General features: G+C 39.0%; 60 protein-coding genes, 1 pseudogene and 2 riboswitches (1 of these 63 running past the window's edge). Of the genes and pseudogenes, 10 read left to right on the plus strand and 51 right to left on the minus strand.

Annotated elements, in window-relative coordinates:
* The 16 genes and pseudogenes from BMW36_RS20155 to BMW36_RS05810 all read right to left on the minus strand — a co-directional run.
* A pseudogene (locus BMW36_RS20155) lies at positions 1–170 on the minus strand (IS256 family transposase); the annotation flags it as partial.
* A 954-nt stretch (positions 171–1,124) separates the two neighbouring features.
* Positions 1,125–1,418: a hypothetical protein gene (locus BMW36_RS05740; protein WP_089739907.1), complete on the minus strand. Its 294-nt coding sequence runs from the start codon at positions 1,416–1,418 to the stop codon at positions 1,125–1,127.
* A 67-nt stretch (positions 1,419–1,485) separates the two neighbouring features.
* Complete coding sequence (locus BMW36_RS05745; RefSeq protein ID WP_089739908.1) at positions 1,486–3,114, minus strand: flagellin N-terminal helical domain-containing protein; 1,629 nt, start codon at positions 3,112–3,114, stop codon at positions 1,486–1,488.
* A 127-nt stretch (positions 3,115–3,241) separates the two neighbouring features.
* Positions 3,242–3,472: a carbon storage regulator CsrA gene (csrA, locus tag BMW36_RS05750; protein ID WP_089739909.1), complete on the minus strand. Its 231-nt coding sequence runs from the start codon at positions 3,470–3,472 to the stop codon at positions 3,242–3,244.
* A 1-nt stretch (position 3,473) separates the two neighbouring features.
* Positions 3,474–3,920 (minus strand): flagellar assembly protein FliW, encoded by a 447-nt coding sequence (gene fliW / locus BMW36_RS05755; RefSeq protein WP_089739910.1) that lies wholly within the window; start codon positions 3,918–3,920, stop codon positions 3,474–3,476.
* Positions 3,921–3,932: 12 nt separating this feature from the next.
* Positions 3,933–4,523, minus strand: a complete 591-nt coding sequence (locus tag BMW36_RS05760) for a DUF6470 family protein (protein WP_089739911.1) — start codon at positions 4,521–4,523, stop codon at positions 3,933–3,935.
* Positions 4,524–4,584: 61 nt separating this feature from the next.
* Positions 4,585–5,499, minus strand: coding sequence for a flagellar hook-associated protein FlgL (gene flgL / locus BMW36_RS05765; protein ID WP_089739912.1), 915 nt, complete (start codon positions 5,497–5,499; stop codon positions 4,585–4,587).
* Positions 5,500–5,508: 9 nt separating this feature from the next.
* On the minus strand, positions 5,509–7,257 hold the full coding sequence (gene flgK / locus BMW36_RS05770) for a flagellar hook-associated protein FlgK (protein ID WP_089739913.1): 1,749 nt from the start codon (positions 7,255–7,257) through the stop codon (positions 5,509–5,511).
* Between the two features lie 25 nt (positions 7,258–7,282).
* A complete protein-coding gene (locus BMW36_RS05775) occupies positions 7,283–7,777 on the minus strand; it encodes a flagellar protein FlgN (RefSeq protein WP_089739914.1) in 495 nt (164 codons plus the stop codon).
* Positions 7,778–7,806: 29 nt separating this feature from the next.
* Complete coding sequence (flgM, locus tag BMW36_RS05780) at positions 7,807–8,058, minus strand: flagellar biosynthesis anti-sigma factor FlgM (protein WP_089739915.1); 252 nt, start codon at positions 8,056–8,058, stop codon at positions 7,807–7,809.
* Positions 8,059–8,219: 161 nt separating this feature from the next.
* A complete protein-coding gene (locus tag BMW36_RS05785; RefSeq protein ID WP_342707251.1) occupies positions 8,220–8,630 on the minus strand; it encodes a TIGR03826 family flagellar region protein in 411 nt (136 codons plus the stop codon).
* A 70-nt stretch (positions 8,631–8,700) separates the two neighbouring features.
* Positions 8,701–9,387, minus strand: a complete 687-nt coding sequence (locus BMW36_RS05790; RefSeq protein ID WP_089739917.1) for a ComFC family protein — start codon at positions 9,385–9,387, stop codon at positions 8,701–8,703.
* Positions 9,384–10,472, minus strand: coding sequence for an ATP-dependent helicase ComFA (locus BMW36_RS05795; RefSeq protein WP_245711595.1), 1,089 nt, complete (start codon positions 10,470–10,472; stop codon positions 9,384–9,386). The genes BMW36_RS05790 and BMW36_RS05795 overlap by 4 nt, the downstream gene beginning before the upstream one ends.
* A gap of 315 nt (positions 10,473–10,787) precedes the next feature.
* Positions 10,788–11,630 (minus strand): DegV family protein, encoded by an 843-nt coding sequence (locus tag BMW36_RS05800; protein ID WP_089739919.1) that lies wholly within the window; start codon positions 11,628–11,630, stop codon positions 10,788–10,790.
* A 475-nt stretch (positions 11,631–12,105) separates the two neighbouring features.
* Positions 12,106–12,807: a response regulator transcription factor gene (locus BMW36_RS05805; protein WP_089739920.1), complete on the minus strand. Its 702-nt coding sequence runs from the start codon at positions 12,805–12,807 to the stop codon at positions 12,106–12,108.
* 110 nt (positions 12,808–12,917) lie between these two features.
* Positions 12,918–14,045 carry a sensor histidine kinase gene (locus BMW36_RS05810; RefSeq protein ID WP_089739921.1) on the minus strand — a complete coding sequence of 376 codons (1,128 nt, stop codon included), beginning with the start codon at positions 14,043–14,045 and terminating at the stop codon, positions 12,918–12,920.
* Positions 14,046–14,177: 132 nt separating this feature from the next.
* On the opposite strand from BMW36_RS05810, the gene BMW36_RS05815 reads away from it, so the two are divergent.
* On the plus strand, positions 14,178–14,819 hold the full coding sequence (locus BMW36_RS05815; protein WP_089739922.1) for a YigZ family protein: 642 nt from the start codon (positions 14,178–14,180) through the stop codon (positions 14,817–14,819).
* Positions 14,820–15,372: 553 nt separating this feature from the next.
* On the opposite strand, the gene BMW36_RS05820 is transcribed toward BMW36_RS05815, so the two are convergent.
* Positions 15,373–15,699 carry a helix-turn-helix domain-containing protein gene (locus BMW36_RS05820; protein WP_089739923.1) on the minus strand — a complete coding sequence of 109 codons (327 nt, stop codon included), beginning with the start codon at positions 15,697–15,699 and terminating at the stop codon, positions 15,373–15,375.
* Positions 15,700–15,972: 273 nt separating this feature from the next.
* On the opposite strand from BMW36_RS05820, the gene BMW36_RS05825 reads away from it, so the two are divergent.
* Both BMW36_RS05825 and BMW36_RS05830 read left to right on the plus strand, forming a co-directional pair.
* Entirely contained in the window at positions 15,973–17,448 is a 1,476-nt protein-coding gene (locus BMW36_RS05825) for an MDR family MFS transporter (protein WP_089739924.1), read from the plus strand.
* 105 nt (positions 17,449–17,553) lie between these two features.
* Entirely contained in the window at positions 17,554–17,823 is a 270-nt protein-coding gene (locus BMW36_RS05830) for a hypothetical protein (protein ID WP_089740073.1), read from the plus strand.
* A gap of 59 nt (positions 17,824–17,882) precedes the next feature.
* Here BMW36_RS05830 and cobA read toward each other — a convergent pair whose 3' ends face one another.
* Positions 17,883–18,635 carry a uroporphyrinogen-III C-methyltransferase gene (gene cobA, locus BMW36_RS05835; protein WP_089739925.1) on the minus strand — a complete coding sequence of 251 codons (753 nt, stop codon included), beginning with the start codon at positions 18,633–18,635 and terminating at the stop codon, positions 17,883–17,885.
* A complete protein-coding gene (locus tag BMW36_RS05840; protein ID WP_245711596.1) occupies positions 18,628–19,701 on the minus strand; it encodes a sulfate permease in 1,074 nt (357 codons plus the stop codon). The genes cobA and BMW36_RS05840 overlap by 8 nt, the downstream gene beginning before the upstream one ends.
* A gap of 86 nt (positions 19,702–19,787) precedes the next feature.
* Positions 19,788–19,888, minus strand: a riboswitch (SAM riboswitch).
* 273 nt (positions 19,889–20,161) lie between these two features.
* Positions 20,162–20,264, plus strand: a riboswitch (SAM riboswitch).
* Positions 20,265–20,369: 105 nt separating this feature from the next.
* Here BMW36_RS05840 and BMW36_RS05845 point away from each other — a divergent pair.
* Together BMW36_RS05845 and BMW36_RS05850 are read left to right on the plus strand one after the other, a co-directional pair.
* Entirely contained in the window at positions 20,370–21,476 is a 1,107-nt protein-coding gene (locus BMW36_RS05845; protein WP_089739927.1) for a methionine biosynthesis PLP-dependent protein, read from the plus strand.
* A complete protein-coding gene (locus BMW36_RS05850) occupies positions 21,469–22,641 on the plus strand; it encodes an aminotransferase class V-fold PLP-dependent enzyme (protein ID WP_089739928.1) in 1,173 nt (390 codons plus the stop codon). Before BMW36_RS05845 ends, BMW36_RS05850 begins: the two co-directional genes overlap by 8 nt.
* 604 nt (positions 22,642–23,245) lie before the next feature.
* On the opposite strand, the gene BMW36_RS05855 is transcribed toward BMW36_RS05850, so the two are convergent.
* The 26 genes from BMW36_RS05855 to BMW36_RS05980 form a co-directional block, all read right to left on the minus strand.
* On the minus strand, positions 23,246–23,962 hold the full coding sequence (locus tag BMW36_RS05855) for a nucleoside phosphorylase (RefSeq protein WP_089739929.1): 717 nt from the start codon (positions 23,960–23,962) through the stop codon (positions 23,246–23,248).
* A gap of 2 nt (positions 23,963–23,964) precedes the next feature.
* On the minus strand, positions 23,965–24,630 hold the full coding sequence (locus tag BMW36_RS05860; protein WP_089739930.1) for a sulfite oxidase-like oxidoreductase: 666 nt from the start codon (positions 24,628–24,630) through the stop codon (positions 23,965–23,967).
* A gap of 21 nt (positions 24,631–24,651) precedes the next feature.
* Positions 24,652–25,575: an ABC transporter permease gene (locus BMW36_RS05865; RefSeq protein WP_089739931.1), complete on the minus strand. Its 924-nt coding sequence runs from the start codon at positions 25,573–25,575 to the stop codon at positions 24,652–24,654.
* Between the two features lies 1 nt (position 25,576).
* Positions 25,577–26,629 carry an ABC transporter permease gene (locus tag BMW36_RS05870; protein WP_089739932.1) on the minus strand — a complete coding sequence of 351 codons (1,053 nt, stop codon included), beginning with the start codon at positions 26,627–26,629 and terminating at the stop codon, positions 25,577–25,579.
* Complete coding sequence (locus BMW36_RS05875) at positions 26,622–28,127, minus strand: ABC transporter ATP-binding protein (protein WP_175480366.1); 1,506 nt, start codon at positions 28,125–28,127, stop codon at positions 26,622–26,624. Before BMW36_RS05875 ends, BMW36_RS05870 begins: the two co-directional genes overlap by 8 nt.
* Positions 28,128–28,259: 132 nt before the next feature.
* Entirely contained in the window at positions 28,260–29,309 is a 1,050-nt protein-coding gene (locus BMW36_RS05880; RefSeq protein ID WP_089739934.1) for a BMP family lipoprotein, read from the minus strand.
* 109 nt (positions 29,310–29,418) lie between these two features.
* Positions 29,419–30,138 carry a CoA-transferase subunit beta gene (locus BMW36_RS05885; RefSeq protein WP_089739935.1) on the minus strand — a complete coding sequence of 240 codons (720 nt, stop codon included), beginning with the start codon at positions 30,136–30,138 and terminating at the stop codon, positions 29,419–29,421.
* Positions 30,132–30,974 carry a CoA transferase subunit A gene (locus BMW36_RS05890; protein ID WP_245711597.1) on the minus strand — a complete coding sequence of 281 codons (843 nt, stop codon included), beginning with the start codon at positions 30,972–30,974 and terminating at the stop codon, positions 30,132–30,134. The genes BMW36_RS05885 and BMW36_RS05890 overlap by 7 nt, the downstream gene beginning before the upstream one ends.
* A 14-nt stretch (positions 30,975–30,988) precedes the next feature.
* Positions 30,989–32,320, minus strand: coding sequence for a CoA-disulfide reductase (locus BMW36_RS05895; protein WP_089739937.1), 1,332 nt, complete (start codon positions 32,318–32,320; stop codon positions 30,989–30,991).
* A 24-nt stretch (positions 32,321–32,344) separates the two neighbouring features.
* The gene (locus BMW36_RS05900) at positions 32,345–32,611 is read right to left on the minus strand and encodes a EutN/CcmL family microcompartment protein (protein ID WP_089739938.1); all 267 of its coding nucleotides are present in this window, start codon (positions 32,609–32,611) and stop codon (positions 32,345–32,347) included.
* A gap of 28 nt (positions 32,612–32,639) precedes the next feature.
* Entirely contained in the window at positions 32,640–33,305 is a 666-nt protein-coding gene (pduL, locus tag BMW36_RS05905) for a phosphate propanoyltransferase (protein WP_089739939.1), read from the minus strand.
* Between the two features lie 13 nt (positions 33,306–33,318).
* Positions 33,319–33,597, minus strand: a complete 279-nt coding sequence (locus tag BMW36_RS05910; RefSeq protein WP_089739940.1) for a BMC domain-containing protein — start codon at positions 33,595–33,597, stop codon at positions 33,319–33,321.
* A 539-nt stretch (positions 33,598–34,136) separates the two neighbouring features.
* A complete protein-coding gene (locus BMW36_RS05915) occupies positions 34,137–34,409 on the minus strand; it encodes a BMC domain-containing protein (protein ID WP_089739941.1) in 273 nt (90 codons plus the stop codon).
* A complete protein-coding gene (locus BMW36_RS05920) occupies positions 34,402–34,788 on the minus strand; it encodes a BMC domain-containing protein (protein ID WP_089739942.1) in 387 nt (128 codons plus the stop codon). Before BMW36_RS05920 ends, BMW36_RS05915 begins: the two co-directional genes overlap by 8 nt.
* The gene (locus BMW36_RS05925) at positions 34,788–35,072 is read right to left on the minus strand and encodes a BMC domain-containing protein (RefSeq protein WP_089739943.1); all 285 of its coding nucleotides are present in this window, start codon (positions 35,070–35,072) and stop codon (positions 34,788–34,790) included. Before BMW36_RS05925 ends, BMW36_RS05920 begins: the two co-directional genes overlap by 1 nt.
* Before the next feature lie 22 nt (positions 35,073–35,094).
* Positions 35,095–35,415 (minus strand): BMC domain-containing protein, encoded by a 321-nt coding sequence (locus BMW36_RS05930; RefSeq protein ID WP_089739944.1) that lies wholly within the window; start codon positions 35,413–35,415, stop codon positions 35,095–35,097.
* Between the two features lie 10 nt (positions 35,416–35,425).
* Complete coding sequence (locus BMW36_RS05935; RefSeq protein ID WP_089739945.1) at positions 35,426–36,946, minus strand: aldehyde dehydrogenase family protein; 1,521 nt, start codon at positions 36,944–36,946, stop codon at positions 35,426–35,428.
* The gene (locus tag BMW36_RS05940) at positions 36,947–37,753 is read right to left on the minus strand and encodes a class II aldolase/adducin family protein (protein ID WP_089739946.1); all 807 of its coding nucleotides are present in this window, start codon (positions 37,751–37,753) and stop codon (positions 36,947–36,949) included.
* Between the two features lie 16 nt (positions 37,754–37,769).
* On the minus strand, positions 37,770–38,834 hold the full coding sequence (gene mtnA, locus BMW36_RS05945) for an S-methyl-5-thioribose-1-phosphate isomerase (RefSeq protein WP_089739947.1): 1,065 nt from the start codon (positions 38,832–38,834) through the stop codon (positions 37,770–37,772).
* Between the two features lie 12 nt (positions 38,835–38,846).
* Positions 38,847–40,064 (minus strand): S-methyl-5-thioribose kinase, encoded by a 1,218-nt coding sequence (gene mtnK / locus BMW36_RS05950; RefSeq protein ID WP_089739948.1) that lies wholly within the window; start codon positions 40,062–40,064, stop codon positions 38,847–38,849.
* Positions 40,065–40,076: 12 nt separating this feature from the next.
* Complete coding sequence (locus BMW36_RS05955; protein ID WP_089739949.1) at positions 40,077–41,087, minus strand: ABC transporter permease; 1,011 nt, start codon at positions 41,085–41,087, stop codon at positions 40,077–40,079.
* Positions 41,084–42,595, minus strand: coding sequence for a sugar ABC transporter ATP-binding protein (locus BMW36_RS05960; protein ID WP_342707253.1), 1,512 nt, complete (start codon positions 42,593–42,595; stop codon positions 41,084–41,086). The genes BMW36_RS05955 and BMW36_RS05960 overlap by 4 nt, the downstream gene beginning before the upstream one ends.
* Positions 42,596–42,777: 182 nt before the next feature.
* On the minus strand, positions 42,778–43,941 hold the full coding sequence (locus BMW36_RS05965; protein WP_089739951.1) for a sugar ABC transporter substrate-binding protein: 1,164 nt from the start codon (positions 43,939–43,941) through the stop codon (positions 42,778–42,780).
* 114 nt (positions 43,942–44,055) lie between these two features.
* Complete coding sequence (locus BMW36_RS05970) at positions 44,056–45,441, minus strand: O-acetylhomoserine aminocarboxypropyltransferase/cysteine synthase family protein (protein ID WP_089739952.1); 1,386 nt, start codon at positions 45,439–45,441, stop codon at positions 44,056–44,058.
* A gap of 191 nt (positions 45,442–45,632) precedes the next feature.
* Positions 45,633–46,379 carry a sulfite exporter TauE/SafE family protein gene (locus BMW36_RS05975; RefSeq protein WP_245711599.1) on the minus strand — a complete coding sequence of 249 codons (747 nt, stop codon included), beginning with the start codon at positions 46,377–46,379 and terminating at the stop codon, positions 45,633–45,635.
* Positions 46,380–46,402: 23 nt separating this feature from the next.
* Complete coding sequence (locus tag BMW36_RS05980; protein WP_089739953.1) at positions 46,403–47,314, minus strand: AEC family transporter; 912 nt, start codon at positions 47,312–47,314, stop codon at positions 46,403–46,405.
* Positions 47,315–47,641: 327 nt separating this feature from the next.
* Between BMW36_RS05980 and BMW36_RS05985 the strand changes: the two genes are divergently transcribed.
* From BMW36_RS05985 to BMW36_RS06000, 4 genes are all read left to right on the plus strand, one after another.
* Positions 47,642–48,460: a lipoate--protein ligase family protein gene (locus tag BMW36_RS05985; protein WP_089740075.1), complete on the plus strand. Its 819-nt coding sequence runs from the start codon at positions 47,642–47,644 to the stop codon at positions 48,458–48,460.
* A gap of 11 nt (positions 48,461–48,471) precedes the next feature.
* Positions 48,472–49,419 (plus strand): lipoyl synthase, encoded by a 948-nt coding sequence (gene lipA / locus BMW36_RS05990; protein WP_089739954.1) that lies wholly within the window; start codon positions 48,472–48,474, stop codon positions 49,417–49,419.
* A 31-nt stretch (positions 49,420–49,450) separates the two neighbouring features.
* Positions 49,451–50,242, plus strand: a complete 792-nt coding sequence (locus tag BMW36_RS05995) for a Cof-type HAD-IIB family hydrolase (protein WP_089739955.1) — start codon at positions 49,451–49,453, stop codon at positions 50,240–50,242.
* Between the two features lie 355 nt (positions 50,243–50,597).
* Entirely contained in the window at positions 50,598–50,747 is a 150-nt protein-coding gene (locus BMW36_RS06000; RefSeq protein ID WP_089739956.1) for a YjcZ family sporulation protein, read from the plus strand.
* An 80-nt stretch (positions 50,748–50,827) separates the two neighbouring features.
* Here BMW36_RS06000 and BMW36_RS06005 read toward each other — a convergent pair whose 3' ends face one another.
* Positions 50,828–53,104, minus strand: coding sequence for a beta-L-arabinofuranosidase domain-containing protein (locus tag BMW36_RS06005; protein WP_342707254.1), 2,277 nt, complete (start codon positions 53,102–53,104; stop codon positions 50,828–50,830).
* A gap of 128 nt (positions 53,105–53,232) precedes the next feature.
* Here BMW36_RS06005 and BMW36_RS06010 point away from each other — a divergent pair, with 128 nt between their 5' ends.
* On the plus strand, positions 53,233–54,096 hold the full coding sequence (locus BMW36_RS06010) for a helix-turn-helix domain-containing protein (protein ID WP_089739958.1): 864 nt from the start codon (positions 53,233–53,235) through the stop codon (positions 54,094–54,096).
* 35 nt (positions 54,097–54,131) lie between these two features.
* Here the strand turns inward: BMW36_RS06010 and BMW36_RS06015 are convergent, their stop codons facing one another.
* The 5 genes from BMW36_RS06015 to narH form a co-directional block, all read right to left on the minus strand.
* Positions 54,132–54,698, minus strand: coding sequence for a biotin transporter BioY (locus BMW36_RS06015; RefSeq protein WP_089739959.1), 567 nt, complete (start codon positions 54,696–54,698; stop codon positions 54,132–54,134).
* A gap of 180 nt (positions 54,699–54,878) precedes the next feature.
* Positions 54,879–56,243 carry a tetratricopeptide repeat protein gene (locus tag BMW36_RS06020; RefSeq protein ID WP_089739960.1) on the minus strand — a complete coding sequence of 455 codons (1,365 nt, stop codon included), beginning with the start codon at positions 56,241–56,243 and terminating at the stop codon, positions 54,879–54,881.
* Positions 56,244–56,263: 20 nt separating this feature from the next.
* Positions 56,264–56,950, minus strand: coding sequence for a respiratory nitrate reductase subunit gamma (narI, locus tag BMW36_RS06025; protein WP_089739961.1), 687 nt, complete (start codon positions 56,948–56,950; stop codon positions 56,264–56,266).
* Positions 56,951–56,964: 14 nt separating this feature from the next.
* Positions 56,965–57,594: a nitrate reductase molybdenum cofactor assembly chaperone gene (gene narJ, locus BMW36_RS06030; RefSeq protein ID WP_089739962.1), complete on the minus strand. Its 630-nt coding sequence runs from the start codon at positions 57,592–57,594 to the stop codon at positions 56,965–56,967.
* A gap of 12 nt (positions 57,595–57,606) precedes the next feature.
* On the minus strand, positions 57,607–57,671 hold the end of the coding sequence (gene narH, locus BMW36_RS06035) for a nitrate reductase subunit beta (RefSeq protein ID WP_089739963.1). Its footprint extends 1,411 nt past the window's final position; 65 of the gene's 1,476 nt are visible here — the last part of the coding sequence; the start codon falls outside the window, past its right edge; it ends in the stop codon at positions 57,607–57,609.

The raw sequence follows: 57,671 nt of genomic DNA on the forward strand, positions 1-57,671 counted from the left end.
GAGTTGTATCCCAAATGATGATTCATTTCTCCTTTTAACATCGATTCAAACATTGGTCCAAAAATATCTTTTAGTGCATTCTGCATATCCTGTACAGACTCTGGTTGGTATTGTTCTATAATTCTATTAGCTAACTCTACTGCTTTCGGATCACGCTTAGATTTCACCATTATAAACAACTCCCCAATTTTTCTACTCATAGTTTAACAATAAAAAAATAAACTGCGAAGTAAGAGCCGTACGCTCTCTTACTTACACAGTTTATATTACACTCCCTACCATCTACACCAGCGGCTCCTTTATTTCTTTTCACTTGTTGGATAGCCCTATTCAAATTATCTGTATCCAGTATCTTTTCCAGTAATGTTCTTTCGTACATGTCTGTTATGTCCTTTCTTTCTCGTAGAGAAGGTATCCACTTTAACGTGTTTTACCAGTGGTCTTATTCCTCTCCCAATCGAGATTTCCTATAACGATAAATTGGTTCAGCCCTTCGCTCCTTCTAATTTTCATTAGATTTCTTCACTACTATGACTTCTGCTGACTTCTCACTGTCCAGGCTTATATCACTATAAGTGTTTGGTACAGAGCAGTGAGACCTCCCCGGTTAAGGTACGAACTCTTTTCCTCCATCTATCTGCCATATTTACACCGTATGTTTTAGTAGCTATGGACTTCAGATTCTTTGGCACCCTTATCCACATACGTTGCCTCTTATATGATTTCTGTCCGTCAGACCAGAGGTTTGCCTCGAGCTTCCTTCCGATTCCACGTCACCATGGACACCGTTGCTTTTGGCTAGGTGCTTACCGCTACCGGGTCGCACTAGCGACTTTCACCCATTAGAGTTCGTCCATGCCGGGCGAACCAAAAAAACGAACAGATCTAGTCCGTCCGTTTTAGTGTAAAAACCATAAAACCGCTTGGGTTGCACTTCTGCATAGCCCTATCCTGTTTTATGGTAAAGGGCAATAATATTATTGCCATAATGTATTTTTTCATACCTATTATTACTTATTACTCGCCTTACGAGGATTGTAGAATATTATTTACACAAGATTTTACGCAGACCCTGTGGCGTCAGACATCATCACCTCTTATGTGATGAGAGGGTTAAAACCCTATTATTTAGTTATCTTTCTAATACTATCTTCAACTTTTTTCAATAAGTCTTCATAGGATTTTTTTGACTTTTCCTTATCTACGATAAATTCACTTAAGTTTCGTTCTGCAATTTGCCTGTTATTATCTAATAAGTTAAGAATTGATTCATCAAATATATTATTATTACTAGCATTTTGATATATTTTTCTTTCTATTTCATATTTATTTCTAAGGTTTTCTTCACTAACTTCAAGTGTTTCTAGTTGATTTTTAAAATTATTCTTTAACTTATACAAAGTTTCTAACACTGTCATTTTCTACTCCTTAATAAGAAGAAGACCCCAGCACCATTGCAAGGATCTCCTCTACTAAATCAGTATTTTAACCTAATAATTGTAATACTGCTTGTGGTTGTTGATTTGCTTGTGCTAACATAGATTGAGATGCTTGAGATAGAATGTTTGATTTTGTCATCTCCATCATCTCTTTCGCCATGTCTACGTCACGGATACGAGATTCCGCAGCAGTTAGATTTTCAGATGAGTTGTCTAAGTTAGAAATTGTATGTTCCAAACGGTTTTGGAATGCACCCAATTTAGACCGTTCAGATGAAACTGAACTGATTGCTTCATCTAATGCATCAAGGGCATTTTCCGCACCTGCTGAATTAGAAACATCTAAATTAGATACCCCTAGTGCAGTAGATCTCATATCATTAATACCGAATGAAATCTTTTGTCCACTATTCGCACCAATTTGGAATGACATTGGACCATTTCCTGCACTAGTTGTAGAAGCTTTGTCTAATCCTAATACTCCTACAGCTGTTCCCCCATCTTGTTCAGTAAATGAAATGTCTCCACTTGGACTTGAAACAAATAATCTACCTTCTTTTGCTTCGACAGTAACTTCTCCAATGAATCCTTCATCACCTTTGGATAGACCAGCATTAGTGTTGTACGCATCTACCTTTGTTTTAATAAGACCTTGTAAATCTGTAGCAACGTCTGCTGCATCAGCACCAGAATTCGCTGATGTTAAAGCAGCTGTTTCAAAATCCACACCATTGATTTCAAATTTTAATGTTTCAGCAGGTACTGCTTCCATTACCTGATTTTTACCATCAGTAGCTGTTGCTCCATCACCAACATAGTAAGATAAAACTCCACTTCCACCTGTTGTTAATTCAACACTTGAACCATTTCCCTCAATACCACTATTTAAAGTTAAAGTTTTATTTGCTCCATCATAATTCGCAGAAATATGCTCAATATTAGCTCCAGTAGATTCATTATAAGCATCTATTGATTTATTTATGTGACCTTCGACAATATCTCTAACTTCTTTTACTTGATCCGCTGTAGCACCTGACAAATCTTGATCTAAAAGAGCTTTATCATCATCTGAAAGAGTTGTCCAATCAACATCAATAGCCGCACCATCAACAATAACTTCGTCAGCTACAGCACCAGTAAAGTCGAGTGCACTAGCATCTGTGAATGCAACACCAGCAAGTTCGCCTGCCGTTTCTTTAAATACTTTTCCACTAATAGTTACATTGTCACCAGACGTAACACTACCTACTGACTCTAAGTTACCATTAAGTAATTTCTGAGTGTTGAATTCTGTAGTATTACCAATTCTATCAATTTCTTCAGTTAATTGATTGACCTCATCCTGGATTGCTTCTCTATCTTCATCCGTATTTGTACCATTTGAAGATTGAGTTGCTAATTCTCTTATACGTTGTAAGATAGAATGCGTTTCGTTTAATGCACCCTCAGCCGTTTGAATTAAAGAAATACCATCAGATGCGTTACGGGATGCTTGATCTAGACCTTTTATTTGAGCACGCATTTTTTCTGAAATTGCTAGACCTGCCGCATCGTCTCCAGCTTTGTTAATACGAAGACCTGAAGAAAGTTTTTCCATTGAGTTTTGCATGTTACCTTGATTGATTCCCATTTGTCGATAAGTATTCAACGCTGGAATATTGTGATTAATAATCATAAGTAAATTTCCTCCTTGAGTTATATGTTTTTCCACATCCTTGTGGTATCCACTAACGAAAGTGAAAGCGGCCGTCAGTCACTCTCATCAGCTTCTAATAATAATATCGGTATATGCTTCATTATGTTTAGTCATTTTTATAATTTTTTTTCAATAAATTTAATAAATTTTTTGAAAGGTTAGCCGCTTGATTATTTTCTTGTTGAATCGCCTGATATACTTCCTGTCGATGAATGTCTATATCCTTTGGTGCAGATATACCTAATTTAATTTGCTCACCTTCAATTGCCAGAACAATGACTTCTATTTCATCTCCAATTTTAATAGTTTCATTTACCTTTCTGGTTAAAACTAACATGTTATTCCTCCTCTATTGTAGAGGTCTGTTGGAAAATAGCTTCCCTCGTTAGATAGTTCGATTTTATTGAAATTAATTGTTTCGCATGATTGTTTTGAGTATTAATGACTACGGGTGCTTGTAAATTTGCAGTACTTGATGTAAGTGGTTCTTTTACTGTAACAATTGCCAGAACTCTTACATCTTCTTTTAGCTTTATTTGTAATTGTTCAATGGTGGCTTCATCCAGTTTGAATTGATAATCGTTTACAAATAAAAATGGATCAACTACAACAAAAGCCGGATCTATGTTATTAGTTGATTGAAGGATCTGAAATAGGCCACCTTCTTCAAAACTTTGTAATATGAATTTATTCTCACCCTGAAATCCAGGTATTCCTTGAGGAAATATTATAATTTCCGATTCATTGACTTCAACTTCACCAAAATATTTTGTTTCGATTCGCATAAACTACCCCTCTTATATTTCCATTTCAAAATTATTTCCGACAAATTTCACGTTTACAAAACTAATATCTATCCAATTCTTTTGTTCAAGATACTTTTCTACTCCACCAGGTCTATAATCAAATTTGTTTTTAGTAGGTTGAATTTCTATCTGTGGCTTATTTGCTCTTGCTTCAATGTCTACTTCTGCCTGCTCATAATGAAATTTTACTGCATCACCAGATGGAATCCATCCAATATTAAATTGTTTCATCGGTCTTTCGCCATTTTGTTTTGCTACTTGTGCTAATAGATTTCCACCGTTTTCAATCTTCATTAACATATCACCTTGACGTCGGGTCTTTTTAGATCCTTCAATTGCTGTTTGCATAGCTTCCTTTGCCATTTTCCGTACAGATTCTTCTGTTGGGATAATACCTACATCCGCCAATGCTTTTGATTGATCGATCGTAAGCTTACCTGGCTTGGTTGAAATTCGCAGGTCAGCTTGGGGTTGTTTGATCGTTTGCTTAGCTGGTCCTGAATCAATTGTTAATTGAGCATTATTGATTTTAAGTCCAAGTATCGCATTTTGTGATTGAATTCTAATTTGAGGTAATTGCATTATAGAACCTCCTTCTTGTTAAAAAGCCTCACCTTTTAAATGAAAGGTAAGGCTTTTGGTTTTATCTTAAAAAGTCTAATAAAGTTGGTTGAATGATACGAGCTCCCGCGCTTAAAGCTGCTCGATGGACTGCTTCCTGCGAAGTCAGGTTCATAATTACTTTTTCCATATCCGCATCTTCATTTTTAGACATCATATCTTTCGCTGCAACTGTTTGCTCTTCTACACGGTTTTCAATAAGGTCAATTCGATTCTGTCTAGCTCCTAAATCTGCTCTTGCGTTCACATTATTGTCAATATGATCATCAATTAATGAGATATAGTTCCCAATAGCTTCATCATCGTCGCCTTCTCTTAATTCCTTAGCAAAGTTTGTCAGATCCTCAAACAATTTCTCTGTAAAGATTTCATTTGATGAAGTATTTACCTTGATTTTTGATCCACTGGAAACTTCAATGAGTACTTCATTATTATTGCCAGCAAAGTTAAAAAACTCGTCATCTCCTGGAGAGAAATTATCATTGATGGTAAATGGTTTGTTTCCCCCATCGCCAGTCGTCTGTGTTCCGCTGAAAATGTACTTATTATTCACTTTTGTATTAGCAATTTCCAGTAAATGCTCTTTTAATTGATCAACTTCAGAAGCGATATTTCCACGCTGTCCTTCTTCATAAGTACCATTTGCACCCTGTACAGCTAGTTCTCTTAAACGCTCTAAAGCTTTCTGTGTTTTATCAAGTGCTGAATCAGTATTATCCATCCAGTTGTGAACTTCACCAATATTTCTCTCAAATTGCTCTAATTGGTTTACTTGTGTTCGATAATCCATACCTTTCATCGCAACAACTGGGTCATCAGATGGACGGTTAATTTTTTTACCAGTTGATAACTGATCCATATATTTACCTAAACTGTTATAACTGCTGCTCAGGTTACGCAGCATATTGTTAGTTAGCATATTTTGTGTTACACGCATCTACTTTACTTACCTCCCTACTAAGCCCATGTTATTAATAATCCGGTCAAGCATTTCATCAACCACTGTCATATTACGAGCAGCTGCATTATAAGCATGCTGGAATTGGATTAAGTTGGTCATCTCTTCATCTAAGGAAACAGAGCTGATCGCCTGTCTGGATTCTTCAACTTGTTGTCTTAACACTTGGGAATTACTTTGCATCCTGTTTGATTCCTGAGTGATAACACCCAGTTCACCAATTATTGATTCAAAGAAACTTTTCGCAGATGTTTTTGGTTGAAAATCGTCTTCACCTATGTCATCTACATCATAGCCAGCGTATTCTTCTGCTCTTTTCGTGTACACATCTGCTAAATTTACTGCATTAGAACCATTACCTGAAGCTCCTCCATCGTTAACACCATCACCATCATGATCTTCATTTGTACTTGCAGCTATTTTATTAACATCATTTTTAATAATAGAGTTTACCGCAATATTATCTGCAGTTATTTCAGTTGTTTCATTTCCATCCTTGTCATAACCAACAAAGAAGTTAGCAATACCTTGATCACCTTCAAGATCGAAGCCTTCACTATGAACAGTGTTAAATTCAGTTACAAAATTCTTCACTAATTTATCAAGGTCATTTAAAATATCATTGATTTCTCCAGTTGAGGAATATTCATTATCTACATCATAGCTTGCATAGTCGAAATTCGTAAGATACCCTGTACCATCCAATAGAGCATCAACCTTGCCATTTATATTAAAGTCATCTGCATAAATAATAATGTGACTTTCTGTTCCACTAACAGACTCATTAACCAGTTGAGCAACATAATCTTCAGATTTAACATCCGGATCTCTATTCGGATCTACAAAGAAAACTGCTCTCGCATTATTCTCATTATCAAAGTCAACATACATATGGTTCACCGCATCATCCGACCCGGGAATCGCACCATTTTCTCCTGTACCATCTACCAAAACAATTTGCTCTGCACTATTTTGTGTAGTACTTGGATCAGAATTCAGAGTAATTGTTGCGATTCCTTGAGCTATCGGACTAGGTTGTCCTGAACTTTTTTTGTAATCTACTTTAATATCTACATAGGATGATAACTGATCAACTAATCTGTCTCTCTCATCATATAAATCGTTCGGTACATATCCGTGTGGCTCTATTTTGGCGATTTGTCCATTTAACTGATTAATTTGGTCAATTAATGAGTTAATCGCTTTTCCATCTACACCAATTTCATCTTTTAAATTACCTCTAACTTGCTGTAATGAATCATGGGCATAGTTGAAAACTTCAGCTAAAGCCACTGCACGTTCCTTTACTACTGATCGAGATCCTGAATCTTCAGGATTTACAGAAAGATCCTGTAACGATTTCCAGAACAGATCAAATGTTTGAGATATACCTTGTTCAGAAGGCTCGTTCAATATTGTCTCCAATTTACTCATCATATCCGCTTTCGTTTCGTAAAACCCGACCTTCGTATTCTCCTGACGATACTGCTTATCAATAAAACTGTCACGAATTCGTTCAATCGATCCCGCTTCTACTCCTGAACCGATCTGCCCTGCAATTTCCGGGCGGTTTCTTGATGCCGGCGGGTATGGTGAGGTTTGTTCAAAATTAACCCGCTGTCTCGTGTATCCTTCTGTATTGGCATTTGCTATATTATGCCCTGTTGTATATAAAGCCGATTGCTGTGCATGCAGTGCACGCTTAGCTACTTCTAATCCATTAAATGTTGAAGCCATTTCTTTTCCTCCTGCCCCTTAAACCCTATGCTTTCGAATCAAATACCGAGCGCTTTGGACGTTGCGGCTGGGACTGATTCGTTTTATTTCCATAATTATAGTTTTTTAATGATGGCTGTACCATATCTAATGATAGTTGTACAAATTGAAGCGATTGTGTTGTAAGCTGACGGTTCAAATCTTCCTGACGGCGCAATTCCATTAACTGTTCTGCCAGTCTTAATGTAACATCCTCGAGGGCTTTTTGATTATCACCTGTCGCATGCTCTTCAATAATTGCCGAGACAGAAATGCCAGGCTCTACTCCATTTGCCTTTGCCCAGTCAGCTACTGCATCAATTCGCTTTTGTTCGGTTTGATTGATTGCCTGTACGTGTCGCTGTTCTTTGTTCATCAGGGTACGTAACTCATCAATCTTGCCATCCTTCAGAAGTTCAGTCTTCTGTTTCGATATATCAAGTAAACTGGCATGCAGCTTTGTCATTTTTTCTAAAAATTCAATGATAATTTGAACTGACATATTGTTGTCTGCCCCTTTAATATTTCAGTCTAGGCTTTCCAGAAGTTTAATAACTTCTTCGCTGTTTCCTGCAGATTCGGCTTGTACTCGCCTTGTTCTACTTGTTGTTTGATTTCATTTACATAGCTCTGCCGGCTGTCTTTTGACTGCATTTGTTTTGCTTTATTTGAAATTTCTAATTGATCAGATGCTTTCGCTGTCTGTTTCGCCTGTTGTTTTGGCGTATATTGCTGATTCTGATACGGATTGATTTTTGATTGGTTTGGTCCATTGATTTTCATGACCTTTCACCTCTTTCTTTCCGAACATATCATAGTTTATACTACTATTATCGACCGTTTATTAGAAAAGTTAAATATTATTTTAACAGTTTTATGAAGGAATATACAGTGGGGTTATTTAAAACAGGCCTCCATATTTTCGGAGGCGCGCGTACTTTTCTTTAATCACGAGTAAAATAAGTGATCTTTTTACTCTCTTTTTCGTTTCTTTGTTTAACCTCTTCCACTTGTGTGTGATGATTGATATCTGATTGGATAGAGTCCACGCAATCATCACATAACTTCCCTGTACCAATTTCTTTGCCACATCTCTCACATGGGTATCCGATATTCGGAAATTGCGATTGACGCAAGCGCTTATCTTTGACAAACTGCATAATCAAATCATACTCTACACCTGTCTCTTCCACAATTTCCGGTACTGTTGCTTCTCTATTTTTACGTATTTTCAGGAAATTATAAACAATCTGATATTTCTTTTCATCTTCCTTAAAGCAGTCCTGACATATTGGTCTTGTTGTTTTTGCAAATAACTTATCACATCTGATGCAATTTGCTAACTCAGCCATCATAATGCCTCCCCTTGTCTAAATCTATCTTTCTGAAATTATATCATTCTAATCACACTACGTTAAGCTATATCTAACGAATTAGTGTAAAACTGTACACAGGTGAACATTCGTCATCTGTCAACATCTTCGCAGCATGATGTATCGTCATACCTGTTGTATAGATATCATCGACTAATATTACCGGACTGTTTAGTGATTTTGTTAAAATAAATGGATTTTCTGATTGAATCCGCTCTCTTCTTGATTTTTTTGACTGTTTTTCCGAACTTTGCGGTTTTCTTGCCAAAGCATTCTCAATTGGTATTTCCATCACTTTAGCAATGGCTTCTGCCTGATTGAATGCCCGTTCATGCAATCTTTCCTCAGTTAATGGAATTGGGGTAACTTTCGCCTTCACCTTACCAAAATATTTACGATACTCCTTTATAATATAAGGTCGGAAAACCTCAATCATCTGATAATCGCCCCGGAATTTCCACTGTGCTATCACTTCCTGCATAAACGGCGTATATTGAAACACTGCCCGATTTTGCTTGAAAACACCCTGATAGACAGGATGGTTATTCCATATAGCACAGTCAGAGCAAATGCCGGCACTCTCCATCTTTCGTCCACATTTCTTACATATTTCTTCACCAATCAGCTCAAGTCTTTGCTCACACTTTTCACAAATGTATTTTTCGACAGAAGGCAACAGAAAATTTGACCAGGTAATATCCTCCTCAATTGGACTTTGACATATAAGACATTCTCTCATAACTGACTCCCTTTCCTGTTCATTCCTTTTATCTGTGTGATGGCATCAACGATTGCATTTGTCTTCCCCTGATGAAGCAGTAACACTTTTCCAGTCGGATCTTCCGGACTCCTTCCAGCCCTGCCGGCAATCTGAACAATCGCCGCTTCATCGAACACTTCATGCCCTGCATCAAGAATCACTACATCAATTGACGGAAAGGTCACCCCTCGTTCAAGAATGGTTGTCGTTATTAATAAATCAAATTCCTTATCGCGGAATGCATTCACTTTCGCCTTCCGCTCTGGATCCTCTGAAAAAACTGTCGTAAATTTTAGCGGAAATCCCGTAAGCATCTCTTCCATTTTTGTCAGCATTTCCACTGTTGGAACAAAAAGCAGGAATTGTCGCTCTTGTGCTCTGCTTTGTATGTATGCCGACAGACTTTTTGGCGGTCTGGACTGCTTCAGCTTTTTCTGGAGCTGGATGTCTAGCTTTAATTGAGGAACTGGCAATGGATGGCCATGAAAGCGGATCGGAACGAAAACGACCGGCAGCTTCTTTGCTGCGATCCTTCTCTTTTCTTTCTTCCTTGGCGTTGCAGTGAGGTAAATGGTTGTGGCATCGCGTCTTTTCGCACGTGCAGCTAGTTTGTGGAGATTCTTATCATTGTGATACGGAAAAGCATCGAGCTCATCAATGATCATTAGATCAAATGCCTTGTAATAGCGAATCAGTTGGTGAGTAGTAGCAATAACAAGCTGTCCTTTTCCTGTTCTTATTTCCGTACCGCCATACAATGCTTCAATCTCTGTTTGTGGGAATGCTTGCTTCAGACGGGGATAGAGTTCACGGACAACATCCGCTCTTGGTGTGGCAAGGCAGATGGATTTGCCTTGCTGGATGGCTGCTGTGATGCCGGGAAAGAGCATTTCTGTTTTGCCGGCGCCGCAGACAGCCCAGATTAACAGTTCCTGTCCTGGCGCTCTGACGGCTTGTTGAATTGCATCTGCTGCTTGCAGCTGATGCTTGGTCAGTGACCCCTCCCAGTGACAGGGATTGGTCTGTTCCGGCCAGGCTGCGTCACGTCCTGCCCAAAGATACAATTTTTCACAAAAAAGAACTCTTCCAGTTCGGAGGCAATTGCGGCAATATGGATGGGTTGTCTGGCAGCGGGCGCAGGAGATCCTGGCGAAGTGTTGGCGGTTTGTTGTGGTGCAGCGGTTGCATTTGTAATGGAATTTTTGTTTGGTGATCGCAGGGATTGTTGTCAGTTGACCGGATTGGATTAGGTGCTCGATGGTGTGTTCTGGGAGGTTGATTTCTGGTCTGAGCAGGATTTTTCCTTTGAGGGTTTGATAGGGGTCCAATGGGGATTCCTCCTTTAGTTTGGGGAGGCGAGAGTGATTCCCGCCTTATTATTATTCTTTGTACCAGCCTAGGCCGAGGGCGCCTTCACCGAGGTGTGTGCCGATTACCGGGCCGAAATAGCTGACGATTACTGTGACATTGCTGTATTGTGATTCTAATTGCTGTTTGATCTGATTGGCATCTTCTTCTCTGTTTGCGTGAATGATCGTTGCCTGGATTGGAACTCCTGTACTTGCGTCTTCATCAAACAGCTGGAAAATCCGCTTCATTGCTTTCTTTTCTGTTCTTATTTTTTCAAATGGAACGATTTTTGTTTCTTCAAAATGTAAGATTGGCTTCACTTGCAGCATGCTTCCGATAATTGCCTGGGCACCGTTCAATCTGCCGCCGCGGTGCAGGTGGGATAAATCTGCCACCATGAAATATGCTCTTAATGATTGTTTTATTTCGTCAAGTCGCTTAATAATTGTTTCTGCATCTTTGCCTTGTTTAGCAAGTTTGGCAGCTTCCAGTACGTAGAAGCCTTGAGCAAGGCAGCTGATTTCTGAATCATATGGGAATACTTCGATATTTTCTGCCATGTCTTTTGCTGTGACGGAAGTCTGGTATGTACCGCTGATTCCGCTTGATAGTGTGATGATGATGGCTTGGTCATAATCTTTGGAGAGGTGTTCGATTGTTTCCATAATCACACCAATGGAAGGCTGAGATGTTTTTGGCAGTTGTTCGACTGTTTTTACTTTTTCGTAAAATTCTGCCGCTGTTATGTCTACTTCTTCACGGTAGGCACTATCGCCAAATACGACACTTAATGGCACCATGTGAATGTTAAATTCATTTCTAATATTTTCAGGTATGTATGATGTACTATCTGTTATAATTGCGACACTCATTACATCTAATCCTTCCTAATAAAGTTCTTGCCTCCTATTTTACCTAACAATCTGGAAATTGCCTAGTGCTAATATAATATATCTGGTTTTTCGTTCTAATTATGATACGAGAAAAGAGGAAGGAATGATTATTGTCTAAAGTTTAAGGAATTTAAGGGTAGGAAAATTAGACCCCATTCTTAGCGGAGGGGAATACGCAGACTCCTGCGGGAACAGCGTAAGCCGAAGATCCCGCAGGAAAGCGAGCTTTGCTTTCTGAGGAAGCTAAGGCCGCGCTCGCGGCATAGAAAACACTCCTCAAGTGACCTGTCTTGAGGAGATGTTGCACTTGTGCCCTTGGGTAAAAGCGAGGTATTTTGACGGAGCGATAGTGGAACCAGTCTCTTAATGAACAAATAACCCGAACATCTAAATGATTGTTCGGGTTTAGTGCAGGTAAAATAGTTAGTCCCAGCCTCTTTGCTTCGGCTTCTTATTATAAGATCTCAACCCAGCCTTTTTTAATTGCAATAACTACTGCCTGCGTACGGTCTTTCACTTTCATTTTCTGCAGGATACTGCTGACATGGTTCTTGACTGTTTTTTCACTGATATACAATGATTCTGAGATTCCTTTGTTACTCTTTCCTTCTGCCAATAATTGAAGAACCTGGCACTCTCTTCTTGTTAAAAGGTGAAGTGGTTTACGGTGGTCAATTTTCTTCAATTTCGATAATGTATTATCAGATCCGTATAATGCATCTTCTTCAGATATTAAACGGCGGTATTCTTTCACAAGGTTGTGGGTTACTTTCGGATGAAGATAAGAACCTCCCTCACTAACAACGGTAATCGCTTCAATTAATGCATCAGAATCCATTTCCTTTAAGAGATACCCTTGTGCACCTGATTTCAGGGCATGTGTTACATAGTTTTCATCATCATGAATCGAAAGGATGATTACTTTTACACCAGGATATTTGTTTAATAATTCAGAAGTTGCCTCCACTCCATTTACACTAGGCATATTGATATCCATTAGTACGACATCAGGCTTGTACTTCTTCACTAGCTCAATTGCCATGGAGCCATCGTCACCTTCTGCCAGAACGTTAAATTCAGATTCGAGCTCAAGTATACGTTTTACTCCTTCTCGAAATAGTTTGTGGTCATCAATTAAAATAATATTTGTAGTCATTATTGTTAACCTCCTCAGATTCCCTTTATATTTATTTGTCTATTTCACTGTTTGTCTTAAATATTACTAACCTATACTATTATACACATTGTCAGAGAATTGTGTAAAATTTAGGATGAAAGTGGGATTTTTATGTAAATTTTTGTACCTTCTCCTACTTTTGTAACGATATCCAGTTCTCCGCCTAACATATCAATTCGTTCATTCATCCCAATTAATCCGAATGACTTATCTTTCTTTTGGCTGCGGTCAAATCCAATCCCGTTATCTTTGATCACTGCTGTTACATAGTCTTTTACAATTTCAAGTTTCACATCAATCCGTTCGGCTTTAGCATGTTTGATTGCATTTTGAATGGATTCCTGAATTAAGCGAAATAATGCTACTTCATACTGACTCGCCAGTCTTTCTTCTTTTGCTCTGTACTGAAAATGAATATTAGGATGCTGTTCCTCCAGTGTGGCAATATACTTCTTAATGGTTGGCACAAGGCCAAGATCATCTAACGCCATTGGACGAAGATCATATATAATCCGCCGCACTTCCTGCAGGGACGAACGGATCAGTGTACGAACATTGCGCATTTCTTTCATCGCACTTTCCGTGTCACCTTTGCGGTATGTTCTGTCAACAATTTCTGAGCGGAGTAAGATGTTTGCTAGCATTTGGGCAGGGCCATCATGCATTTCACGGGACAGCTTTCTTCTCTCCTCCTCCTGTGCTTCAATAATTTGCAATCCAAACGCCTGTTTTTCCTGGGCATTTTGCAGGAGATCGGAAATATGCTTAAAATCTTCACTTAAATAGTTAAGTACAATTGAAATTTTTCCCATTAAACCTTCTGCACGCTCTACCATTTTTTCAATTGACTTCAAACGCAGCTCTAAGTCGTCACGCCGCTCGCGCAGTGCTTTTTCCTTATCCCGTTTTACAATAAATTCTGACTGAATTTTATGGGCATTATCATATGCTTCTCTAATTTTATCTTCTGAATAGACAGAGAAGTTCCTACTGACAACAGATAACTTTCTTCTGGCAGCTTTCGAGTTAATCTCAAGCTGGTCGCCTTCTTCAATGACAACAGCAACCTTTTCTTTTAAATCTTCCAGTTCTGTTTTTATTCGCTCATATTCTTTACGGGATTCCTCTGAAATATGAAAGACTTCATCCTTACTATTTTTTACTGTTTCTATCATCTCTTGTATAATATAATCTAAATCGTGGTCCCATGTTTCCATCTTTACCTCTCACCACCTAGTTTCAATGACATAATTCGAATTGTTTAGTACTATTTATGGGGGCCTTTTCACATTTTTTAATTTTACACCTATTTATATCATATACACAAATTTTATCCAGGAGGGAAATCAATGCTTGACCAATATTATACAGTAAAACTACAGGGGTGTGATGAACAAATTATTCAGAAATCCCGTTTTATAGGCTATGTGAAGCGTGTGGAGACAGAAGAAGCTGCACAACAGTTTATTCAGGAAATAAAAAAGAAACATGCTGATGCGACACATAACTGTTCTGCATATATGATCGGTGAAAATGATCAGATTCAAAAAGCAAGTGATGACGGTGAGCCAAGCGGCACAGCTGGTGTTCCGATCTTAGAGGTAATAAAAAAAAGACAGTTAAAAGATACTGCCGTTGTTGTTACACGCTATTTTGGCGGAATTAAACTTGGTGCAGGAGGACTGATACGTGCATATGCGGGTACAACGTCTTTAGCAATAAATACAACAGGTGTTGTGGAACGAAAGAAAATGAACCAGTTCCTTGTCACTGTTGACTATACACTGTTAGGGAAATTAGAAAATGAAATCCGTCATACGGAATATTTATTAGATCACATAGACTATCTGGAACAAGTGACACTTCAAATATATGTAAACAGCGGAGAAGAAGATTCCTTTCAGCAATGGATCATTAATATGACTAATGGAACAGCACACATTAATCAGGGTGATTCGAAATACATAGAAATAGATGTGCCGAATCCATAATTTTTTTCAAATTACAAAGTATATGGTGAGTGTGAATACATATATCGATTATTCACACTCTGTTTATTTATTTTTTAAATGGCAGCAAATTGGATTGCCTAATCTCATGTGATAATTTTTTTATAAAGTCTTCAGAATTGTTAATTTGTTTTCGTTCGGTTTGATCCAGCATTTTTTCCAGGATTGATCGATATATTTCCTGTTCCGACAAATTCTCACCCCATTTGTATGCATCTTCTATATCATATGTGTTTCGTCTATAACTGTGTCGTTATGTCTGTTGCAGATGAATTCCTTTTTCAAAAGAATTCAGTCACTCTTAATTTGGTAAAAATTAATTAATCCAACATCTATCATAGCGTACAATATAGGGCAAAAAAAAGCAAAATAAATTTGTTTGATAGACTATCTTTCATTTTCATTGAGTCATTAAGTTTGCTGGTGATATTAGAGTAGATGAAGGCGGGTTAAAGGGCTATATAAATAGAAAAAAAAGTCAGTCACTCTCTTGCTAGTGGCTGACAGCTGGTCTTATGTTATTATAAGTTTCTGTTTAATGGGTTTTTTTCCATTTGTTAAATTCGACAAATTCTTTAAACTCTTCTTTACTAATTCCAGAACGCATAGCTTCTTCAGCTAACCTTAACCATTCGTCATCCAACTGCTCCCGAATAGCTTGATCACTCTGATTCATTAATAGTTCATTAACGGTGACACCTAGTACTTTCCCTATTTTCTCCATAAATTGAATAGATGGGTTTGATTGAATACCTCGCTCGATTGAACTTAAATAAGACTTAGCCACACCTGCCTGTTCGGCCACTTCGGATAATGACATTCGCTTACCTTTTCTAAGTTCCTGTATCTTTTGACCAATCACATGAATCACCTACTTTCTATTTACGATTTTTATTATAGCATACTATCCCGATATCGTTCTATATAAAGTTATGTTTTTTGTCGAAAAGATGAATAAATCATGATTAATCGGGTGTTTCGGACTAAAAAATAGTCAATTTTACCTATACAAGTTCTCGATTCCGAATGGGTCTCTATTACTTCTTCAAATTCATTCCAATTCAGCCAATTTGCTGTGAATCTGTCATCATAGTTTGATACAATACTCGTATGAAAAACTAAAGGGAGAAATAAAATGCAAACAAATCGACCACTCGTATTAATTGCACTGATTCTATCCATGTTTATGGCCGCAATAGAAGGTACTATTGTAGCTGCAGCCATGCCTAATATTGTCGGAGATTTAGGCGGGTTTACATTATACAGCTGGGTGTTTTCCAGCTTTTTATTAATGCAAGCCATTACAACAATGGTTTACGGAAAGCTGGCAGACTTATTTGGCCGCAAACCGGTTTTTATGTTTGGTGTCATCATCTTTCTCATTGGTTCATTCTTATGCGGTTTAGCCAATTCCATGACAGCACTTGTTGTTTTCAGACTTATTCAGGGGGTAGGCGCTGGTGCCATACAGCCGATTGTGACAACAATTGTTGGGGACATGTATACAATCAGGGAACGAGCTAAGGTTCAAGGTTACCTAGCCAGCGTCTGGGGAATCTCTTCTGTTATCGGCCCGCTGCTAGGCGGCATTATTGTCCAGTTTGCTGATTGGGCCTGGATCTTCTGGATGAACATACCGCTCGGAATTATTGGAATCATTGGTGTTTACCGTCATTTCCATGAGGATATCACCAAAGAAAAAAAATCAATAGATTACATAGGATCCACATTATTTCTCATTGGTATATCTGCATTAATTATTGTGTTTGTACAGGCGGGCACAGTCTGGCAATGGACTTCTATTGAAACGATTTCTTTATTGCTCTTGTTTATTATAAGTATGATACTTTTTATTTTGCAAGAAAAAAAGGCTCCTTCTCCGATGATGCCATTATTTTTGTGGAAAGAGAGATTAATCATTGTTGCAAATCTTGCTACATTGCTCTCCGGAGTTATTATATTAGGATTGTCGAGTTTTCTCCCGACATATGTTCAGGGTGTAATGGAGGAATCCGCGATAGTAGCAGGGTTTGCCTTAAGTACTATGTCGATTGGCTGGCCAATTTTTTCTACAGTAGCAGGACATTTGGTATTAAAAATCGGTTTCCGGACAACTGCGCTGTTAGGAGGAACTGCTCTATTAATTGGAACATTTCTATTTTCATTACTAGGCCCCGATAAAGGACCTGTCTATGCAGCGGTTTGTTCTTTCATTGTCGGTGTCGGAATGGGGCTTTCCAGTACAACTTTTATTGTGGCAATACAAAATCATGTCGACTGGAATGTTCGCGGTGCCGCAACTTCACTCAACATGTTTATGCGAATTATCGGCAGTGCTGTCGGTGCCTCTTTTTTAGGCGGGTTAATGAACCAGCAAATGCAGAAATATTTTCAGAACAAAGAAGTTAACGTTAATATCAGCAATACGGATCTCCTGCTTGATGAAGACATGCGGCAGAATGTTACAGCAGATGAACTACTGACCATTCAGGACGGGTTAAGTTTCGCCTTACATCATGTGTATCAGGGATTATTTATCATCGGGATTCTCACTTTTATTATTCTATTGTTTTTCCCGAAAGTAACACCTGACGATGCAAAAAAAATATAACTGAACTGTAAATGACAATTACAGGAAAGCGCTTTATAAATATGGTATACTGAAAATAAGTAATTCGTTCTGATGGGATCATCTGAACAGGAGAGGGGTATGGATATGAAGTTAACAAACATGATTCTTCATAAAGAAATTTTGCTTATTCATGCTGATATTAACAATAATGATTATATTTTTACGGTAAAGTGGAACACACCTGAACATACAAAAGGTGGAGAGTGGGAATTAAAATCATATATAAACAATTCCAATGGTCAAAAGGATTTAACAAGTGATCAAATCCAGGAATTTCTTGACCAGATTAACCCGAAGTGGGATTGGGAGACAGACAGGGAGCAAATCGAGCGGGTAATTGAAAAAAATGATTAGAAACATTTGCTTTCCGGCTGGATGAAGAGTCACCTGTCCGGAAAGCAATGGGAAATGGATTAGTTTAACTGTTCTACAGCAATTTGTTCGAACCATTGCAGGTCTTTGTGTAAATGCACAACTTCACCGACCACAATCATTGACGGATTGCTGATTTGATGCATTTTTTCCTCAATGTTTTCTAATGTTCCGATAACTGTTTTCTGATGAGAGAATGTTCCCCAGTGAATCACCGCAACAGGTGTGTCAGGGTTTAATCCCGCATTAATTAAATATTGAGCGGTTTTCGGAAAATGCCGAACACCCATATAAAAACAAAGCGTATCTGCACCTTTAGCAATATGCTCCCACTCTTCCACAGGCCGGTTATCAGGATTGGAAGCATTGACAAAACTTACAGACCCGCTTATTCCACGGTGTGTCAGCGGAATTCCTGCATATGCAGCAGCACTGATACCAGAAGTAATGCCTGGAACAATTTCAAAAGGGATATTTTCCACTCTTAATACTTGCCCTTCTTCCCCGCCTCGACCGAAGATGAAAGGATCGCCGCCTTTTAATCTTGTTACAACTTTTCCTTCTTTCGCATATTGAACGAGTAGACGGTGAATTTCTTCCTGAATGAGGCCATGCAGTTTCGGTTTCTTACCACAAAAAATCAGCTCACAATCTTCTTTCGCATAATTTAATAACTCTTTATTTATTAATCTGTCATAAAGAATGACGTCCGCCTCTTCTATTGCTCTCAGACCTTTTAATGTAATCAGTTCCTTATCTCCAGGTCCTGCTCCTACGATGTATACTTTACTCATTTGCTTGCCATTCCCTTCTCGTTTGTTTCCCTATTTTTTTCTCTGCTTTAACTTCGTATTTAATTAAGACAAATGTAATGGTAATTGTAAGTATTAATAAAATAACCGTGTAAAAAGACTGCTGTATGATCATCTCTGTCAAACTATAGGCAATGACTAAAGAAATGATTGGAGAAGTTACCCACACTTTTACTATTTGATGGATAATTTTCTGTTTCCAAACATTCTCCCAGCTTTTCGTTGCACTAATTCCTACTATAGCAGTTGTTGTCACTTGTGTCATCGGGATCGGTATACCGAATAAGGAAGCAATGATCACAAGCACCCCTGTCGTACTCGAAATAACTAAACCATTTGCCAGAGATAAGCTCGTAATTTTCTTCGCATTTGTTTCTAATACTTTCCCGCCAAACAGGATGCTTCCCAGTGCAACAATTACGGCAAATACAGGCAGCCCTGTTTCCATTGACATAATATCTGCACCAACTAAAGGCCCCAGCGCGTTCGCTACATTATTCATTCCTGCAGCTATTGCTTCAAAGAAACCTGTAAAAATTAATAATACAGCCAGTACTTTATGAGATGGTTTCAATTTTACTCTGTTCTGCCATTTTGTACGCATTTTTTCAAAAGTAAATGTAATCATAAATGCGATAAATGGAATAACAAGCCAAAGAATGATAATATGCAGAATATTTGTAACATAAAGCTGTTGAAAAGAGATTCCTACACCAACAATGGCACCAACTGTTACTTCACTCGTTGAAAGCGGGATGCCAATGGAATTGGTGATTAACAGTGTGCCCCCTGCAACTAACAGGATGATCGCAGCAACAGGGACATCAATAAGATCTTCGGAAATAATTCCTTTTCCCAATGTATTCGTCACATGCTGACCACCCCATAAAGCTCCGATGATCGCACCTGCACCTGCTAATAATAATGCTGTTTTTCTTTTTTTAATTACTTTTGCTCCATAAGCTACACCCATACTAGCTGCAGATCCACTTGCCCCGATATTGAAGGCGAACAGGCCAGCAGCTAATATTGCAATAATTATTAACATGATCATCCTACTTCCTGTAATAAGTTATTTCTAAATTTCCGGAATAAAAAACTTCCACTTTAGCATAAAGTAGAAGTTTTACCTCCTTCTTATCTGCCAAGTAATTTACTTGCTGGAATTAGCACAGTGCATGATGCCTGTTGCTGAGATATCAACGGGCCAGTCCCTCCATCTCTCTCGATAAGAAATATTGTTATTGTTTGGTATTTAATATAGTAATAAATCTTTATTCGAAGAAGTTTTTAACAAATCAGATGATTATTTGTATTGAATATAATGGCAAAAACACTTATTGTCAATAGAGAGATCTATTACAGTAATGGGCTTTACCGCCTAAAACCCTTATATCCCATACATTTACTAGGTTTTAAATTTTTTTGAAAATTTCCCTTGATATTTTCTTTGTTGAAAGGTAAGATGTTATGTATAGTATTTCCATAAAACTTAATAATTCGTTTTATACTTATCAAGAGAGGTTTAGGGACTGGCCCGGTGACACCTCAGCAACCAGCATATCGATGCATGGTGCTAATTCCAGACGGTAATATTACCAAAGATAAGGAGATTATTGGACCTTAACCTTACAAGGCTTTCTTCTTATCATAGAAGGAAGCCTTTTTCATATTTCTGAAGTAAAGGTAAATTTGAGCGTAAAGGAAGTGTGCCTGTTGAAACATATTGAAACAATTCTCGCTAAAATTGGAAATGAGTCTGATCCAAGAACTGGAGCAGTAGAAGCTCCAATTTATTTATCGACAGCTTATCAGCATCGTACGATTGGTGAATCAACGGGATTTGATTACACGAGATCTAAAAACCCTACGAGAGATATTGTCGAAGAAACGATAGCCAAATTAGAAAATGGAACAAAAGGTTTTGCATGTACATCAGGAATGGCTGCAATTCAGTTAATCTTTTCCCTTTTTGAAAAAGGTGATCAGGTTATCGTAACAGAAGATGTATATGGCGGAAGCTACCGCCTGTTTGATCATTACCAGAAAGCTTACAATATTAAGCCGGTTTATGTGACTCCAGATCAAATCGAAGCAAATATTACAGAAAAAACGAAAGCAATTTTTATTGAAACACCTACTAACCCTTTATTAATTGAACTAGATATTAAAGAAATTGCTGCAATTGCAAAAAAACATGAATTACTGTTCATTGTGGACAATACCTTCTATACACCATATCTTCAACAGCCAATAAATGACGGTGCGGATATTGTTATCCATTCTGCAACGAAGTATTTAGGCGGCCATAATGATGTACTGGCAGGTTTAGTAGTTTCAAAAGGTGAGGAGCTGTCTGAGAGACTTGGTTATTTGCATAATGCCATTGGCGCTGTTCTTTCACCATTTGATTGTACACTGCTCATTCGCGGAATGAAGACACTCGGCCTGCGCTTAGAAAAGCAGCAGCAGAACGCCAGGGATCTTGCAGAATTTCTCACTAATCATGACCTTGTTACAGATGTACTATACCCGGGCAGAGGTGCCATGATGAGTTTTCGTGTGAAAGATAAGGAAATGGTTGCAGGTTTTCTGTCGAGTCTCCAGACTATTATATTCGCGGAGAGCTTGGGTGGTGTAGAAAGTTTTATCACATACCCGACGACACAAACACACGCAGATATTCCTGAAGAAGAACGTGAACGACGTGGAATTTGCGGCAGACTGCTGCGCTTCTCTGTTGGAATTGAACATATTGAAGATTTGAAAAAAGACATTGATCAGGCATTAGTAAAAAGCAAGGAGGGAATCGTTCATGTCTAAACATCAACTAGAAACGAAACTAATCCACACAGGTGTGGAGCAAGGCTACCAGGAAAGAAAAACAGGAGCGGTGAACCCTCCGATATATGTATCGTCAACTTATCATCAGGATGAGTTACATAATTTCGGACCATTTGATTACAGCCGCTCAGGAAATCCAACAAGAGAGATCGTTGAAAAAACGATAGCAGAACTGGAAAACGGTATCGCCGGATTTGCTTTTTCTTCTGGAATGGCAGCAATCTCCTCCGCATTCCTATTACTACAGGCAGGAGACCATGTTGTTGTAACGAAAGATGTTTACGGGGGTACGTTCCGTTTCGTCAGTCAATTGCTGACACAATTCTCGGTTGACTATACATTTGTTGATATGACAAATAATGAAGAGATAGAGCAGGCAATCAGACCTGACACGAAATTAATATATATGGAGACACCTGCTAATCCATTATTGCAAGTAACAGATATTCGTAAAGTAGTAGAATTGGCAAAGCAAAATAATGCACTGACATTTTTGGATAATACGTTTATGACACCACTATACCAAAATCCTCTTGATTTAGGTGTTGATGTAGTTTTACATAGTGCAACGAAATTCCTGTCAGGACACAGTGATATTATTGCAGGGTTAGCCGTAACGAATGATGAAGAACTTGCCGGAAGACTGAAGTTTGTACAAAATACTTTCGGTGCGATATTAGGTGCACATGATAGTTATACATTGATACAGGGAATGAAAACTTTAGAAACAAGGCTGACCAAATCAAGCCAGTCTGCTGATAAGATAGCGCATTTTCTAGATACACACCAGGCAGTTGAAAAAGTGTACTATCCTGGATTAAAAGACCATCCTGGTTATGAGATTCATCAATCGCAAGCTAGCAGTGGCGGTGCAGTCCTTTCCTTCCTGTTGGATGAAAAAATTGACGCCCATAAATTTGTTGAAAGCATGAAAATACCTGTCTTCGCAGTGAGTCTCGGTGCGGTGGAATCAATTTTGTCACATCCTGCAACAATGTCACATGCCGCAATGCCTGCAGCTGAACGGAAAGAACGTGGCATTGAAGACCGTCTGTTCCGCTTATCTGTAGGAATTGAAAATGTGGATGACCTGTTAGACGATTTAACTCAAGCATTAGAGCAGTCAGTCGTTGTAGGAAATTAATCATTATTGTAGATCAAATCATTGCGGTGATTTGGTCTTTTTTATTTGGAATATTTTTCCTTTTATCGATGAATTCTCTTCCTCGCACAGCATACTTTTCATTGTGAGCTCCGCTTCAGGACGAAATCTTTTCCCAGTGCAGCATACTTTTCGTCATGATCCCTGCTTCACGATGAAATCTTCTCCCTGTGTAGAATTCTTTTCGTCCTGATCTCTGCTTCACGTCGAAATCTTCTCCCTGTGCAGCATACTTTTCGTCATGATCTCCGCTTCACGTCGAAATCTCTTCCTTGCGTAGCATAGTTTTCGTCCTGATCTCTGCTTCACGTCGAAATCTTCTCCTCGCACAGCATACTTTTCGTCCTGATCTCCGCTTCACGTCGAAATCTTCTCCTCGCACAGCATACTTTTCGTCATGATCCCTGCTTCACGTCGAAATCTCTTCCTTGCGTAGCATACTTTTCGTCCTGATCTTCACTTCATCCTCCCCATGATTCTCGCTCCTGTGATGATAAAATGCCTTACTTACTCATATCACTAGACTGTGCGCACACATTAAATCCAAAAAAACCACCCATATAAAAATGGGCGGCTTCCACTAGATCTACTTTTTTGTTAATGCTTCTAATGCAATCTCTTTTTCTAGTTCAATTGCTCTTTTCATCTGGTCTGTATGCGGATCGTAATCTTCTGCTAAGTCGGCGTCTGCATAGCCATCAATCGCAACAATAGCTGCAGCACGTACTCCTCTTAAACTTGCTATAGTAAATAATGAAGCAATCTCCATCTCTACTGCGAGCACGCCTGCTGCTTGATATTGACTGTGCGGGAATGCAATAGCTCCCTGATAAAAAACATCCAATGTTAAAGTAATACCATGATGAATGGCAACAGAATGTGACTCCGACTGTTCAATTAAACGACCTGTCAATATTAAATCAGCTACAGCAGGAAAACCTTCCGGCACAATCTGGCTGCTTAATCCATCACGTCTTACAGCGGCTGTGCTTATGACAAGACTTCCTGGTTCGATTTCCTTCTGATAAGAGCCTGCGGTACCAACACGAATTATTTCTTTTACTCCGCCCTGGATTAATTGTTCGAAACAGACTGCTGCACCAGGGGAACCTACCCCATGACTTACCACACCAATATATGCTCCATGATAATAACCGACATATGTATGGTATTCACGGTTCTGGCCTAGTAATTTAGCATCCTCTAAATCTTCAGCTACTAATTTCGCCCGATCAGGATCGCCGCAAACGATAACTTTTTCCGGTAAATCTTTTGCATCTAGTTTTAAATTTGGTAAAAACATGATCAATCGAACTCCTTTTTATGCCATTCATCATCAGGCATATATGCATCATCTACAGAGAAACGCTCTTCTTTAAATGGATCACCATAGTTATGGAAATCGTTCCGCTCCCAATATCCCTGACGATCTTCTACCATAAACTCTATACCGCGAATCCATTTTACACTTTTCCAGAAATATAAATGCGGTACAACCAGGCGAAAAGGATAGCCATGTTTCACTGTGAGCGGCTTTCCATCATAACTGTGTGCAATAAGAATATCCTCTTTCAGCAGGTCTTCCAGTGGAATATTGCTTTCATAATCATGATCCCCATATACCATCACATGTTTGGCTGTATCTTTTACATTAATTGCTTTTAGAAAATCAGTGAATTTTACTCCGGTAAAAGTGTTGTCAAATTTCGACCAGCGGGTAACACAATGAATATCACGAACGATCGTTGTTTGCGGCATGTTCATTAAATCATCATATGTGAAAACTTTTTCCTCGTCCACTTCACCAAAAACTCGTAAATTCCAGTCGTTTAAATCATATTCCGGTACTTCCCCTTCGTGAAGGATCGGGAATTTCTCTGTTAAGGTTTGACCTGGAGGTAATCTGTCTCCATACTTCTCATTTCTTGGCGGCACTTTCGATTTTTTTAATCTATCTGCTTTTTTCGACATCTGTAATAGCCTCCTTCAAAATTATCTTGAGCTCCCCGCACTGTTTTTCAGTGCACTTAACTGGTTTTTATCTTTAAAAATAAACATTGCTAAAATGGTAATGACATATGGAAGCATTAACGTAAAGTTAGTCGGTACATTTAAACCTTGTAATCTTATACTGATAGCTTCCGTAAAACCGAATAATCCACTTGATAAAAAGACACCTATTGGATTGGATTGCCCGAGCATTGTAGCAACAAGGGCTATAAATCCGCGCCCTGCTGTCATATTTTCACTGAACATTGTTACCTGACCAAGTGACAATTGCGCTCCAGCTAAGGCACATAATATCCCTGAAATAAGTACGGCCAGATATTGAATTCTTCTTACTTTGATCCCCTGGCTCTTGGCTGCTGTCGGATTAATTCCAACTGCATCAAAATGAGAACCTGCTACACTTTTCTTAAAAAAGATATACATAAGTATCGTACATACAATTCCTAAATAGACAATTGGTGACTGGCCTGACAAGAGGTTGCCGACTAATGGGATACTATCGATCACAGGGATTTCCCATACAGGCAGCCCTTGCATTTCATTGTTGTAATATGCCCCTTGGACGTCAAAAATGGTTCGTAATGCAAATGTTGTCATACCGATTGATAAAAAATTCATCGCAATTCCTGTTACGATCATATTCGCTTGTAAATCTATCATCATATATCCATATAGTGCGGAAAAAATGGTTGTCCCGATTATAGCAATCAGAATCGCAAGCCACACATTGTTCGTATAGGCGTTAGCAGCTATCCCGAGAAATGCGCCCATTAACATTAGCCCGTCCAGGCCTACATTAAAGACACCAACACGTGAACAAATGGCACCACCTAATCCAGCTAATAAAAGAGGGGCCATCATTCGCAGTGTCGAATTGATTAAAGATAAATCAAATAAACTTTCCATCTTATTTCCCCTCTTTCTTTCTTTGTTTTAAAAATTCAAAACTGAATTTTGCTGAGATAAACAAAATTAATACAGCCTGGATGATTCCTGAAATAGAATTCGGCACATCTGTATTTCTTTCCACACCTAAGGAACCTGTATCAAGTGCTGCTAAAAAGATTGCTACAATGGTTGTACCAACAGGATTGGAGTTCGCGAGCAATGCAGCCATTAAGCCAGTCCAGGCAAACTGAGGATTTGATAATGCTCCTTCTATAAAACGGTAATGCATCCCAAGTACTTCCACACTTCCTGCAAGACCTGCAAGCATTCCGCTTATTAACAGACTGATGAACATTGTTTTTTTACGGTTAATCCCGCCATATTGTGCAAAGAAAACATTCTGGCCAAGCATTTTTACTTCATAGCCAAATGTTGTTCTTTTCATAATAAATGCAATGACTATTGCCAGGATAATCGCAATAACGAAGCCATAATGCAGATTCATTCCTGTAATTAGCTTCGGCAGACGGCTTGCCTGATCAACCATCACCGTTTGCGGGACACCACCTGCACTTGACGTATCACGGAAAGGCTCACTAACTAAATACCCAGCAAACAATACAGCTATGTAATTTAGTAATAATGTAGAGATAAGCAGGTTAATTTGAAATCTCTGTTCCATCCACCCTGCGAAGAATGAATAGAGCCCTGCAATAAGCATACCTGCCACAATTGAAATTATCATATTCAGCAAGCCTTGAAATGGCAGGGAAACGGTTATGATTGCTGTTGTGACTGCACCCATCACCAATTGCCCTTCAGCACCTAAATTAAAGAAACCGGCACGGAAGGCAAAAGCAACCCCTAAACCTGCCAGGATGATCGGAATTGCCCTTTCTAACGTGTTTGTTAAAAAGTAGAGATTTCCAAAAGCCCCTTTCCACATCTCCTGGTATGTGACAGCTACGGATTCCCCTGAGAGCATGATGGCAATTGTTCCGACTAAAAGCCCTACAATTACTGCTAAAATTGGCTGAATAAATAGCGTGGCATTAGTTTTTAGTTTATTCATTCCTACCACCTGCCATTAATATACTAAGTTTTTCTTCACTTGCCTCATTGCGCTCAAACTCTCCGGCGATTTTCCCTTCATACATAACTAACACACGATCTGATAATGCCAGAATTTCTGATAGCTCTGAGGAGATCAGCAGAACGGCATCACCATTGTTTCTTTTTTCAATCAGCTGCTCGTGAATAAATTCCATTGCCCCAATATCGACTCCCCTGGTCGGTTCAGCAGCCAGGAGAAATGGCGTATTCTTCTGAATTTCTCGTGCAGCGATTAATTTTTGCAAGTTCCCCCCTGATAAAAATTGGGCGCTTGTATCTATCGAAGTTGTTTTTACGTTAAACTTCTTTATACTATCTGTTACATACTTGCGAATATTTTTTAACTTTAAGACACCTGACTTTTGAAACTCTTGCTTCACATAGTCTGTCATCATCATGTTGTCGACTAGGCTTGCTTCTTTTGCTGCGCCCCATAAGTAACGGTCTTCCGGTATATGAGCAAGTCCTGCCTCTCTAATCTGCTTAACTGACTGGTTTGTCAGTTCAGTTCCGTTTAATGTGACAGAACCATTTTGAACTGATGCCAGACCTGTAATTGCCTGTATAAGTTCTGACTGGCCATTACCGGATACTCCTGCAATGCCGACTATTTCTCCTTGCTGAACTTGAAAAGAGATATTTTCCAATAATGATTTTCCTGAGTCTTTGTCTGTCATGCTTACATTTTTGATGGAAAGTACTTCTTTTCCCTTCACTTTTTCCGGGAGCGGATTATTCTTCAATTCTCTTCCAACCATTAAACGGGATAATTCTTCCGGATTTGTCTCTCTTGTTTCCAGTGTTCCGGTTACTTTTCCGTCTCTTAATACAGTGACTCGATCAGATACTGCCATTACCTCATTTAATTTGTGGGTAATTAAAATGATACTCTTGCCCATTTTCACTAATTCACGCAAGCTTGCCAGCAAGTCTTTTACTTCGAGTGGTGTTAACACAGCAGTTGGTTCATCTAAAATGATGACATCGGCACCTTGATACAATACTTTTAATATCTCTACACGCTGTTGAATCCCGACAGGTGCATCGCCGACTATTTGTAACGGATCAATATTCATTCCGAACTTTTTTGCTAATTGGCTCACTTCTTCTGCTGCTTTCTTCCGGTCATAGCGCCAGCTTTTTCTTGGTTCATGATGGAAGACGACATTCTCGGCAATCGTAAATGGGGGAAACAGCATAAAGTGCTGATGAACCATACCGATTCCTAATGCGATCGCATCATTCGGATTGTCTATAGTTTTACTTTTTCCAGCAATGACGATTTCACCGGATGTTGGTTTTTCCATGCCATAGAGCATTCTCATAAGAGTGGTTTTCCCTGCACCATTTTCTCCTACAATCGCATGAATTTCCTGCTTATTTAATGAAAAATCTATATGGTCATTTGCAGTAAAGTCACCATATTTTTTTGTGATTCCTTTCAGTTCCAATAACACTTGAATTCACCTTCTTTATTCAGATAGTAAGAAGAAAGCATGATATGTATAAAAATATAACTTCAAACAGGAAATTGATAGATTATAAGTAAGAATGGGCTGCTTATAATGAAAGCAGCCCGTGTTTAACATTTATTCTTGCTCTAGTGGATTTTGTACTTCTACTTCACCTGAGATAATTTGATCTTTAATTGCAATTACTTCATCAATTGTTTCCTGGCCGATGAAATCACTTAGTTCAGATTCAGACTCTGCTGTCACGAAAGTTACACCTACTCCTCCTTCAGCAAGGCCGAAAGATTGTGTTCCTGTTGTGAATTCACCTTCACCATATTCTTTCACAAAATCGTAAGCTACAACATCTGTATTTTTTAATTGTGATAGAACGATATGTTCTGGATCATTAACGGTTCTGTCAATATCCTGTCCGGAAGTATAGAATCCTTCTTCTGCTGCCGCTTCAAATACCCCTAAATCACTAACTGCAGCTGCTGCAGCGATGAAATCTGCACCATTCGCATGCTGTTGTAATGCAATCTCTTTTGCTTTTGCTGGATCTTCGAAACTTCCAACATAGCTTGATAGAATTTCTGCCTCACTGTTTACATGGGCAACTCCTTCTTCAAACCCTACTTTATATTTATCAAGTAAAGGAACATCCATTGCAAGTACAATTCCTACCGTATTCGTCTGGGTAGAAAGTCCCGCAGTTGCACCTAATAAGAAACTTGCTTCATACTCACGGAATTCCGCACTTTTTACATTTGGCAAGTCTACAACTGCATCAATAATGGCAAAGTCCTGATCAGGATTTTGTTCAGCAACACGGGTTAATGCATCCACTGCATCAAATGTTGCCGTTAAAATTAAATCATATCCATCTGCTACTGCCACCTGTAGGTTTTGTTCAATTTCTGTTGGATCAGAAGATTCAATTACATTTACTTCTAAACCTGTTTCTTCAGCTGCTTTTGTCGCACCGTCAGAAATTTGCTGGAAAAACGGGTTCACACCAATTTGATCTGTTAAAACAACTGCTACTGTTTTTGCTTCCTCATTCGAGGCTTCACTTTCTCCACCATTGCTTGACTCTTCTGCTGATCCACTCTCATTACTCGTACCACATGCTGCTAAAAGTACGATCAGAACTGCAGAAAAAAGCCATAATACTTTTTTTCTCATTCGATAGTCCCCCTAATTTTTATCTAGGCCATTTAGGCTTTTTTACATATCGTGATTATAAAGAACAATTAGGATAAAATCAATCTTTTTTCGACAAAATTCTGAAAATTTAGAACTCTGTCGATCTGTAATCATATGGATCAATTTGTCTTAAAGTCTGCAGCTGTCTTGCTGTAGGTTCCTTAGTATAACGAATCTCATCATAGATCAGCTTAAATCCAGTCTGTGCCTGAACTTCTTCTAGTGTTGTATGCGGGTGGATAGAATCAAGCTGCAATTTTCCATTTTTAAATACAAATACACAAAGTGGTGTTATAATTTTCCACAAATTCCCTCTCGTCGTAACAAAATTTACTTTTTCCACAAAAGTTCTCGGGTCATGCTTTGTTCGCCAAATAATTGCCTTTTTTGCTGTAGGAATTAATACAGCACTCCCTGCACCGCCAGGTAACCTGACTTTTGGCTTATGATAATCCCCAATGACTGATGCATTGACATTCCCGTTCACATCAAATTGAACGCCGCCCAAAAAAGCAACATCCAGTTTGCCACGCATTGATAAGTCAAAGATCTGATCAAGCGGAAAATAGGACTCTCCTGCCTCGACTAAATCCGCACCTGCAGAAGAATAGGAAGACTGTTTAACTGTACCAGGATTCACTCCGCCAGGTATATTAAGGTGGACTAAGTTAGGTGCATGTAATTTTCTCGCTAAGTGCATGGCTACCATTGGCATTTGGGAGGAAACTCCATGAAAAACTGTCTCCCCATCCTCAAGCATATCTGCTATAGCACATGTCATTAAATCACTTATCCGGTAATTCACCATACTCTTGTCCCCCTCTCCTGTTGATAATCTTTTCGCTCATAGTTTTTAATAAACTCTGCTACTTCCTGTTTTTCTTTTAATCCAAGAAACTTGCGCAGCGGCTGCTCGTCAACATCATATTTTTGATAACATGATGTGGGAGCTGCTCCACCGGGAACATGGACGACAGCATCCACTAAAAATGCTGGTATATCAATCTTGTCTTTATTTTGCTTAATCTGGAAAGGAGAAACGATTTGCTCTGTTGTTATTATTACTCGATCCGCTGCCCGTGACATTAATACATCCTCGAATTTCGGCCCGGCAATAATCGCATTACCTTCTTCATCACATTGCTGTACATGAATAACCGCAACATCAGGAAAAATTGAGCGGACTAATGTGACTGGCTCACCAGTAAATGGGTCTTCTACGACAACAAAGTAATCATTATGTTCGATTAAATCCCCATATTTTAAACCGCTCACAGGCATAAATGGGACATTTGCTGATGCCCCTCTAAGTGCGCTTATTACTGTATAGCATGCATGTTCATTTGCCTTTACCATACCTGTCTGGACAGCCTTGCGGTAATGCGGTGGCAGCCCGTAAACTGTCTCATAACTGACAAATCCGGCATCAACAGTTGCCACAGATCCTGCTGCACATAACAGGTCAATATCATGGGCACCGGCTGTTTTCACAAGTTTCAATCCACTTTTCTCCTGCCTCGCAAGCTCTCTGACAAACGCCATTGGGGCCCGGTGTAACACGTTTCCTCCTAAGGCAAGTGTTGACTGGTCAGCAATTGTTTCAACTGCTTTTTTCAATGATTGTAATTTTGACAAAATCTTCACCTCCAGCTTGCTAACTATTTCACTGCATTGCTTGCAATATGCACAGCATCCCATACCCCTGCAAATGGCGGGGCATAGCAGAGATCTGTCATTCCCAATTCATCTGCCGGCATATTGTTTTGAATCGCAATGGCAAACATATCTATCCGCAATACTGCCCCTGATTCACCAATTGCCTGTGCACCTAAAATCCGCTTCGTGCGTTTTTCACAAATAATTTTAATCCATAACGGCTTTTGACCAGGATAATAACCAGGGTGATTTGCTGCTTTGACGAACTCTGTTGTATAGTCAATAGCTAAATCTTTTGCTTCCTGTTCAGACAGTCCCGTCCTTGCTAATTCCAGATCAATAATTTTTACGGCAGCACTGCCTAATGTACCAATATATTTTTGATGAGACCCGGCGATATTTTCACCAGCAATCCGTCCGCATTTATTCGCATTCGTTCCAAGCGGTAAATATGCATTCTCCTGTTTTACATAGTGATACACTTCCGCACAGTCACCTGCCGCATAAATATCCTCAACAGTTGTACGCATTTCCCTGTCAATTACTATTGCTCCATTACCAGCAAGTTGAATGTCTGTTCCCTGTAAAAATTGTGTGGCAGGCTTAACACCAATTGACACAATGACTAAGTCAGCATCATAGCTGGACTTGTCTGTCATCACCTTTTGTACATATTTATCTCCAGAGAAACCTTTCACACTTTCATTTAAATGGAGTGCAACTTGCTTTTCCTGCAGGTGTTTTGTTGCTATTTCAGTAATTTCAGGATCAAATGGGGTTAAAATCCTGTCAGCTTGTTCAATGATACGCACGTTTTTACCTAATGTATGCATCGCTTCGGCAAGCTCAATCCCGATATAACCACCCCCAACAATGACTACATTGTTTATGTGCGGCTTATTTATTTTTTCTTTTAACAGAATTCCATCTTCCATTGTTTTCAATACATGGATATTACCAAGTTCTAAACCGTCAAATGGCGGAACAATTGGCATGGTCCCTGTCGCAATCATCAATTTATCATAGTGATCAATAAAAAGCTGACCAGATTCATAGTTTCTAATCATTACTTGCTTTCTTTCTGGTGCTACTTTAACAACTTCATGCCGTGTTCTGACGTCTATTCCACGATCACGGAATTCTTCCTTAGTACGTGCAATCATTTTTGTATGATCATTATTTTCGCCTGAAACATAATAAGGGAGACCGCATGCACCATAAGATACATAGTCACCCTTCTCATATACCGTAATTTCTGCCTCAGGATTAACTCGCTTTAATTTGGAAGCAGCAGACATTCCTGCTGCTACTCCTCCAATTACGATTAGTTTCATGACATATGTCTCCTATTCGTAAAACTATTCTTTGATTTGGATATTTGGTTCCTGGTCAACGATGCCTACAACAATCGCATCAATGGGAGCATGCTGAGGTAATGCGTGCTGTACGGCACTGCCAAAACTCACTAAAACGAGCTCACCTTCCCCTGCGCCGATCGTATCAGCTGCGACAAACCATTCTTTATTTTCACCATTGAACGGCTCAATCACTAATAATTTATAGCCTTGTAATGTATCATATTTTCTTGTCGAAATTACTCTGCTTACCACTTTTCCAATTACCATACAATAAACCTCCATAACTGGATAAGGTTTACTTGATCAATTTTAAGTATTCCTGACCCTTAATCCCAAATGCATTGGCGTCATCCGTATCAATATGCATGTCTAACGCATAACGGTCACTTATTCTAACCGTCACACCATACATCATGCCGCCTTTTTCCCCGTCAACTTCTATTTTTACTTTCTGGTGATTTTCTACACCATACCTGCTGGCATCAGCTGGTGACATATGGATATGGCGGTCTGCTATAATACAGCCTTCCTCCAGTTCAATCTTCCCCTTCGGTCCGATTACAGTCAATGGAGCAGATCCTTTTAAATCACCAGAATGCCTTACAGGCGGATTAACACCTAACTTAATCGCATCAGTTCTCGATATTTCAATTTGTGTCTGTTTTCTGAGCGGTGCAACAACACGGATCCGATCCATTTTCGATTTTGGACCTTTGATAGTTACTTGCTCCACACAGGAATATTGACCTGGCTGTGAAATATCCCGATGCTTTGTAAATGTATAACCTTTGCCAAACAGAAAATCGGCATGTTTTTGCTCTAAATGAATATGTCTTGCCGAAACACTAACTGGTATGAATTGATCCTTTTCCTGGACCAGCTCAATGTTATGTGCTTTTATTTCTTCCATGACAGCATCACGGATTGCTCGGTAAAGTGTTTCGTTTCCCTTAACTGTCATATGATGTCATCCTTTATTTAGCAAAGTCTGGTAAAATTTTCGCGATATCGCCATGTGGTCTTGGGATCACGTGGACTGCGATTACCTCGCCTACGCGAGCTGCCGCTTCTGCCCCTACTTCTGTGGCAGCTTTTACTGCTCCAACGTCCCCTTTGATAATTACTGATACAAGGCCTGAACCGATTTTTTCGCTTCCTACTACTTCTACGTTTGCTGCTTTTAACATTGCATCTGCAGCCTCGATTGATGCTGTTAAACCTCTTGTTTCGATTACTCCTAATGAATCACTCATTGTATTTCCTCCTTGGATTTATTATTAGATTTTTCATATTTAATGGATGTTTCTTTTGCTGAGCCTGCTGAGATTTGGGTATGATAATCGGTTTAAGAACAAATCTTCCGCTTCACAACCAAATCTACCGTTATTCCTCTTGAGATTTCGTCCTGATTTTCAGTTCACGACTAAATCTCCTGTGCTTCCTCTTGAGATTTCGTCCTGATCTTAGCTTCACAACCAAATCTTATGCTTTACCTCCGCAGATTTCGTCCTGATCTTAGCTTCACAACTAAATCTCCTACTTTTCTTCCGCAGATTTCGTCCTGATACCCACTTCACAACCAAATCTCCCGCTTTTCTTCCGCAGATTTCGTCCTGATACCCACTTCACAACCAAATCTCCTGCTTTTCTTCCGCAGATTTCGTTCTGATTTCCACTTCACTACCAAATCTCCTGCTTTTCTTCCGCAGATTTCGTCCTGATATCTGCTTCACAATCAAATCTCCTGCTACTCTCTTACTTCTCTAGCAAAATAATGGTCCTAATTTAATAATTAAGACAGTTTAAGTAACTTGTTTACATCAGTGTGTGGTCTTGGGATCACGTGGACCGCTACTACTTCGCCTACTCGTCCTGCTGCTTCTGCACCTACTTCTGTTGCTGCTTTCACTGCACCTACATCACCCTTAATAATTACTGATACTAGACCTGAGCCGATTTTTTCGCTTCCTACTACTTCTACGTTTGCTGCTTTCAGCATTGCGTCTGCTGCCTCGATTGATGCTGTTAATCCTCTTGTTTCGATAATTCCTAATGAATCACTCATTGTTATTTTCCTCCTCTATAGGTTTATCCTCTTGTTTTTTTGTTGATTTTGCTGTATTTGGTTTTGCTGGTCGTTTTTTAGCAACTTGTTTCGGCTGTGGAACGACAAAGCGCAATATTTCTTCATGCGGGTTCGTTATCACTACCGCATTTTTTAATGGACTGTCTGTTTTTCTTTCATTTACCTGTTTTGCTGTTTCGATTGCCAGTGTTACATCAGAAATCGAACCGCCAATCATTATTGATACAAGTTTGCCGCCTAGTTGATTCTGACTTGATAAAAATTCAACTGCAGCTGTTTTACTAACTTGATCTAACATTTCCATCCCAACGGCGAAATACTTTGTTTCAATGACACCGATCGCTTCATATTTTTTCATCAACTGTCACCTGCCTTCGGTATCAGCTTGCCATAGAGCTCTTCATCAGGCCGGGGGATACTCTTCACCGCCACAACTTGTCCATGTCGGTATGCCGTTTCAGCTCCAACTTCCAATGCCGCCTGTACTGACGCTAAGTCGCCTTGAATCAGTACGGTAACCCATCCGGAACCTGTTTTTTCTATATGAACAACTTCCACAAATGCATGTTTGCACATTGCATCAATTGCAGAGGTTGCGGTAACTAAGCCTTCTACTTCAATAATTCCTAACGACTGATACATCGTTTATTCCCCTTGCCTGTCATTATGGTAATTTCACCTTACCTGTTGCTAATAACTTCTCAAGCCCTGGTGCCTGATGACTGATTAATCTTGTCACAATCTCATCATCTGTAATGTATTTACCTGCTTCTGTTCTTGCCACGTCTAAAGCAATTCTCACATCAGAGACATTCCCGGTAAATTTCACCTGGATAACTACAGGGATAGAAGCCTGATCTCCTGATGCTGGGTTATTACAATCCATTGCTTCGATTTTAACATCTGCTGCTTTACATGCCTGATCCATTGCTGCAAGAGCCACACTGTAGCCTAACACTTCCAGTAGTCCAACTGCATTCGCCATTACGGTTCACCTACCCTTTTATATTGAAACCGCCATTGGCGATAACTGTCCTGCGTTGTCTTGTGTAGCTTCTTGCGGAAGTAACTCCCTCACCAGTCGGACCTGCAATCGTCATTGTCGTAAAACCTTCCCCTTTGAATCCAACACCAGACAAAGAAGATCCGTTGTTTACGAAAATAGTTGTTCCAATTGCTTTAGCAAATTTCGTTACATTCCCAATATGGTTGGAATGCATAACAGCGGTATGTCTGTTTCCATGTTCAGCTTCAACCGCCTTTTCAATTGCTTCATCAATAGATCTAACTCGGACAATTGGTAAAATGGGCATAAGCTGTTCTAACTGAACATATGGATGATTTGCATCTACTTCACATAATAACAGTTTTGTCTGGACATTCGATACACCAATATTTTCTAAAATAAGGGAAGCGTCTTTTCCGACCCAATCTTTTGATACAAGATAATCTCTTGCCAAATAAGAACAGCCGCCAGGAATGCCATCTTTATTTTCTTTCAGAGTAAGCTGCATTGCCTGTTCCACTTGTCGGTGGTCCAGCATATACGCACCTTCTGCTAACAATTCAAAAATAAGATCATCTGCAACCTGATCCAATACAAATACTTCTTTTTCTGCGATGCATAGCAGGTTATTGTCAAAAGATGCTCCTTCAATAATATCTTTTGCTGCCTGTTTCAAATCTGCTGTTTCATCAACGATTACGGGCGGGTTTCCTGCACCTGCTCCAATCGCTTTTTTGCCAGATTTCAGAAGGCTTTTCACCATGCCCGGACCGCCAGTTCCAACAAGGAGTCTAACATGCTTGTTATTGGCAATCTGTTGAACAGTCTCAATCGTCGGCTCTTTCACCATTGCTAAAAGATTGGCAGGTCCACCAGCCTTAACGATCGTCTGATTTAGCAATTGCACCATCTCTGTCGATACTTTTTTTGCTGAAGGGTGGACATTGAATACAACAGAATTTCCTGCCGCAATCATGCCAATCCCGTTATTCACTATCGTATCAACAGGATTTGTTACAGGTGTCACTGCTCCGATCACGCCATATGGTGTTTGCTCAACAAAAGTGAGACCATTATCACCTGAAAAAGTTTCTGTTTGTAAAATTTCTGTGCCTGGTGTTTTTTCAACTGTTAAGCTGAGTTTTGCTAATTTGTCGTTATAGTTGCCCAGTCCAGTTTCCTCAAGAGCAGCTTTAGCAAAATATTCAACCTTGTGCTTTACAGCCTCACGAATTGCTGAAATTATATTACCGCGATCTTCTATTTTGTACTCATTGATCCATTTACGTTGTGCCTCATGTGCCGCATTAATCGCATCATCAACATTATCAAACACTCCATCAGCATTAGATCGGCTTGTAACGCTTGAAGCTAAATTTTGAGGAGACAACTGTTTCATCTTAATTGGTGTTGGTGTCTGATTAGTCTGTTGACTTTTATCAAGTACTGACTCTACGTTTTTCAGTACAGAGTCAACAATTGTCTGTATGTCTTTTTCATTTAACTGCATTTAAATTGCTCCTCCTTTCTGCAATTGTTCGATCACACGATTGGTAACTTTCTCGACAATTTCCTGAATGACTGCTTCTTTGTCTGGTTCCTGCTGGCGGGGTGGCTGTTCCGTAATATCACACGGAGGAACGCCACCAGTCTTAATCCCCATATTGTTCCGGATATTAATTAAATCGGAAATCTGATTACAGTTCAGTTCGTTCGCCTTATTCAATATATTGGTTGAATATGTTAACATTAAAGCGTAATGCTCCAATGATTCCATCCGGTAATATGCTTCAATTAAATCCCTTCCCCATGTTAACGCACCGTGGTTAGCTAAAAGTACGGCATGATGGTCTTTAATCAACGGAGTGATCGAATCAGGTACTTCTTCCGTACCCGGTGTAGCATATGGCGCTACCGGAATTCTCCCTAACAAAACAACTGCCTCAGGAGAAACTGGTTTTTCCAGATTAATTCCCGCAATGGCGTATGATGTAGCCACAGGCGGATGGGCATGGACTACCGCATTTGTTTCTTCACTTTCACGATAGACACGTAAGTGCATTTTCACTTCAGAAGACGGCTTTCTGTTACCTGCAAGTACTTTCCCGTCTAGATTCATTTTCACCATCATATCCGGTGTCATAAATCCCTTGCTAACACCTGTAGGGGTCGTCCATATCGTATCAGGTCCTACCCTCACAGAGATGTTTCCATCATTTGCCGCAACGAAGTTTTTCTGGTAGACACGTTTTCCTATATCGCAAATTAATTTCTTTGCCTCAAAGTCACTGTAATATTTCTTCTGGTACAATCTCATGCACCTCCTTTAACACTTACTCAGCGAAAATTTTTGCTAAATTTTCTTCATAATCCGGGTAAACAATTCCCTTTTCTGTGATGATCGCTGTAATTAAAGAGCTGTCCGTCACATCAAATGCAGGATTATAAGTTTTCACAGACTCTGGTGCCATTGGCTCACTGTACCATTTCGTCTTAATTTCTTCTTCTGAACGAAGCTCTATTTCAATATCGTCACCAGTCTTTGATTTTGAATCAATTGTCGACATCGGTGCACATACGTAGAACGGAATTCCATAATGTTTTGCCAAAATGGCCACAGCAGATGTACCGATTTTATTCGCTGCATCACCATTTGCTGCTACACGGTCACATCCAACAAGCACTGCCTGCACCTTGCCCTGCTTCATCACTATCGAAGCCATGTTGTCACAGATCAGTGTCACATCAACACCAGCCTGATCCAGTTCCCAAGCTGTAAGCCTTGCGCCCTGTAATAGCGGTCTTGTTTCATCTGCATATACTTTAAAATCGTACCCTTTTTCCTGACCGAGATAGATTGGTGCAAGTGCTGTTCCGTACTTTGCCGTTGCGATGGTACCTGCATTACAATGGGTAAGCAAGCCCATTCCCGGTTCAAGTAGTTCCAGCGCATATTGACCAATAGACTCACAAACCTCTTCATCTTCCTTCTTAATCAGATCAGCTTCTTCTTTCAATGCTCGTTTAATCACATCAATGGATTGAGCCTTTTCTTTTTCAAGCCTTGCCTCCATCCGGTCCAATGCCCAGAATAAGTTGACAGCAGTCGGACGGGATGAAGCTAATTTCTCTTTCATTTTGGAAAAAGTCTGAGCGAACTCCTCGTAACTGCTGGCGTCACTGTTCTTTGTCACAAGATAAATCCCATATGCCGCAGCAATCCCGATCGCAGGCGCTCCTCTGACTTTTAAATGATAAATCGCATCCCAGACATCATCGACTGTTTTCAATTCAAGGAATACTTTTTTATTCGGCAGTTGTGTTTGATCTAATAAAATGATCGTATCGTTTTTGTCATCGAGCTTGACCGATTCAATGACTGTTACATGTTCTGTCATGTTGTCCCCTCCTTATTGAAACACCTTTTTCACCAGGCTGACAAAATCAGCACCTGTCTTGTACTGACCGCGTTCCAAAATAAAATATTTTGCAACAGTTAAGCAATTCTCTTCTGCCTGCTGGCGGTCAGATTCATCTTCAATTGAAGTAATATCCGCAACTTTCGCGAGCCCGATAATGCGACGGGAAAGTTCCAGTCCAGCAACTGCTGCTGTATCTTTTAAAATATTGTTTAAGTAATATTCATAGAAACCATCATAAGTAGCAACAAGCTCCATATCTGTTTCATTCCAAAGCTTTCCGAACTTTTGTTTAAATAAGTCAATAACATCTTCAATTGACTGTAAAATATATGAGGTGAATTCGTTTCTTTTCGCTTCTTCTTTAATCGTAGCTTGTCCATTTGCATAAGCAAAAATCAAATTCGCCACAACATTTCCAATATCATAACCAGCCGGGCCATAGAATGCGAACTCCGGATCAATCACCTTTGTTGCCCCCTGTTTAATAAAAACAGAACCTGTGTGCAAATCACCGTGGATCAGTGACTGCGCATTTGTCATAAACTCAAATTTTAATTTGGCTGTTTCCAGTCGTAATACATCATCTGCCCAGATCTCTTTTTCAACAAATGGACGTGTAGCTGGAAATACTTCATTTCGTTCACAGTTATAGAAAGGTTCTGTATAAACGAGATCTTCACTAATCTCGCACAGTTCAGGATTAATAAAACTTTTCACAAGATCTTTCTTTTTCTTATGATCCATTACTACATCTGAAGTCAGCAATAAGGTTTTCGCCATAAATGTTGTAATATGGTCAGCAAAGTCAGGGAAGATTTCATGCTTGATTAATGCTGATCGCATAATCTCATAATCTGACAAATCCTCCATCGCAAAACAATTCATTACAGGATCATATTGATAGGTTTTCGGTGTATGATCCGGAACATATTCATATTGAATTTTCAAAATATCACTTTCAATTCTGTTACGGTCTGGTGAGAGTTTAAACTCATCAGAAATACGTGCAACAGGACCAGCCTGTTTTAAAATGATCGAATCACCATATTTTCCATCAACAATATGAAAAACATAGTTTAAGTTTCCATCCCCAATTTCTTTACAGGTAAGTTCAGCATCTTGTTTAAAGAAATCCAGTTTTTCTTTCGCATATTCAATTGCCTGTTCCTCATTCATTGTAAAATATTCCGTAGAAAAGTCTGTCATGTTAAAACCCTCCTATTTCATTTTGTAATAAGTTAACGCGAGTGCTGACGCGAACACTGCACCTTTTACAATATCCATTGCATAATACGGTACAGACATCATTACTAGACCGTTAGCTAGAATACCAATTAACACAGCCCCGATAAATGTACCAAATGCATTTGGTTTCCCTGCACCAAGCACGGACAGTCCGATAAATGCTGCAGCAACGGCATCCATTAAATAGGAACTTCCCGCATTAATTTCTGCTGTCATTACCCTAGATGCCAGGACGATCCCGCCAATTGCTGCAAAGAGTGCTGATAATACATATGCCAGAACTTTATACTTGTTTACCGCAATACCAGATAACCTCGCAGCTTCCTGGTTTCCGCCAATGACATACATATAGCGGCCGTGTTTCGTATATGTTAAGAAAATATGTACTAGAATAACGATCACAAACATGATAATAATAATTAATGGTACCTTACCAATCATACCAAAAGTGTCAGGAATTTTCCCTTCTGCATATGAACCGTCAGGCATAATCATATTCTCTGAGATTGTGGCACTTCTAGTATAAGTTAAAGCTACCCCCTGAACGACAAACATAGTTGCTAATGTTAACAGCATATCAGGGATGCGTACTTTTACAATAAGGAATGCGTTCAGGAGACCTACGAGCAATGCACAAACAAGGGCTACAATGATCGCAATTACGGTTGGCTGTGAATGCCAGACAAACATAGATATTACGACTGCATTTGCCAGTGAAGCAACAGACCCAATAGATAAATCGAAACCATTCACAGATAAAGAGATTGTTAGTCCGATTGCAATAATGGTTACAATGGAAATCGACCTTAGGATATTAATAATGTTATTCATTTGTAAAAATGACGGGTTTGCAATCGAGAAAATAATGATTAATAAAACTATCGTTATAATGGTGCCATACTTATATAGAAACTGAAAAAAATCAAATCCACTCTTTCCCTGCTTTGGAGAAGACAGATTTGCATCACCGGACTTCGAACTCATTCGTCCCTTCCCCCTGTCGAATAATATAATAAATCTTCTTCTGTTACTTCTTTCGTTTTTACTTCTTTTACAACCTGGCCATCAAAAATCACGTATGCTCTGTCTGTAATCCCGATAATTTCGGATAATTCGCCAGATGCGTAAATGACGGCTTTTCCCCTTTTCGCCAGTTCTAAAATAAGGGTGAAAATGTCTTTTTTTGAACCAACATCTACCCCTTTCGTTGGTTCATCAAATATATATACATCTGCATCTGTCACGAGCCACTTACCAATGGCGACTTTCTGCTGGTTCCCGCCAGATAAGTTTTGCAGTTTCGTTTCAATTGTTGGAGTTTTGACATCAAGCTGATCAACCATCTGTGCTGCAACTTTTTTCTCTTTTGAAAAATTCAGGAAAGAGAAATAACGTGTGAATTGATTTAAATTTGCTGATGTAATATTTGTTTTCACATCTTCTTCAACTAAGATGCCTTCCTTACGCCTTTCTTCAGGTACAAATGCCAGTCCCTGTCTGACAGCATGATTAGGTGTCTTCGGCCTGATTATTTTTCCATTCAGTTTAATGGAACCTTCCACTTTTTCCGCAGCCCCGAACAATGCCTTACAAATTTCAGTTTTTCCTGCACCAACTAATCCAGCAAGTCCGATTACTTCTCCTGAATGAACTGTGAAACTTACATCGTTTACTTTATCTGTATCTTTTAAATAGGCTACTTCAAAAACAGGTTCACCAATCGTCTTTTCCATTCTCGGGAATTGCTCATCCATTTTTTTACCTAGCATTTTTTCAACAATATCATTTACTGTAACAGATTTAATCGATTCTTCACTTATGAATCTTCCATTTCGCATAACGGTAATGTTATCACATATTTCGAATAGTTCCTGTAACCGGTGGGATATAAAAATAATGCCGACATGATCTGCTTGTAATTGTCTTACAATGCGGAATAACTGATCTGTTTCTGATTTACTGAGAGGAGCTGTTGGCTCGTCCAGTATTAAGAAGCGGCACTTACTTGAAATAGCTCGTGCAATTAACACCATTTGTTTTTCTGCTAATGTTAATGAACTGACTAACTGTCTCGATGATACACTAATCTGTAACTCTTCTAACACTTTACTTGCATTATGATGAATCTCCTGATAATTAACCCACTGCTTTTTTCCCATATCACTGACTAAATGGTTTAACATAATGTTTTCCCCGACAGTTAAATAGGGAATCAGTGCTGTATCAACTTCCTGATAAACGATTTGAATTCCATAATCTTTTGCATCTTTCGGTGAACGGATACTCACTTCTTTTCCGTCAATCAGTATTGTACCTGTATAGTGTGTGTAAGCACCTGATAAGACTTTCATTAAAGTGGATTTACCGGCCCCATTTGCTCCAATCAGTGCATGAACATCACCTGCATCCATTTGAAAAGAAGCTTGATCCAAAGCTCTAACACCAGGAAAATCTATCGTAATATCCTTCATTTCCAAAGCCATTGTCATCATTCTCACCTACTTTACTTTTGAAGATTTTCACGCGGGAAGCGGCTATTTGCCACTTGCAGTATTTTAGCACTCAAAAAATAGAAATTTTCTTACCTATTTAAGTCATATTAGTCTGGTAGTAATTAATATGTAAAAGATAGAAAGCACTCCGTCTATGACGATTGCTTTCTATCTTTTTGTGTTTAGTTAGCGTTATTTTCTTTTAATGTAACCATCCAGTCTTCAAGGAACGCATCTGACTCGCCCCAGCCTTCGATAACATTCGCTAATGTTTGCATGTTTACTTCTTCACCTGAAGCATTTAGTTCTTCCTGAGAAATCAATGTTGCTTCTAAAGAATATTCCTGTGGAGTTTCTTCGCCTGCAAGTTTTTTCGCAAGTAAACGAACGTTAACTGCACCAATTAATGTTGGATCAACTGCTGCCGTATATTTCCAAGGGCTTCCTTCTTCCTGCATTAACTGAAGATCTGCGTTGGATACATCGATACCATAGATATCAATTTCTTCACGTCCTGCTTCCATTAGTGCACGTGTCGCACCTGTAGCAAATGCATCCCATGTAGCAAAGATGGCATCCATTTCTCCTTCCGGATATTTGTTCAACCATGCAGCTACCGCATTTTGTGTATCAACAGTTGTATTATCTGTCGCTACACCAAATCGTTCTAATTCTTCAATACCAGGGTTTTCCTCTGTTACTTGTGTATAGATGTTATTTCTTCTCACCATTGGCGGGAAACCGTCTACCCAAAGGTAACCGATATTCGCTTCAGCTTCATGTTCTTCCACTAGCTTATCTAATACTAATGTAGCTAATGCTTCATCATCCTGTGATGTTAGTGTTACTCCTTCGATTTCTTTTAAATCTGCAATCGAATCAAATGTAACTACTTCAATACCTGCATCTCTTGCTGCCTGTACTAAATCAGCAGTAGCTGCATCATCACCATGTGAGATAACTAATCCGTCATACTTCTGATCAATTGCTTGCTGAATAGTGTCATGGAATTTCGCAGTATCTCCATTTGCGGAGAAAGTTTCAACTTCCATCCCTAAAGCAGTTGCTTCCTGTTGCGCTCCTGCAAGGTATTGTGCTGTGTGATCATCACCGCCAATTTTGCGGACAACCATTATTTTTAATGGTTCCTGCTGGAATGCTTCTGGTAATCCTTCTAAACTAGCAGACCCTTCAGCAGAAGCATCGCTTTCTTCTGTTTCTGTACTTTCTGTGTCTGCTTCATCCGTACTGCCGGATGTTGACTCTTCGTTGCCGCTACCGCATGCTGCTAAAAATAACACTAAAAATGCTGCAAATAATAGCGCAAAAAGTTTTGAACTTTTCATCTGTTTTTCCCCCTGTAAGATTATATTGTGATAAACGTACCCGATCTTCTATATATAAACGGCACGGTGTATCTGAAAGGTATTTCTTTAAAAATAATTTGGAGCTCTTGATGATTAGATTCTTTTTTGCTGTAATTGCTTGATTACTTCTGCTGTCAGTAATTGGACAATATCTTCCGTATTGTTACCAGTCTGGCTAGTTGGTGCTGCCTGCTGGTTGATTCCTGTTGCTTTTTGCAGCGATTGATCCAAATCTTCATACAGATCATCAATATTTTCTAATCCAACGGAAAGGCGGACCATATCTTCTGATACACCTGATGATTCCAATTCTTCCTTCGATAATTGCAAGTGAGTCGTTGTTGCAGGGTGAATGATTAAACTTTTTGCATCACCGACATTTGCCAAATGTGACCATAATTGCATGTTGTTAATGAGGGCACTTCCTGCTTCCCTGCCACCTTTTATACCGAATACTACGACAGATCCGAATCCATTTTCCAAATTAGCTTTTGCATATTGATGAGAAGGATGGGATGGAAGTCCAGGAAAGGTTACCCAACTCACTGCAGGGTGCTGTTCCAGTTTTTGTGCAAGTTCTAATGCATTCTTATTGTGTCGTTCCACTCGTAAATTCAATGTTTCCAGCCCTTGTAATAACTGAAATGCATTGAAAGGACTTAAACATGCACCAAGGTCTCTAAGTAACTGCACACGTAATTTCGTTGCAAATGCTATATCTCCAAAGTCTTTTGCGTAAACAATCCCATTATAGCTGCGGTCAGGTTCAATAAATCCAGGAAACTTCGACTGATTCCAGTCAAAATTGCCCCCATCTACCACAATTCCGCCAATGGAAGTACCATGTCCGCCAATCCATTTTGTTGCAGAGTGGACAACGATATCTGCCCCTTGTTCAATCGGTCTGCAAACATACGGGGTTGCAAAGGTATTATCAACAATTAACGGTATATTCGCATCATGCGCCACTTTGGACACTGCCGGAATATCTAATACGTGTAAGCTTGGATTTCCTATCGTTTCAGCAAATAGTGCTTTGGTTTTATGATTGATTGCTTTCTTGAAATTTTCCGGATCTGTTGGATCAACAAAATGAACTTTTATTCCATACCGAGGTAAAGTTATTGCAAACAGATTATATGTACCACCGTAAATATTTGTAGCCGCAACAATTTCATCACCTGCTGATGCAATATTGAAAATGGACATGGAGATCCCTGCCATACCTGAGGCTGTTGCCACGGCAGCTGCTCCACCTTCGAGAAGTGCCATTCTTTTTTCAAAAACATCCAATGTCGGGTTCATTAGACGGCTGTATATATTCCCGTTTTCCTGTAGAGAAAATAGTTTTTCCGCATGTTCCGTGTCATCAAACACATAAGATGTCGTCTGATAGATCGGAACAGCACGCGATCCTGTTGTTGGATCTGGTGTCTGGCCACCATGTAATAATAACGTTTCTAAACGTTTATCCTTCATATATGAAACCTCCAAAACTGTTCAACTAATTGACTAAAAACATCATACCATAAAATTTCAGAATTTTGTCGAAATTTTTCATACGATTTTATAGACATATTTTGTCATCAGGAAATCGAATTACTGATCCATTTTATATGGAAATTTTCTTTCCCTGCTCATTCGAAAATTCTTTCAACAAATCAGAACATTTACCCAATGATAAGGCGTACCGCTCCGATTGCCGCAAAAACCAGTACGAGGATCTGGAATAAGCGTTGTGGCATCACCTTTAACACTTTCACTCCTATTACTGCTCCTATTAATATGGCAGGAATTAACCATAAGTTAAATGTAATAGACTCTAATGTGATGATTCCAAGTGAAATATAGAATGGTACTTTAATTAAATTCACAAATAAGAAAAACCATGCCCCTGTACCGACAAATTCTTTCTTGGGAAGTCCTTTGACAAGGAAGTAAATGGCCATAACCCCACCGGCAGCATTACCAATCATTGTGGCGAAACCAGCTAATGCTCCCATCACAAATGTGAAAAATCTCGACTCTGGCAGCATTTGATTGAATTTCTCTCCAAGGCGGTCTCTGCTAATATGTAATAAGATTAATACAAGAATAAGTATACCTATCATTGGTTTCAACTGTTCACTTGTCACGAAACTCAATACAGCATAACCGGCTAATATTCCCGCTAAAACAGATGGGACAAGCGAAAATAAATACTTCCAGACAACATTTTTCCGGTAATATGTTACGGCAAAAATATCCCCGGCTATTAATAATGGAAGTAAGATTCCGACAGATTCTCTGGCAGGGAAAATGATCATGAAAATGGTGACAACAAGTATCCCCATACTTGCTACGCCTGCTTTCGAGAATCCGATTAACATCGCAGAAAAGACGATGACCACCCACTCCAATAATGTTAAATCAAACAAATTACACACATCCTTTCAATCTATTAGACTATTATGTTGACAATCAGCCATATTAAAATAAAGCTTATCATCATCGTCATATTAGAAACAGTGCCGACTAGGCGCTGGTTATATCCGAAAAGGATCGAATACGGCAGTACTGACATGGATGTCGGCAAAATAAAGCCAACTAATAATGTGAAACGGAACATCTCATCAACCGGCAGAAAATAATAACAGACGAAACCTAATACTAAGCCAATTCCATATCTTGTCGCTAAAAAAGTTGTAATCAATTTTCCGTACCCTTTTGCAAATGAAAAGTTCAGATATAAACCTAGCAGTAATAAAGATAACGGCATATTCGCCATGGAGATGACACTGGAAACATCGACAATGATGGACGGTACTGTAAAATTAAATATACTGATCAAACACATAATTAAATAGGTTTGTAATGGAATCGATTTTGCTAATTTATAAATTATCCCTCTTGCTTCTACTACCCCTGTATTTTCTGAATAGATTCCTGCAATAATATAACTGAGACCAAATACAATAAAGGCATTTCCCACATCAAACATTCCAAAATATTTCAGTCCTTCGAATCCCCACATTCCTTCAACAAGCGGATACGCGAAAAGCCCGATGTTCAAACCGGGCACCATCATACTGAACATCCCGCGGTCCTGTCTTGTTTGTTTTCTAAAAATAAATAATGCAAGAAACCCCATCATAATGCCATAAAAAAAGGAAATGAGAATGAGATAAAAAAGAGAAGATGTGAAAGCGACATCACTAAATGTCACTATAATCAGACACGGTAATGTAAGGTTGAAGATAATTCTTGCAATCCCCTCTCCATCTTCTTCTTTTACAATGTTTGATTTTTTCAATAAAAAACCGATCGCGATAATAAAAATAGAAATAATAAATTGTTCATTAAATTCACTCATATGCTGCTCCTTTTCTTTGGTTCGCTAACTTGCTTGCTTACGAAACCTTTCGAAGTATGTTGAATTGTGAAAAAATCTACTTATTTACTATAGCATATTGCAACAGTAAACAGACAGAATGTGATACCCTTATTTTTGACAGGGCATAGTATAAGTTGTACGATGTTAATGGTTGAATTTGGTATATAGTGAGACTGAAAAGAGTGGTTAGCTGTGTGATAAATGCAGCCATTATTTCATTATATAAAATGGCCTGTTACTACATAAAATTTTTAGCATTGGAGGGGTGTGGCGAATGACGTAATAAACGGCAATCGCCTAATATCAATGACAGAAACCTGGTATTTTATTGATACAGGCAAGTCACTGCCTGCCTTTAATATGGCTGTAGATGAATGTCTGTTAAATTGGCACAGTAAAGGGGAAATTCCGCCAATTATTCGCTTTTATGAATGGGAACCGGCAGGGATGTCTGTCGGGTATTTTCAAAAGACTAAAAACAAAATTGATTTAGATGCATTGAAAAATCAGAATATTCCGTTAGTAAGGAGACTTACTGGCGGAAGAGCCGTTCTGCATGATCAGGAACTGACATATAGTGTTATTGTTTCAGAAAATCATCCAGATATGCCGAAATCGGTTAAAGATGCCTACCGCGTTATCTCTAAAGGATTACTGGAAGGATTTAAGCTTCTTAATATTGAAGCATCCTTTTCGATCCCTGAGGGTAAACTGGAAACAACACAATCTGCTGTTTGCTTTGAGGAACCTTCCTGGTATGAATTAGTGATTGAAGGAAAAAAGGCTGCCGGAAGTGCACAAACCCGGCAAAAGGGAGTCATTTTACAACATGGTTCGATTCCAATCACTATTGATAATAACAAACTGTATGACCTATTCCTTTATCCAAATGAAAGGGTCAAAGAACGGGCAAAAAACGCCTTCAAAGACAAAGCAGTTTCTATTCAGGATGTGGCAACAGAAAAAGTATCGGTTGAAAAAGCAAGAACTGCTTTTCGGCAAGGATTTGCAAAGGGTTTGGATATTGAGTTAACTAGCTATGAGTTCAATGAAGCACAGCTTCGTGAAATTGAAGAGCTAATGTATAGCAAATATATGAATGATTCCTGGAATTTATCTAGATAGGAGCGATACAAATGGCAAAAAACGAAGAATATTTACGAAAACCGGAATGGCTAAAGATTAAAATTAATACGAACAAATCTTATAATCGCTTAAAACATTTGATGCGTGATAAGAGGTTAAACACAGTCTGTGAGGAAGCAAAATGTCCTAATATTCATGAATGCTGGAGTGAACGTCAGACAGCTACATTTATGATTCTTGGTGATACGTGTACGAGAGGATGCCGTTTCTGTGCAGTAAAAACAGGTCTTCCGAACGAACTTGACTGGGGAGAACCGAAACGCGTTGCGGAATCCGTGGAGATCATGGGATTGAAACACGTTGTAGTAACTGCTGTTGCTCGCGATGACTTAAAGGATGGCGGTGCTGCAGTTTTCGCTGAGACAGTTCGACAAATCCGTGATCGTGTGCCGGGCTGCTCGATTGAGATATTACCTTCTGACATGAAAGGTGACTATGAAAGCTTACATACATTAATGGACAGTAAACCGGACATTTTTAATCATAATATCGAAACAGTAAGAAGACTAACGAAAAGAGTTCGTGCGATAGCTATGTATGACCGGTCACTGGAATTGTTGCGCCGGGTGAAAGAAATTGCTCCAGACACTCCAACAAAATCCAGTATTATGGTCGGTTTAGGAGAAACAAAAGAAGAAATTATCGAGACAATGGATGATCTGCGGGCAAACAATGTAGATATTATGACAATCGGCCAGTATTTACAGCCAACAAAAAAGCACTTAAAAGTAGAACGGTACTACCATCCTGATGAGTTTAAAGAATTGAAGGAGATTGCTTTCTCGAAAGGCTTTAAACATTGCGAAGCTGGCCCGCTTGTTCGTTCTTCCTATCATGCTGATGAACAGGTTAATCAAACTGCTGCACAACGCCGTTTAAACTATGTCAAAGGGTATGAGGAAACAAGTGGAGAAAAACTGACCAAACTCACATTTTAATTAAAGTAATTGAAAGCAGAGGAGTATACCAATGGCAAAATATAAAGTCCTGTTTCTGGATATTGATGGAACCATTTTGCGTGAAGACCATACGATTGAGGAATCTACGAAAATTGCAGTAAGTCAGGCAAAAGCACAAGGGATTGAAGTTTTCCTTGCAACAGGTAGACCATTACATGAAATAAGCAATATAGCGGAACAGCTTGACATTACCTCTTTCATTGGATATAACGGCGCATATGCTCTTTACCAGGATAACGTAATTGTAAATGAACCTATGCCTGCAGAAATGATTGAACAATATCTCCAGACGGCTGATGAGAATCAACACGAAATGATACTATACACTAAACAGTTAAATTTATTAACAACAACAGAAGCTGAATCTGTTCAACAGTTTATTAAATATTTTGCTTTACAAGATGTTAAGCTATATGGCAATGAATATGTTAATGATATCCTCGGTATTACCATAATGAATGTGGAACCGGATCAGCCATCACTTTATCACTTTCAAAATGAAGATATCTATTTATCGCAAGTAAATGTAGCCGGTCTGGAGCACTGTTATGATGTAATTCGTGAAAATGTTAATAAAGGAATTGCCACCCGAAAAATCCTGGAAAAGCTGAATATCTCTCCAGATGAGGCGATTGCATTTGGTGATGGAATGAATGATAAGCAGATGCTTTCATATGTCGGAAACAGCTTCGCGATGGGCAATGCAACCCCGGAATTATTGAAATATGCCAGATATCAGACAACCACTGTGGAAGATTCAGGCATCTATAATGGACTAAAGACATTAGGAATTATTAAGTGAGACTTACCAGATGATTATCCTGATTGAAAAAAAATAGCAAAGTAAGGACCAGGTTTACTTCCTGGTTTTTACTTTGCCTGGAGTGAAAGCACACACCTTAAATGGATTGGGGAGCAACTAGCATCATACATATAAGCTGAAAAAAAGTGGACTAATTAATCTACTTACATGTAACAACTAGGTGTTATCTACACTATAACAAAGCAGATAATATCCTGCCTCCTACTTTGTTATATAATCTTACATTGTTTTTCCCAGTCAAAGAAACCGCCCATTTTTTAAAAATATGGTCATTTACCCTAACCGATTGGACGAATAAACATACATTAATTAGTGAAAACAATGAAGGAGGTTGATGTTTGTGAGCTACTACGGATGCAATCCATGTGGAGGGTACGGAAGCGGTTATGGTGGTTATCCTTCCGGCGGTTATGGCGGAGGATTTGCTTTAATCGTTGTGCTTTTCATCTTATTAATTATTGTTGGTGCTTCATTCTACTACTAATTATACAAAAGTATAGCAGGATAAAATCAAATCGGGTGCAGCTTACACCCGATTCTTTTTTTATTTACAGTAATATAGGATTATATTTTACTTTCATTTACTATTCGTATTTCATAAACTCCACCGGCTATTTTCCCTTCTTCTGCCTGGAATCTAATTTGTACGGTTTCTTTATCCCCAATAAGATGTGGCGGTATCGGATAACTTTCACTAAACAGTTGACCCGGTTTGTTATTATTTAATGTCTGGTCAGCAATCTTTACTCCCTCTACCAAAATAGAAAACTCTCTTTCCATCCATTTCCCATCAGTATGCATTGGCAAGTCACCGCCAAAATAAGTAACATGCAAATACATATCTTTTGTCCGGTCCACTTTCATTTCATAACTGAAAAATCCGCCATCACGGGCATCCCTGTAACCACTGTGAACAACATTCAGGTAACCGGAAGTGGACTTTTCTGTTTTCATCTGATGGTCAACTTCAGGTTGTTGTTCATGTGGTGTCACCACATCAACAGTAACATGCTGGAGACGGTCCCTTAATTCTTTTTCTTCATCAACAAAATTCTCATAGCTTTCTTCGTCCATAATATTCCAGTAAATCGTATACCGTTCATGGTGGATGTCATAAAATGGCTTTAAACTTAGCTCCTGATTACCTGGCTGCCCAACTGCTTTCGTTTGGAAAATTAAAGTATCTGTGTCTTTTAATGAAATCCAGTCGCCTGGATCCTGATCATTTGTTACAATTGCAGGTACTTCAATTAAAGGGTGATTATTCAATGCCTGATGATCTTCTAAAATATCCGTTTCCGGGAAGTTTTCTCTTCCTAATGCCCCTGCAAGTACGACCGGCCCATACATAATTACTTGCTTCTTCGCATCATCTTTCGCTACATACTTATGAAGGTTCATTGGTGTCGTAATGCTCAATTTGTCACCGTTATTCCATTTGCCTTCAAGCTGGATATATCCGTTTTTCTCTTTGTATTCAATTTTTCTGCCATCATGTTCGATAACTATATCTCCTGCTAACCAGTATGGCTTTCTAATCCACAGTGTGATATTTTCATCCATTTTGTCCAGTGTCAGCAAGGTCTGATCATGATTAGGAAAGTTTGTGTCCTGTTGAATCGCTACAGAGTCTGTTTCATACTTGGAAGCGATAAATAAGTTGACATAAACCTGATTATCCTTTTGACAGAAGATGCCCCTGTTATATCTAGCAGGATTTTCCATACCTGTTCCTGTACAGCACCAGAAAGAATGATCTCTTGAGTTATACACTTTAAAGTGTCCGGGCTCTGAGGAGACAAAGTATGTTTTCATGCCTGATTCCGGATCCTGAGATGCCAGAATGTGATTATACAATGCCCTTTCGAAGAAATCATAGTATTTCCCTTCCTGTGACCAGTCAAAAATAATCTCCGTTAATTTTAACATGTTATATGTGTTACAAGTCTCTGTTGTTAATATACCGAGTTCTTCTGCCTCTTCAGGTCCGAAATGCTCACGGATACTGTTTCCTCCAATCGCATATGTGCGATGCTCTACGACCTGATGCCAGAAAAACTCTGCAATGTTCTTATATTTCTCTTTTCCTGTTATATTAAATAATTTGGCTGCACCAATTACTTTAGGAATCTGTGTATTCGCATGTTTTCCTTCCAAATCATCTTTTCCATTTGCGAGCGGTTCAAGAATGTCTTCATGATAAAATCTTTCTGCTAGTTCTAAATATCTTTCGTCTTTTGTGATTGTATATAAATCCGCAAAAGCTTCATTCATTCCGCCATGCTCACATATTAACATTTTCTGAAATTGTTCATGGGTCAGGTTTTTCAATCCATTGTAAGCCCAGTCAGCCATATTTCTCACAATTTTCAGAGCTTTATTATCGCCTGTTAATTGATAGATATCTATTAATCCGGCATAAATCTTATGGATAGAATACCAGGGAACCCAGGAACCAGCAAGGCTGAAATGCTCCACTTCAAAATCCCCTGAAAACACTTTATCAAAGCAAGCTCGGGAAAATCCGCTTAAATATCCTTTTCCATCAAGTGACTGTACATACTCTAATTCTGCCAGAGCATAATTAAGTTTATCTTTTAATCTCTCATCATATGTTACACTGTACATTTGAGCTGCAGCCGACAGCCAGTGCCCAATGGAATGTCCAGCAATGGGTGTCTTCTCCCAGCCGCCATATCTTTCATTTTTCGGTTGGTGATTAACGGCTTCATAACACGGTGCAATCAATCTGTCGACATTCAAGTACAGCAGATATTCTTTTCCTTTTTCCTGTGATTGTTGGAACAAGCCTTCTTTTAATATGATATTTTCCAATTGCACTACCTCCAATAATGGTAACTGTCCTCTTTCATTATGAAGGTTGAAAAGTAAAAAGTACATTTCATATTATCAGAATACCTATCTTTTTTTTGGATATTTAAGTATGATAGACTTGAGGAGGAATGAACATGGCACATCGTATAGAAATTACAGCAAATTCTTTATCATTAATTCAGGAAATTGGTTTTATCAAGGATGAGAATGGCGTTTTTTCACATCCAAACCGGATAATGCCTGAATTAAATGTATTTATTTATGTTGTGAGCGGCCGCCTGAAAGTAATCGAAGAAGGAGAACTCTATGATTTAAGGAAAGGGTCCTATCTTTTTCTTAGTAAAAATAAACATCACTGGGGTGAGGAACTGTACGAGCGGGGTTCCGAATGGTTTTATATCCATTTTTATTCGGAAAATACCGATAATGAACAAAAAGAATTTTCTCCATACCGGCATACATCCATTATCCCTAAAAAACTTTACCATTCCAACATTATTCTGCCGAAGACAGGAAAAACTGAGCAGATTACATACACTGAATCAAAATTGTCAAAACTGCTGGAAACATTTGAATCATCGCACCCTTTTCGTCCAATATATGCGAGCATGGGGGCATATGAACTTTTTTTAGACTTGTATATGGAAAGAATGAAAGACTCGTATTCAACAACCAACCGGACGGTTACGAAGATGATAGAATTATTTCATAAAAATAAAGGGATGAAGCTGGACAGCAGGAAAATTGAAAAGGAAATGGGCATGAGTTACTCTTATTTATCTTCCCTTTTTAAAAAGCATACAGGTAAAAGTATCACACAATATCAAAATGAAATCCTGATTGAACATGCTATTCAGCTGTTCAAAAACCAGCAGTACAATGTTTCCGAGGTTAGTGATTCTCTGGGATTTTCCAACCCTTTTTATTTCAGCCGTGTTTTTAAGAAAGTTATCGGTGTCGCTCCAACTACATATCTGGAACAAATCTACCGAAAATAAGAAACTGCCCGAACGAAGTCTCGGACAGTTTCTTATCATGCAGCTTTTTCATTAGATACCGTTGGAATAAGCTGCGCTTTCGTTAATCTTCTTCTCACAATAATGCCTATCCAGCTCGCTAAGAGTGCTTTTATAATGCCAAAAGCAATAAATGGAGTTACACCTGTCGCCATAGCAGCACTCCATGATAAGTCAGCAACATATTTCAGCTGCACAACACCGAATGCTAGTGTGATGACCATTCCGACAATATTGGCAACGATCGCCCAAGGAATCGTAAATTTTGTTTTTTCCAGAATCCAGCCGGTGATAAATGCGGTAAATATAAACCCGATGATAAATCCTCCTGTTGGACCTGCGATAACTTGCGGTCCGCCGGAAAACCCGGAGAATACAGGCAAACCTATCGCCCCAAGTAACATATAACAAATAAGAGAAAGACCGCCTAACCTGCTGCCTAGAATCGTAGCAGTTAATCCTACCGCTAATGTTTGTGCACTAAATGGTACAATGAATGTCTGGAATTGGACTTGTGCGAGTATTGCTGTGATTGCTGCAAAGATACTTGATAAAATAATTGCTCTTAATTTTCCTGATTGCATACTGCCACCTCATTGTAAACTTTCTTTTAACTTTAGTTAACGTTAACTTTTATACATTAGAAGTTAACATAAAACCTGAGGTGATGCAACTTCTTTTCATCATTACCCTAAACTTTATTAACAACATCCCAAACATGCAGTAGTCTCATGTTTAGCAGGAATATATACTGGTTATGTTATTTACTGCAGCTTCACTAATCTGTCTTCATATACATAACTTTTCTTAGGCTGATCTGTTTTCTGATAAAAATCTATGATTGCCATTAATGCTTCTTCTTTCAATCCTTTATCTTTTACTTTTTCCAATATTGCTACACCTTGTTTATAATACACTTCTGCCTTGTCTGCATCACCTGTCTGAAGATAACAGTAGGCTAATCGTACAGCAGCTAATCCTTTTTCTTCACGGCAGTTTGACCCGGACTTCTGGTAAATCATTAATGCTTCACTGTATCTCACTAGCGCATTGTCTATATCCTTTTGCACTAAGTAATTGTAAGCAATGGCTTGTAATGTGTTTGCATAGGCAATTGTCCTTGTTTTGTTGTCAGCCTCTAAACCTTGCAGGAAGCTTGTATACATGTCAAAAGCCTTATCAAATTCCTGCTTATCTGAATAAATTTGTCCAAGTGCATACAAATACTGCATTCGTAATTTTTGATAATTTTCAGCTAGTGGGAGGCCATTTTCCAAATAGTCAAGTGCCTGTTCTTTCCGACCAAGCTTCAAGTGGATCGTTCCCAGTTTTGCATGAAGAAAAACAACTAAGAAAGATTCATTCACAAGTCCTAATGCCTCTTTGTAATATTTGGCGGCTCTCGGTAATGCTCCAAGTGTTTCTTCGATTTCTGCTGTCAGCACTGTTCCTCTCACATACAACGGATGATCTTTACTTACATGTTTCAATGCATCTTCCATATTTTTCCTTGCCTTTTTCAAATCTGTATGAAAATATAATTCTCCAATTTTTATTAATAATGTTGCCTTTTCTTCATCAGTCCAGCTCTCTTCATTCACCTTAAAGTGTCTTTCCTGCAAACGAATCGCAAGTTCCGGCTGATCCAGCTGTAAATATACTTCTGCAAGCTGATCATTTATCCGTAAAACAGCCGGATCTGTTAGATCGACTTCTTCTAAAAGTAGCTTTTTAGCAAGTTCCAGCTGGGTGTGTGCCTGATGGAGTTCGTTTTCTTTGTAGAACAACCAGCCCAGCCGCTGATAAAGGTATGCAATATCTGTTTTCTTCCTATTATTCTTCTCAAAATACTGCAGCAGCTTCACTAATGTCATTCTTGCCTGGCTGTACTGTTCAAAACGTTCATCTAATTTTGCAATGGCAAGATGTGCATCAAGCCAGATTTTTTCAGTGGATTCATCATTATACCTGTTTTTGATTGCCTGCTGGTAGTGATGGGATGCCAATGTATAGTTATTCTCTTTCATATAATACTGAGCTATTTTATGATGAAGAAGAAGGCGTTCCACCCCGCTCAGCTTCTCATCTTTCACTTGCTTTTCCAGTTTATTTACTGCTGATAGATCCATAAGAGATCACAACCTTATGTTTAATTTTTTACTTGACGCTTATAAATAACAAAGCTTCTTGATAAATACCTTGCCGGAAAACTGAAAACGTGAACCATTCTAGTAAATGGCCATATTGATGCAAAGGCATAGTTTGCAAATAAATGAATTTTAAACCATACTGGCACTTCTGCCATGAGCTCCGGCTGTACGCGGAAGATAAACAATCCTCTAAACCACGGAGCGATAGTTGTTCTGTAATCAAACCCGTGGGAATCTATATTTAAAAAAGTAGCAGATAGTCCTGATAGAACGACTATCATAAGAAAAAATAATACTGCCCAGTCACCTTTGGATGTGGTTTTAAATATTCTTTTCACGGAAAGTCTCCGGTAGCAAAGGATGGCTAATCCAGTAACAGCCGCTATCCCTGCGGGTATTCCGAACAGTAGTGCAATAACATGATACTGATGCTCAGTAACCCCAAGTGAATGATAGACACTGACAGGAACTAGTATTCCGAGGAAGTGGCCGCCTAAAACAGCAAATATTCCACCATGGAATAATAATGAACCAATACGCAAGTACTTTTTTTCTAAGAATTCACTGGACTTTGATGACCAGCCAAATTGATCTTTCTGATAACGGTATATATGTCCACCAATAAAAATCGTTAAAACTATATATGGAAGGATTCCCCATAGAAGCCAATCAACTGAATTACTCATAAAACTCCACCCCTTTAGCCTAACTGATTCCGGATCAGCTGGTCTCTCATTGACTGCATAATCCGTGCATCTTCCAATGATAATGGCTGTTCCTGGTACATTACTCCGGTATTCTCCACTTCCATTCCTTCTGCTTCCATTAAACCGAGTAATGCTTCAAGTAAGTTAGCATAGTTACTGTTAAATCCCGTTAGTTTCCCTTTTGTTTCCACAATCGCCATCGTATATTTTTCAAGTAACTCACAGCGGATGTTTGATTCGACACAAGAGCAGAACTCTAGCATCAACGGTAAATAATCCGGCAGTTCTTTGTCCGTTACCTCAAATCCTGCTGCATGATAAAATTTCTTTAGCCTTAGCAGCTCCAACCCTCGTTCTTTCTGTTCTCCAAGCTTCAAATAGGTCATATATAAATTGGAAGTTTTTCCAAAGTCAAACACTTCAATATAATGTTCCACCAATTGCTCTTTATTCCAGTCTGCTATCGAATGGATGAACTCTGTCAGCGGCCTGCTGACAGAGTCTACCTCGATATCATTTAAGAATAGTTTCATTTCCTCCATTGCCTCGATATGTTCATCTGTCGGGTAACGGAGCAAGAAACTAACTAATTGATAGGCAGAAGTTAATACTTCCTGCTTCATTTAATTCCCCCCTTAAGATAATACTCCGCAGCTTCCCGGTCCGCCGGCAAAATCAAGACCGCATGCACCCTGGTCAT

The organism is Gracilibacillus ureilyticus, from assembly GCF_900111195.1.
In the GTDB taxonomy this organism is placed as follows: domain Bacteria; phylum Bacillota; class Bacilli; order Bacillales; family Amphibacillaceae; genus Gracilibacillus; species Gracilibacillus ureilyticus.

What these genes read in the sequence shown, in the direction of transcription:
- BMW36_RS05740 (WP_089739907.1), bottom strand. Translation starts at nt 1,418, where the DNA reads ATGACAGTGTTAGAAACTTTGTATAAGTTAAAGAATAATTTTAAAAAT.
- BMW36_RS05745 (WP_089739908.1), bottom strand. Translation starts at nt 3,114, where the DNA reads ATGATTATTAATCACAATATTCCAGCGTTGAATACTTATCGACAAATG.
- csrA (WP_089739909.1), bottom strand. Translation starts at nt 3,472, where the DNA reads ATGTTAGTTTTAACCAGAAAGGTAAATGAAACTATTAAAATTGGAGAT.
- fliW (WP_089739910.1), bottom strand. Translation starts at nt 3,920, where the DNA reads ATGCGAATCGAAACAAAATATTTTGGTGAAGTTGAAGTCAATGAATCG.
- BMW36_RS05760 (WP_089739911.1), bottom strand. Translation starts at nt 4,523, where the DNA reads ATGCAATTACCTCAAATTAGAATTCAATCACAAAATGCGATACTTGGA.
- flgL (WP_089739912.1), bottom strand. Translation starts at nt 5,499, where the DNA reads ATGCGTGTAACACAAAATATGCTAACTAACAATATGCTGCGTAACCTG.
- flgK (WP_089739913.1), bottom strand. Translation starts at nt 7,257, where the DNA reads ATGGCTTCAACATTTAATGGATTAGAAGTAGCTAAGCGTGCACTGCAT.
- BMW36_RS05775 (WP_089739914.1), bottom strand. Translation starts at nt 7,777, where the DNA reads ATGTCAGTTCAAATTATCATTGAATTTTTAGAAAAAATGACAAAGCTG.
- flgM (WP_089739915.1), bottom strand. Translation starts at nt 8,058, where the DNA reads ATGAAAATCAATGGACCAAACCAATCAAAAATCAATCCGTATCAGAAT.
- BMW36_RS05785 (WP_342707251.1), bottom strand. Translation starts at nt 8,630, where the DNA reads ATGATGGCTGAGTTAGCAAATTGCATCAGATGTGATAAGTTATTTGCA.
- BMW36_RS05790 (WP_089739917.1), bottom strand. Translation starts at nt 9,387, where the DNA reads ATGAGAGAATGTCTTATATGTCAAAGTCCAATTGAGGAGGATATTACC.
- BMW36_RS05800 (WP_089739919.1), bottom strand. Translation starts at nt 11,630, where the DNA reads ATGAGTGTCGCAATTATAACAGATAGTACATCATACATACCTGAAAAT.
- BMW36_RS05805 (WP_089739920.1), bottom strand. Translation starts at nt 12,807, where the DNA reads ATGACTACAAATATTATTTTAATTGATGACCACAAACTATTTCGAGAA.
- BMW36_RS05810 (WP_089739921.1), bottom strand. Translation starts at nt 14,045, where the DNA reads ATGGAAACATGGGACCACGATTTAGATTATATTATACAAGAGATGATA.
- BMW36_RS05815 (WP_089739922.1), top strand. Translation starts at nt 14,178, where the DNA reads ATGCTTGACCAATATTATACAGTAAAACTACAGGGGTGTGATGAACAA.
- BMW36_RS05825 (WP_089739924.1), top strand. Translation starts at nt 15,973, where the DNA reads ATGCAAACAAATCGACCACTCGTATTAATTGCACTGATTCTATCCATG.
- BMW36_RS05830 (WP_089740073.1), top strand. Translation starts at nt 17,554, where the DNA reads ATGAAGTTAACAAACATGATTCTTCATAAAGAAATTTTGCTTATTCAT.
- cobA (WP_089739925.1), bottom strand. Translation starts at nt 18,635, where the DNA reads ATGAGTAAAGTATACATCGTAGGAGCAGGACCTGGAGATAAGGAACTG.
- BMW36_RS05840 (WP_245711596.1), bottom strand. Translation starts at nt 19,701, where the DNA reads ATGTTAATAATTATTGCAATATTAGCTGCTGGCCTGTTCGCCTTCAAT.
- BMW36_RS05850 (WP_089739928.1), top strand. Translation starts at nt 21,469, where the DNA reads ATGTCTAAACATCAACTAGAAACGAAACTAATCCACACAGGTGTGGAG.
- BMW36_RS05855 (WP_089739929.1), bottom strand. Translation starts at nt 23,962, where the DNA reads ATGTTTTTACCAAATTTAAAACTAGATGCAAAAGATTTACCGGAAAAA.
- BMW36_RS05860 (WP_089739930.1), bottom strand. Translation starts at nt 24,630, where the DNA reads ATGTCGAAAAAAGCAGATAGATTAAAAAAATCGAAAGTGCCGCCAAGA.
- BMW36_RS05865 (WP_089739931.1), bottom strand. Translation starts at nt 25,575, where the DNA reads ATGGAAAGTTTATTTGATTTATCTTTAATCAATTCGACACTGCGAATG.
- BMW36_RS05870 (WP_089739932.1), bottom strand. Translation starts at nt 26,629, where the DNA reads ATGAATAAACTAAAAACTAATGCCACGCTATTTATTCAGCCAATTTTA.
- BMW36_RS05880 (WP_089739934.1), bottom strand. Translation starts at nt 29,309, where the DNA reads ATGAGAAAAAAAGTATTATGGCTTTTTTCTGCAGTTCTGATCGTACTT.
- BMW36_RS05885 (WP_089739935.1), bottom strand. Translation starts at nt 30,138, where the DNA reads ATGGTGAATTACCGGATAAGTGATTTAATGACATGTGCTATAGCAGAT.
- BMW36_RS05895 (WP_089739937.1), bottom strand. Translation starts at nt 32,320, where the DNA reads ATGAAACTAATCGTAATTGGAGGAGTAGCAGCAGGAATGTCTGCTGCT.
- BMW36_RS05900 (WP_089739938.1), bottom strand. Translation starts at nt 32,611, where the DNA reads ATGGTAATTGGAAAAGTGGTAAGCAGAGTAATTTCGACAAGAAAATAT.
- pduL (WP_089739939.1), bottom strand. Translation starts at nt 33,305, where the DNA reads ATGACAGTTAAGGGAAACGAAACACTTTACCGAGCAATCCGTGATGCT.
- BMW36_RS05910 (WP_089739940.1), bottom strand. Translation starts at nt 33,597, where the DNA reads ATGAGTGATTCATTAGGAGTAATCGAAACAAGAGGTTTAACAGCATCA.
- BMW36_RS05915 (WP_089739941.1), bottom strand. Translation starts at nt 34,409, where the DNA reads ATGAGTGATTCATTAGGAATTATCGAAACAAGAGGATTAACAGCATCA.
- BMW36_RS05920 (WP_089739942.1), bottom strand. Translation starts at nt 34,788, where the DNA reads ATGAAAAAATATGAAGCGATCGGTGTCATTGAAACAAAGTATTTCGCC.
- BMW36_RS05925 (WP_089739943.1), bottom strand. Translation starts at nt 35,072, where the DNA reads ATGTATCAGTCGTTAGGAATTATTGAAGTAGAAGGCTTAGTTACCGCA.
- BMW36_RS05930 (WP_089739944.1), bottom strand. Translation starts at nt 35,415, where the DNA reads ATGGCGAATGCAGTTGGACTACTGGAAGTGTTAGGCTACAGTGTGGCT.
- BMW36_RS05935 (WP_089739945.1), bottom strand. Translation starts at nt 36,946, where the DNA reads ATGCAGTTAAATGAAAAAGACATACAGACAATTGTTGACTCTGTACTG.
- BMW36_RS05940 (WP_089739946.1), bottom strand. Translation starts at nt 37,753, where the DNA reads ATGAGATTGTACCAGAAGAAATATTACAGTGACTTTGAGGCAAAGAAA.
- mtnA (WP_089739947.1), bottom strand. Translation starts at nt 38,834, where the DNA reads ATGACAGAACATGTAACAGTCATTGAATCGGTCAAGCTCGATGACAAA.
- mtnK (WP_089739948.1), bottom strand. Translation starts at nt 40,064, where the DNA reads ATGACAGACTTTTCTACGGAATATTTTACAATGAATGAGGAACAGGCA.
- BMW36_RS05955 (WP_089739949.1), bottom strand. Translation starts at nt 41,087, where the DNA reads ATGAGTTCGAAGTCCGGTGATGCAAATCTGTCTTCTCCAAAGCAGGGA.
- BMW36_RS05960 (WP_342707253.1), bottom strand. Translation starts at nt 42,595, where the DNA reads ATGATGACAATGGCTTTGGAAATGAAGGATATTACGATAGATTTTCCT.
- BMW36_RS05965 (WP_089739951.1), bottom strand. Translation starts at nt 43,941, where the DNA reads ATGAAAAGTTCAAAACTTTTTGCGCTATTATTTGCAGCATTTTTAGTG.
- BMW36_RS05970 (WP_089739952.1), bottom strand. Translation starts at nt 45,441, where the DNA reads ATGAAGGATAAACGTTTAGAAACGTTATTATTACATGGTGGCCAGACA.
- BMW36_RS05980 (WP_089739953.1), bottom strand. Translation starts at nt 47,314, where the DNA reads ATGAGTGAATTTAATGAACAATTTATTATTTCTATTTTTATTATCGCG.
- BMW36_RS05985 (WP_089740075.1), top strand. Translation starts at nt 47,642, where the DNA reads ATGACAGAAACCTGGTATTTTATTGATACAGGCAAGTCACTGCCTGCC.
- lipA (WP_089739954.1), top strand. Translation starts at nt 48,472, where the DNA reads ATGGCAAAAAACGAAGAATATTTACGAAAACCGGAATGGCTAAAGATT.
- BMW36_RS05995 (WP_089739955.1), top strand. Translation starts at nt 49,451, where the DNA reads ATGGCAAAATATAAAGTCCTGTTTCTGGATATTGATGGAACCATTTTG.
- BMW36_RS06000 (WP_089739956.1), top strand. Translation starts at nt 50,598, where the DNA reads ATGTTTGTGAGCTACTACGGATGCAATCCATGTGGAGGGTACGGAAGC.
- BMW36_RS06010 (WP_089739958.1), top strand. Translation starts at nt 53,233, where the DNA reads ATGGCACATCGTATAGAAATTACAGCAAATTCTTTATCATTAATTCAG.
- BMW36_RS06015 (WP_089739959.1), bottom strand. Translation starts at nt 54,698, where the DNA reads ATGCAATCAGGAAAATTAAGAGCAATTATTTTATCAAGTATCTTTGCA.
- BMW36_RS06020 (WP_089739960.1), bottom strand. Translation starts at nt 56,243, where the DNA reads ATGGATCTATCAGCAGTAAATAAACTGGAAAAGCAAGTGAAAGATGAG.
- narI (WP_089739961.1), bottom strand. Translation starts at nt 56,950, where the DNA reads ATGAGTAATTCAGTTGATTGGCTTCTATGGGGAATCCTTCCATATATA.
- narJ (WP_089739962.1), bottom strand. Translation starts at nt 57,594, where the DNA reads ATGAAGCAGGAAGTATTAACTTCTGCCTATCAATTAGTTAGTTTCTTG.